This window comes from Vreelandella gomseomensis (assembly GCF_031451645.1).
GTDB classification, from domain to species: Bacteria; Pseudomonadota; Gammaproteobacteria; order Pseudomonadales; family Halomonadaceae; genus Vreelandella; species Vreelandella gomseomensis.
In genome coordinates this window covers 228,706-286,376 of the sequence record NZ_JARWAI010000005.1, presented here as the reverse complement: position 1 = coordinate 286,376, position 57,671 = coordinate 228,706, and the positions used below count along the sequence as shown (strand labels likewise).

The following is a 57,671-nucleotide window of genomic DNA, read 5'->3' as shown; positions in this document are numbered from 1 at the left end:
GGCGGGCAGACCCCCTTGATATAGAACAGCGCATAGCCGAACGGCGGACTGAGAAACGACATCTGCATGTTGACCAGGTAGATGACGCCGAACCACAGCGAGACGTCAGCCGCGTCGACCCCGGGCAGGCCAAATAACCCATCAAAGGTCATGCCCTTGATCAGCGGCACGAAGATGGGCACCGCCAGCAGCAGGATGCCGACCCAGTCGAGGAACATCCCCAGCGCCACCAGCAGCACCATCATCAGCAGCAACACCGCGTAGGGGCCAAGGCCCGCGCCGGAGATCAGCTCCTGCACGAACGTCTGGCCGCCCTGCAGGATATAGAAGCCGACGAAGATGCTGGCGCCGAAGATAATCCACATCACCATCGCCGAGGCGACCAGCGTGGTCATGCAGGCGGCGTGCAGGTTGGGCCAGGTCAGGCGCTTGTGCATGGCCGCGACCACCAGGGCACCAAAGGTGCCGATACCCGCCGCCTCCACGGGCGTGGCGATGCCGGTAAAGATGATGCCGAGGACCAGTATCACCAGCACGATGGGCGCCAGCATGTTGCGCAGCAAGCGTAGCTTCTCCTTCATGTCGACCCGGTCTTCCACCGGCATCGGCGGCGCCATCTTGACGTTCAGGGTGCCGCGCATCCAGCAGTAGAAGCCGTACATGAAAGCCAGCAGCAAGCCCGGAATCAGCGAGCCGAGGTAGAGCTCACCCACCGATTGCTGGGCGATAACGCCGTAGATGATCGCCAGGATCGAGGGCGGGATAAGAATGCCCAGGGTGCCGCCGGCCATGATCGAGCCAATGGCGATTTCCGGGTCATAGTTGCGCTTGAGCATCGCCGGCAGGGCGATCAGACCCATGGTGACCACCGCCGCGCCAATTACGCCGACCATGGCGGCGAGCAGCGTGGACGCAATCACCGTGGCAATGGCCAGCCCGGCCTTGAGGCCGCCCATCCACTTGTAGACGACGTCGAACAGCTCTTCGATGATCCCGGCTTTTTCCAGCACCGAGGCCATGAAAATGAACAGCGGTATGGCTGAGAGCTGGTAGTTGGTCATCATCGGGAAAATGCGTGAGGGCATCAGGTTGAGCATCGCCTGATCGCCAACCGTGTACAGGAATACCACCCCCAGGCCCCCGGTAACGAAGGCTAATGGCAGACCCGCCACAAGCACCACCATCAGGGTGCCAAACATCAATAGGGTCAAGGCTCCGATGCCGACTGAGCTAAGGCTACCGGAAATGCTACCGGCCAAACTCTCATAGTCGGTGATGGCGATATTGACAATCTCAAACACTAGCCATGCCGCAAGAAAGATGGCGATGATCAGCAGCGTACGAGCAAAAGACCGACTCTCTTTATGCAGGTGCCAGTGGTGACGGTACGCCTGGATGTCCCGAATCAGCTGACCAAGCCCCTGGAGCAGCAATAGTAACGCGCCAAAGAACAGCATGAACTTCACCGGATAGAACTGAATGGCCCATTCGGTGAAAGAGGTCTCGTTGGAATAGCTGGAGCCAAAGAAGTACGCGTCACTCACCGACTGGGAGAAGAACGTCCAGCCGGTCGAAAGCAACGCGAGGGTAAAGATGAAAAAGAATAACGAGGTGACAATATCCAGTGCCGCCTTGTTAAGTGGCTTGGCCCGGCTGTACAGAATATCGACGCGGACATGGCCACCTTCGCGAAGCGCATAAGCCCCCGCAATCAGATACTGCATGCCGAACATCAAGGTCATTGACTCGTGAGCCCAGTTGGTCGGCGAGTTGAAGGCATAGCGCACAAGTACTTCATAGGCGAAGATGAAAGGTGCAATCAGCGCCCAATAGGCCACGTAACGGCCTGAAAAGCCGGATATGCGGTCAACGACGCTGGTAAAAAGATTGCCCGGCGGTTGATAGGCGGCCTCAGGCGCCTCCCCGGCAGGGATCTCGGCGGTGTCTCCGCCGTCAACAGTAGCGCCGCGCCGGAAACTGCGGTCGACAAAAAACATTACCACCAGTGGTAAAAGCAGCAACACCGACCAGTAAAGCCAATGCGGAAGAACGAATTCGATATCAAGGTTCATGGACACTCCTCCGTGACACCCTCACCTAAAGGTGAGGGTTCCGGATCATCAGCCGACGGGATGCGGAAGAAAAAAGTCGTAACGCTGGACAAACAGGATGTTGCGAAATCAATCGCAACATCCGACGTTGCCGAGCCAATCATTCAGACGCTAAGCATCAGGCGTTTAGCTCGTAGCCCTGAATGTCTTCGTCGGTGATCAAACCCACGGCCGGATCCATCATGGTGTTGAGGTGTGCTCTAAACAGCCGAGCCGCATCTGGATCCTTGTTGGCCCACTTGAACCATAGCGGGATGGCGGCATCCCTGAAGCGGCTAGCATCGTTTTCGGTGAGGTGGATGATCTCCACGCCTTTTTCACGATACTTGGGCCAGGCTTCGGCGTTGGCCTTCTGGATCGCCGCGTAGTGCTCGCGAGAGTAGGCGGCCACCAGATCGTGCATCAGATCCTGGGTCTGGGGCGACATACGCTCGAACACGCGCCGGTTGACGGAAATATCCATCAGGTCGACAGCCTGGTGCAGACACGGCGTTGAGGGCGGCCCCATGATGATGTAGTCGGCGACCTGCCAGAATCCTAGCTCGAAGTTGACGGCAGCGCCTGTGTAGTCGGCCGCGTCGATAGTGCCTTTCTCAAGTGCCGGATACACCTCGGAGCCCGGGAGCAGAGTCGTTTGTGCACCAATAGAGGCGAAGGTTTCCGCCACGATGCCGCCTGGCATGCGGATCTTAACGCCTTTGAAGTCATCGAAGCTGCGTAACGGAATCTTGGAGTGGATCAGGTTGAGGTCGTGATGCACGTAGCCGAGCAGCTCCTGACCCTGCTTGCGGTATAGATCCTTGGCAATGCCGAAGCCGCCATAGGCGCCAAACATCATATCCCACTGGTGAGGGACGGAAAGCCCCATTGGATAAGCGGTCAGGAATACACCGGCTGGCATTTTGCCCGGCCAATAAACGGTGAACCAGTTCTGGCCGTCGAGCACGCCGTTGCGTACCGCATCGGCAACTTCAAAGGCGCCCGCGACTGCACCGGCAGGGAAGGGCTCAATGCGCACCTCGCCACCTGTCGCCTCTGCGACCCCCGCAGCCCACTCTTCGAAAATTCTGTAGCCCGTGGTACCTGGCTGCCAGGAAGATTGCATGCGGATGCGAATGCCTTCCTGGGCTTGCACATTGCCGATCCACGGGGCGGCGACGGCGGCTGCCGAGCCCACCGCAGCGGTTTTCAGGAAGTTGCGCCGGCTAGAAGGAGTGCTCGTCATCGAGGAAGGCAAGGTGGTGGACGTGGTAATCAAGGAATCTGAATTTACGTTGTGCTTGTCGTTAGGCATGTTGAAAGCTCCGACAGTGGTCAGTGCCACCGGTTGTTGTTGTAATCCCATACGTATAATTCACCACTGTGGGTTCCCTGTGGTGACGGTAAGGCAATGCGGCGCTTTAAGCATCACATTACGTTCACAGAATTTAGCTAGCTCTGAGCTAAGCGCCAATTAATATTTTCAACGCTAGCCATAGTGCCGCGAAGGTCTAATGCGTCCATGGCGGCGTTCCGTGAATGCCGAAAGCCGCTGGCTAGCCGGTATCCACGTACGCGCCCATGTTGCGCATCCGGGTTTCGAAGCTTTTGACGTTGTCGACCAATTGATCGGGGCCAAACGCGACGCACTCCGCCAGAATCGCCTCGCTCAAGGTGATGGCGGACAGGATCGAAGGGAAAAAATGGGGCGTTGCGTTGGCCACGGTAAACGTCATCAGCGACCCGGGAACCAGCGGCGAGCGCAGCGTATCGGTGATGGCGATGGCCTGGACGCCGTTTCGCCGGGTGACCTCCAGCGCCTTGACGGTTTCTGCGCAGTAGGGCTCGAAACCAAATACCACCACCAGATCCTGCTCATTGAAGTGATCCAGCTCGGTCAGAAGCCCGCCCTCCAGGCCGCGAATGAGGGTCACGTTGGGCATGGCGATGCGGCCTACGTAGGCAAAGTGGTAAGCACAGGCAAAGGTGTCCCGAAATCCCACCACCGCTATCTTGCGCGCTGCCAGCAGGTGGCGGGCGGCCTCGCGCACCCGCGATTGGTTGTCGGCGGTAAACAGGCGTCCGATATTGTCAAACGCCGCTTCCCCGACATTCACAAACAGCGGGTCGTCCGGCTGGCTGGCCTGATCGCGCAGCTTGCTGGCGCGCCCGGAAAGCTCCACCGGCGGCGCCTGTACCGAGGATTGAAACGCCTCGCGGAACGGCTCATAGCTGTCAAAACCCAAGCGCTTGGCCAGGCGTACCAGCGTTGAAGGGGTGACCTGGGCGGCGCTCGCCGTCTTGCGGATCGACTGGAACGCCATGTCCAGAGGATGCTCCATCACAAAGCCCGCAGCCTGCTTCAGCTGCGGGCTCAAGGTCGGGTAGAGCGCTGCAAGCCGTTGGTTGATGGCGTCCAACGGCGTGGTAGAGAGGGACTCTCCGTCAGTCTGGTAGCGCGTCATGGTCGGCCTCCGGCGGATTGGAACCGGCAGTGTAACGCATACGACCCGAAATGGTACATTTGTATCTATTTAGGTTTTTTTAGATACGTTTGTGTTGACGTGCTCGGCAAGGAGTCGCTAGCATGCCGACTGAAACATGCGTTTCTTAATAGTTGATAAAAAGAAACGTATGTATTGATTGGCCATTTCTTCTCGTTGACCAGGTAGCCGACCGCGATGACCACGCCGCTAGATTTGCCTTCCTATTCCCACCTTCTCGTCACCCGGCAAAACCATGTGCTGACGGTGCGCCTCAATCGGCCCGACAGGCTCAATGCCGTCGTGGAAGCGCTGTATCACGAGCTACTGGACGCGCTGGCCATTGCCCAGCGCGAGCGGGATATTCGCGCCGTGGTGCTCACCGGGGAGGGGCGCGCCTTCTGCGTCGGGGCAGATATGAAAGCCCACGAAGGCGCGGGCAGGACGCTTTTCCAGCGCCGCCAATATCTCCAGCTGGGGAACGACGTAGGCGAGGCGATCGCTCAACTGCGCAAACCGGTGATTGCTGCGGTGAACGGCTATGCCCTGGGGGCGGGCGCCGAAATGGCGGTGGCCTGTGATTTTATACTGATGGCCGATGATGCTCAGATGGGTTTTCCCGAAACCAGCATTGGCACCTGCGTCGGCGGTGGCGTTTCCAAGTGGTTACCCCAGCTGGTCGGCCTGGCCCAGGCGCGCCGGCTGCTGTATGTCGGCGACAAGATCAACGGGGCCGAGGCAACCCGGCTGGGTCTGGCGCTGGCCAACTATCCGCTGGATCAGTTGATGCCCGAGGCCGAGTCACTGGCGTCGCAGCTGGCGGGCAAGGCGCCGGTGTCATTGGCCATGTTGAAGCCGCTGGTCAATCGCGCCGCGCACACCGACATGCCAGGCCAGCTCCAGCAAGAGCTGGACGCGGTCTTTACCTGCTCGACCACCGAGGATTGGCAGGAGGGGGTCAACGCCTTCGCCGAAAAACGCGCGCCCCGGTTCAAGGGCCGTTAAGCGTCCGCTTGCTACACCGCAACGCATTGTCGACGTGTCTTATTTCTACAGGTAACCCCATGCAATCCATCGAAGGTCATCTTCCTTCTCAAAGCCCGCTGCATGCCATTCTGGCGCCGTCGGGCATTGCCGTCGTGGGCGCATCGTCCGATCCTACCAAGCGTGGCTACAAGGCCATGGTCGGGCTGATCAAGGGCGGCTATGGCGGAGCGATTTATCCGGTCAATCCCAAGGCGACCTCGATTTTAGGGGTCAACACCTTTGCCTCGATCAGTGATGTCCCGGGCACCCCGGCGCTGGCACTGATTTGTACTCCCGCCGCCACGGTGCCCGACCTGATTGCCGAATGCGGCCGCCTCGGCATCAAGGGGGCCGTGGTGTTAGCCAGCGGCTTTGGCGAGACCGGCGAGGCAGGCGCTGCGTTGGAAGCCCGCATGATGGCCAACGCCCGGGCCCATGGCGTTCGCATCATCGGGCCCAATACGTCGGGGCTGTTCAACCTGCACCATCGGGTTAATCTGCTGGCGCTTGATAACCTCAAGACCGGTGACATCGGGATCGTCTCCCAGTCGGGCAACATGCTGCTTTCCCTGGCGCTTGAGGCCCAGCACAACGGGCAGGTCGGGTTCAGTACCTACATCGGGCCGGGCAATCAGGCCGATATCGGCTTCAACGACTACCTCCGCTATTTGGGGGAAGATGAGCATACCCGGGTGGCGACGCTTTATGTGGAAGGCTTCCGCGACGGGCGCAAATTTCTCGAGGTGGCGCGTGAGGTCGCTGCCATGAAGCCCGTGGTGGTCTATAAATCGGGCGCTACTGAACAGGGGCAAAAAGCCGCCAGCTCGCATACCGGTGCCTTGGCCGGCAGCTACCAGATGACCGTTGACCTGCTGCGCCAAGTGGGCGTCAGCGTGGTGCAGTACTCCGATGAAATTCTTCCGGTAGCGGAGGGGCTGAGCCGTTTGCAGAAGGCCGCCGGCAAACGCGTCGCAGTGATCGCGGACGGGGGCGGGCAGGCGACCATCGCCGCGGATCGCCTGGCCGAAGCGGGGCTTTCGCTTGCCACGCTGTCCGGTCATACCCAGGCAAGGCTCGAGGCGCTGTTGCTGCCTCAGGCATCGTCGGTGAACCCGGTAGACGTGGCCGGCTCCTCGGATGCCCAGCCATCGCTGTTGGCGCAGTGCATGGCCGTCGTCGCCGAGGATGACAACGTCGACAGTATCTTTCTGGTGGGCATGTTCGGTGGCTACAGCCTGCGCTTTGACGAGTCGCTGCTGGAGGATGAGATGCGCGGGGCCGACGCCATGCTGGCGCTTGCCCACGCCACGTCCAAGCCGCTGGTCATCTACAGCCTCTACGCACCGGTTAAACCGCCGCCGCTACGTTGCTTGCACGAGGCGGGCCTGCCGGTGTATGCCTCGATCGAACACGCGGTGCGGGTGCTCGTCGCCCTGGGGGAACGCGGCGACTACCTGGCCAGGCACGCAAGTCAGCAGTCGGCGGCGCCCACGCCTCCGTCCGCCTCCGGAAGCGCCCTGTTGGCGAACGCCAGGGCTGAAGGGCGTGACCTGCTGGAATTTGAAGCCAAGGCGCTGCTTGCCGAGCACGCTATTCGCGTCCCCGACGAGCGGTTGGTGACACATCTGCAGGCGCTTTCGGAGGTGGCGGCCGACTTTGCTGACCGTCCCTTGGCAATGAAAGTGGTGTCGCGGGATATTCTGCACAAATCCGATGCCGGCGGGGTCAAGCTTAACCTTGTAGGCGACGCCGCGTTGCGCGATGCTTACCTGACGATTGTCGCCAACGCGCGTGAATACGCCCCCAACGCCATGATCGACGGGGTGTTGGTGACCCCCATGGCCGACAAGGGGGTCGAAGTTATTGTCGGCATGCTGCGCGACCCGGTATTTGGCCCGGTGCTCATGTTTGGCTTAGGCGGCGTCTTCGTCGAGGTGCTCGACGACGTCGCGTTTCGCGCGCTGCCGATCTCCCGGGCCGACGCCGAGTCCATGGTGAATCAGATCAAGGCGCAAAAGATGCTGGAAGGCGTGCGTGGCGCCCAGGCCGTCAGCAAGCCGGCGCTGGTCGAGCTATTGATGCAGGTGTCGCAGCTGGTGGACGCCTACCCATCGATTCGCGAGCTGGATCTGAACCCGGTGATCGCCTATCCCGACCACCATCCTTCCGGGTACGCGATTGTCGATGCCCGAATCATTGTGGAGCGTGACCAATGAGCCAAACGTTACCCGTGCTGACCGATGCCACCCTGACGCTGGATAAACGGGTGGCCACCTTGACGCTGAATCGCCACGACGTCCGCAATGCGCTTACCGGCACGGCGCTGGTGGATGACATCGTGGCCACCGCCGCCTGGATCAATCGCGCGGACGACGTTTCGGTGCTGCTGATCACCGGGGCAGGGTCGGCCTTCAGCGCCGGCGGCAACGTCAAGGACATGGCCCGTCGCGACGGTGATTTTGCCGGCGATGTGGCGGAAGTGGCCGAGCGCTATCGGCGGGGCATCCAGCGCATGCCGCTGGCGCTCAGCGAGGTGGACGTCCCGATTATCGCGGCGGTCAATGGCCCGGCGATAGGCGCCGGTTTTGATCTGGTCAACATGGCAGACCTGCGTATCGCCTCGCGCCAGGCCCGGTTTGGCGAAACCTTTCTCAATCTGGGGATTATCCCCGGCGACGGCGGTGCCTGGTTTCTGCAGCGCCAGATCGGCTATCAGCGCGCCTTCGAGCTCACCTTGTCCGGGCGCGTCATCGATGCCCAGGAAGCCCTGGACTACGGCGTGGTGCTGGAGGTGGTCGAACACGAGGCCTTGATGGAGGCGGCGATGGCGCATGCTACGCGGATTGCCGCTCAGCCGCCCAAGGCTACGCGGCTGACCAAGCGCCTGATGAAGATGGCCCCGGATATGGAGCTCAAGGCGTTTTTAGACGTATGTGCGGCCTTCCAGGGCATGTGCCATAACGAGCCCGAGCATCTCGAGGCCGTTCAGCACATGCTGGCGCGCATGAAAACCTGATCCACGGTTTCAGTCGCCGTTAACATTCCGACTCAGCGTTTCTCTCGCCTGGCCTTGCCAGGCGTTTTTGTCCTTCACAGGCTTCATTATGAACGCGGCGGCTGTATCGTTAATGCCTAATGTTGATTATCCGCACAGCGCTATCTGATTTATAGTGTTGCCAGACACTCAGGCAAATGGCGGCGTTCGTTCATAGGGAGGTGAGGCCATCATGGCAATCGAAGACGTGGGGCTTGCGTCGAGCACCCTGGTGTTTATGGTGCTGGGTCTGACCCTGGGCGCCTTTATCTGGGGGCGGTTTCGCTACGATCTGGTGGCCCTTGCCGCCCTGCTGGGGTCGGTCATGCTCGGTCTGGTTCCCGCAGACGACGCCTTTATGGGGTTCGGGCATCCTGCGGTGATTACCGTGGCTGCGGTGCTCGTGCTAAGCCGTGGGTTCGAGCGTTCCGGCCTGGTGGATATCATCGCCGATCAGATTTTTAAGGTCGGCGAGCGGCTGGTGCTTCAGCTCCTGGTGTTGGTGGGCACCGTGGTGGTGCTGTCCGGCATCATGAATAACGTCGGTGCGCTGGCGCTGCTCCTGCCGGTAGCCATGCGCCTGGCGCGCGAACACAATACCCCGCCGTCGCTGTTGCTAATGCCGTTGGCGTTCGGCTCGCTGCTGGGCGGGCTGATTACCCTGATCGGTACCCCCCCGAATATCATTATTTCCAGCTACCGGGCCGACGTTGCGGGCGACAATTTCAGCATGTTCAGCTTTGCCCCCGTGGGGATTGCCGTGGCGCTGGCCGGGCTGGCGTTCATCGTGCTGGTGGGCTGGCGCTTGACCCCCAAACGCAGTGGGCAAGCCTCCGCCGCCGACATGTTTGATACCGCCAACTATCTAGTAGAGCTCAAGGTAAACGAAGCGTCAAAAGCCAAAGGGTTGACGCTGCAGCAGCTGCGCGATGAGCTCGAAGACACCATTCCAGTGCTGGCCGTGGTGCGCGACGACGACCGCCAGGCGGGTTATGCCTTCCACGGCATGCTTCAGGCCGGGGATATTCTGCTGCTGGAAGCGGGGCCCGAAGAACTCAAATTGCTCGAGGATAAAGCGGGGCTGAGTGCCGTCGCGGAGCTCGAAGAGGACGACACCGACACCGACTCAAAAGCGGCCGATGCGTCAACGGAAGAGGGCGAGGCCCATCCGCCCGTCGATACCGCAGGCCTTCAGCTGGTAGAGGTGGTGGTGCGCACCGATTCGATGATGATCAACCGCAGCGTGCGGCAACTGCGCCTCAACCATCAATTTGGCCTGCACCTGGTAGCGGTTGCCCGTGACGGCACGCGGCTCAAACAGCGGCTGCGCGATATTCGTTTCAAGGCCGGCGATATACTGCTCCTGCAGGGCGAAGAAAACGAAATAGCCGAAAGCCTGCCCACGCTGGGCTGCCTGCCGTTGGCCAATCGTGACCTCAATCTGGGCCAGCCGCGCAAGCTGATACTTTCGCTTTCCATTTTTGCCGCCGCTATCGTCGCCATGCTGCTGGATATACTGCCGGCGGCGGTGGCCTTGAGCACCGCCGCCCTGATCTCGCTGCTGATCGGGGTGCTGCCGTTACGCGAGGGTTATCAAGCCATCGATGGCCCGGTGATCGTGCTGCTGGGGGCAATGATTCCGGTGGGTGAGGCGCTGGAAACCAGTGGCGGGGCCGCGCTGATTGCCGAGGCGCTGCTATCCTGGGGAAGCGACTGGCCGGTGGTGGTCACCCTGGGGGGCTTGTTCATCCTTTCCATGCTGCTGTCCAACGTGATCAATAATGCCGCAGCGGCAGTCTTGATGGCACCCATTGCGGTGAGCCTGGCGAACGGCTTTGACGTGTCGCTCGATCCTTTTCTGATGGTGGTCGCGGTAAGCGCCTCCTGCGCGTTTTTGACGCCGATCGGCCATCAGTCCAACACCCTGGTGCTGGGGCCGGGCGGCTATCGGTTTGGCGACTATTGGAAGCTGGGCCTGCCGTTATCGATCGTGGTGCTGGCCGTGTCCATGCCGATGATCCTGTGGGTCTGGCCGCTGACGGGGTAACGTTCATCCGCGAACATTGATAAGCGTTATTTTATGAAAATTTTGCTACGCTGCTAGGCTTAAAGTCTTTGGTTTTAAAGTAAATGGTCTTAAAGTAAACAGTTTTAAGGTAAATACGTTCTAAAACGAAAAATAACGTAACGGGCTGGCTTATGAATCAACAGTTTCGTCAAGACGCGATCATCGAGCTGGTCCGCCAGCATGGCTACATGAGCATTGAGCAGCTCACCGACCACTTTGCCGTGACGCCGCAAACCATTCGCCGCGACCTCAACACCCTGGCCAACGATGGCCGCGTGCGACGCGTGCACGGTGGGGTCGGCATCGAGTCGAGCACGGTGAATACCGCCTACAGCACACGCAAGACCCTGCACTTGGAAGAGAAGGAGCGTATTGCCCGCTGCCTAGCCGAGCAGATTCCCAACGACGCCTCGCTGTTCATCAATATCGGTACCAGCAACGAGGTGATCGCCCAGGCGCTGCTCGACCACCAGGGGCTGGAGATCATCACCAACAACCTCAACGTGGCGGCCATTCTGCAGCACAAGGAAGATTTTACCGTGATCATCGCCGGTGGCCAGGTTCGCTCCCGGGACGGCGGTATTATCGGCGAGGCAACCATCGACTTCATCAATCAGTTCAAGGTCGATTACGGCATTATCGGCATCAGCGGCATCGACGAAGACGGTTCACTGTTGGAGTTCGACTACCAGGAAGTGCGCGTTGCCCAGGCGATCATCGCCAATTCCCGGCGCGTCTATCTGGCCGCCGATTACTCCAAGTTCCACCGTAACCCGGTGGTTCGCCAGGGGAATATCGCGCAGCTGGATGCGCTGTTTACCGACCGCAAACCGCCGGAGGCCATTCAGCGCCTGCTGACCCAGCACGATGTTGCGCTACACCTTGCCTGAGCGGGTAAAAACGATAGGTTTTCATCCTTGAGCATTGAGGGCCGCTGGCGTAGCCTTGAATCATAAGAAATCGAAACAGATCACACAAAATCGAAAATACCCAACAACAAAGCGACGATGTTATGACCTCCTTCATACTTGCCATCGATCAAGGTACCACCAGCTCCCGCGCCATTCTGTTTGACCGCGAAGGCCATGTCAGCGCCGTGGCGCAGCGGGAATTCACTCAGCACTATCCCTACGACGGCTGGATCGAACACGACCCGGAGGATATCTGGGACACCGTGGTGGCCACCTGTCGCGACGTGGTCAAGAACGCGGCGATCGACGTCGACCAGATTGCCGGCGTGGGAATCACCAACCAGCGCGAAACCACCATCGTGTGGGATAAGAAGAGCGGCAAGCCGGTATACAACGCCATTGTCTGGCAGGATCGGCGAACCTCGGCGCTGTGTCAGCGGCTACGCGATGATGGCCATACCGAACGGGTTCAGGCCAAGACCGGCCTGCTCATCGACCCCTATTTTTCCGCCACCAAGCTTGCCTGGGTGCTGGACAACGTCGAGGGCGTTCGCGCTCGGGCGGAGAAAGACGAGCTGCTGTTCGGCACGGTCGACAGCTTCTTGATCTGGCGGCTGACCGGTGGACGGCGTCACGTGACCGATGCCACCAATGCCTCGCGCACGGCGCTGTTCAACATCCATACCCAGTGCTGGGACGACGAGCTGCTCGAGCTGTTCGACATCCCGGCATCACTGCTGCCTGAAGTGAAAGACTCGAGCGACGATTTCGGCACCATGGATGCCCGCTGGCTGGGCGCCGAGCTGCCCATCGCCGGGGTCGCCGGCGACCAGCAGGCCGCGCTGGTCGGCCAGGCCTGCTTTCAGCCCGGCATGGGCAAGAGCACCTACGGCACCGGCTGTTTCATGATCGTCAATACCGGCGAAACGCCGTCGCTGTCGCGCAACCGGCTGCTGACCACCATCGGGTATCGTCTCAACGGCAAGCCCACCTACGCCATGGAGGGCAGCATTTTCGTTGCCGGCGCCACCGTTCAGTGGCTGCGCGACGGCCTGAACCTGTTTGCCGACGCGGCGGAAACCGAGGCGCTGGCCCGCAAGACGCGCAGCGGGCACAGTGTTTATCTAGTGCCCGCGTTTACCGGCCTGGGCGCGCCGCATTGGGATCCCAAGGCACGTGGGGCGATCTTTGGTCTGACCCGTGACACCGGGATCGCGGAAATTGTCGCTGCCGGCCTTCAGGCGGTCTGTTACCAGACCCGTGATCTCCAGCACTGCATGAATGACGACATGGAAGCGCCTCCCGGTAACCTGCGTGTCGATGGCGGCATGGTCAAGAACAACTGGGTCATGCAGTTCCTGGCCGACATGCTCAACGTGCAGGTGGATCGCCCCACCATTCTGGAAACCACTGCGTTGGGCGCTGCCTACCTGGCAGGGCTGCGGCTGGGCTGGTACCAGACGCTTGACGAGATTGAGGAGCTATGGCGCTGCGAGCGCAGCTTTACGCCCAGCATGGAAGACGCGACGCGCGAATCGCTTTACCAGGGCTGGCTGGATGCGGTGTCCCGCGTCCGCACTGTGGATTGAACTTCCTTCCTTTATGCACGCGCACGCCGCTATGGCCCCTGGCCGTAGCGGCGCCGTTTGTTATCCCCAGAGCTATTATGCCAAGAGCTATTAGCCCTTAGTCGAGTGGTGTTATCCCCCGCATGGCGTATACTGCCTCGCGTTTGCCCAGTTGCTCTGGGTTGGTCTCCTGCCTTCTCGGCGCGTCATGCGCCCGTGTTTTTCCGCTGTGAAATTCTATGACACCCTTTTCACCCGTTCGCCGCGTTTGTAGTCAAACTACAACGCCGCCTGCGGCCAATGATGCATTGTGGCTTTTACGGCAGTGCACCATAGTGAAGTCATGGATCAGGGCGGCGTGTCGTTATCCCGGTGTGCTGGCGTGATCCCTGCTACAACCGAGGCGCTTCTGCATTACCCAGGCGCTTCACGCGAAGGTCTTGTAACGCTTGTGACCCTATCGCAGTCACCGAACTGGACACTTATCCGGTCCAGCATGAGTAGCAACGTCACCATTCGTCACTAACAAGATGGCTGCTTAACGATTAACGACAATAGTAAGCAGCGGATGACCATACCATGAGGGTTTAACCATGAACTGCACCGAATTAAGCCAACAAGCCGACCGTATCGCGAATACTTTCAGCAAGCAGGACCTTGCCAAGCTGGTGCTGGCGCTAAAGGGGCAACGCGAGTCTCTGCAACATGCGGTCGAAGTCATTGACACCATCGATAACCGTATGGGTTACACCCTCGAGGAAGCCTGGGACGAGGTGCTGGCAGGGGATTCTCAACTGCTGGTCGAGAACGAAGAATAACCGCTAGCCTGGCGAGTCATGAAAGCCCCCTGACGGTCTCCGTGAGGGGGCTTTCAGCGTTGGGCGGGACGGCAAGCGCTCATTTAGGTGGTGACTTCCTGCTTGGGCACATAGGGTTGGGCGGTATCACGATGTGCGGCAAAGTACGCTTCAAAACGCTGGTCTGCTTCCTCGCCAAACAGCACGCGGCAGGCTTCTCTCAAGCCCTTTGACTGGCGAAGCTGCTCGTGGTGTACCACCAGCGAAACCTTTGCCCGGCGGCGCAGGAAATCCTCGAGCTGCGTAATCATCTCGTGGTCGCGGGCATGTTCGAGTTCGCAGCGGATATACTCGGTGCCTTCGATGAGAATGTCGGCCTCGGCTGGATCCTGGCGAATCTTTTCCAGCATGGGCATCGCCTGTTCGGCGTAGCGCCGCCATAGGCGCGATGATAAGGGCTCCGACGAGGTCGTCGCGGTCATGGCGTCCAGGTTCATGCGCTTGGCGTGATCCATGAACTGCTGCTTGACGGCGTTCGGCGGCTCGCCATACCAGCGAAAGTCCTGATCGGGTAGCTCGACGCCCAGTTCTGCCACTGCTTCGGCGATTTCATCCCCCACGTTGAGGCAGTCGGTCAACTTGCCGCCGAAGATGCTGATGTGCGCGCTATCGGCATTGGTATCTACGACATGCTTGCGCGACAGCTGTAGGAAGTCGCGGTCACTTCCCTGGTCGGACTTGATCGCCAGCGGGCGAACGCCGCATCGGGTCGAAATGATATCCTCCTGGCCAAGAGGCTTGTCGAGGGTCAGGCGCTTATTGATGTTTTCCAATACGAAATCGATGTCCTCGGCGGTGACCTCGACCTCGGGGTGCTCCATATGGGTGTCGGTGGTGCCGATGCAGGTGCGGTTACCCATGGGAATCACGAAGAACAGCCGGCCATCGTCGGCAAAAAACGCCAGCACGCGCTTGGTGTCCGTCAGTTGCGGCACGACCAGGTGAATACCCTTGGAATACAGGTGCTGGTGGGTGGTCTTCTGCCCGGTCAGCGCGTTGTGCTGATCCACCCAGGGGCCCGCTGCATTGATTAGCACCTTGGCGCGGATATCAAACGTCTCGCCGTTCATCACGTCGCGGGCCTTGGTCACCCAGTAGTCACCTTCACGCTCGGCGCCCAGTGATTCGACATAATTTGCCGCGATGGCGCCATAGTTGAGGGCGTGGCGGACGAAATTGAAGACGAAGCGTGCGTCGTTATCGTGCAGATAGGCATCGGAATATTCAAAGCCGCCGATGGAGTCTTCAATGCCGATGATCGGCTCTTCACGCTTGATATCCTTCGGCGATAGCAGGCGAGGGCGCTGGGTGAATGCGTTGCCCATCAGCCAGTAAAGCCAGGTACCGATCCATAAATAACGCGGCGAGTGGCGAAATCCACGGGTGATATTGGTGAGAAAGCGGATTTCCTGGACGGTAGATGGATAATTCTCAATCAAATGGTTACGGCTCTTGCAAAGCTTTCTTACCAGGGAAAAGTCTTTGCTTTCCATATACTTGATGCCTCCCCAAACAAGGTTGGAGGAGTGCATGCTGGTGCTGCCGGCAAAGTCGCCGCGATCGATCAGGGCGACCTTGGCGCCTTTGCCCGACAGCGCAGCGGCGGTGGCGGCACCGTTGATGCCACCACCAATGATCAGTACGTCGAATGCGTCGCTGTGCAGTTGCTCGATATTTCGGTTACGCAGTTTCATAGCGGATCCAGATTAGCAAAGTAAAAGCCCCGTTCACCCGCTCAGGTAGCCAGTAGGCGGTGGTGCGACGTGAAGCCGGAAGGGCTATCGCGGAGTCGATAGAGGGTGCCGCCGATGAAGCCGGAAAGGGCGGGCCCGAGGCCCGCCCGACCGGTATTAACGCGTACCGGCTGACACCCATTCCTCCATCATTTCGTCGTAAGGCATGGTGGTGCCCTGAGGCATTTCGTTATCCAGCTTGGCCTTGGGTGCGCCGTCCTGATCCAGCCAGTACTGCGGGTCGCGCTCTTCGTTGAGCACCGGCGCATAGCTGTCGAAGACGTTGGCACGAGCCAGACGATTCATTGTGCTGTCCATGTCCGCCGCAAGTTTATCGAGGCCTTCCTGGGCGGTAGATTCACCGCTCATGACCGGCGCCAGGTTCTGCCACCACAGCGGTGCCATGCGCGGATAGTCAGGCACGTTGGTACCCGTTGGCGTCCAGTTGGACTCGTTGGGGCTGCGGTAGAATTCGACCAACCCGCCCAGCTTGGGCGCCATTTCGGTCATCTGCTCAGAGAAGATGTCGGACTCGCGGATCGGCGTCAGGCCGTGCATCAGCTTCTCGAGTGATACCGTCTTGGACACCGTGAACTGACCAAACAGCCAGGCGGCCGTGCGGCGGTCTTCCGGCGTGGAGTCGAAGAACGTCCAGGCACCCACGTCCTGGTAGCCAACCTTCATGCCTTCTTCCCAGTACGGACCGGTGGGCGAAGGCGCCATCCGCCATTTGGGATTGCCTTCGTCATCGGTCACGGCAACATCCGGGTCGGTCATGTCGGCGGTGAAGGCGGTGTACCAGAAGATCTGCTGGGCAATGTTGCCTTGGGCAGGCACCGGGCCGGCTTCGCCGAAGGTCATGCCTTGGGCTTCGGGGGGGGCAAAGTCGCGCAGCCAGTCCACCGCTTTCTGCATGGCAAATACGGATGCAGGTGAGTTGGTCGCGCCGCCACGGCTGACGCTTGCGCCCACCGGCTGACTATCTTCGTTGACGCGAATGCCCCAGTCATCCACCGGGTTGCCTGACGGGACGCCGGGGCTGCCCATGCCGGCCATGGAGAGCCAGGAGTCGTGGAAACGCCAGCCCAGTGACGGATCACGACGGCCGTAGTCCATGTGGCCATAGATCTTTTCACCGTCGATCTCGCCGACATGTTCGCTGAAGAATTCCGCAATGTCCTCATAGGCGGTCCAGTTGGTGGGTACGCCCAGGTCGTAGCCGTAAATGTCACGGAACTGATCCTGCAGATCTTCGCGCTGGAACCAGTCGTAGCGGAACCAGTAGAGGTTGGCGAACTGCTGGGTAGGCAGCTGGTAGAGGCTGCCATCGGGCCCCGTGCCGTACTGCAGGCCGATGAAGTCGTCCAGGTCTAGCGAGGGAAGCGTGTAATCCGCCCACTCGTTCTCCATGGCGTCCGACAGGTTGATGGTGGTGCCGTAGCGGATGTGGGTGCCGATGGCGTCGGTATCGTTGACGAAGCCGTCGTAGATACTGTTACCCGACTGCATCTGGTTCTGCATGGTATCGACGACATCGCCTTCGCCGATGATGTTGTGGGTCAGGTTGATGCCGGTCAGCTCGCTGAACGCGTCGGCAAGCACTTCGCTTTCGTAGACGTGGGTCGTCAGACCCTCGGCAACGGTTTGAATATCCATGCCACGAAACGGCTCGGCCGCTTTGGCAAACCACATCAGCTCCTCGATCTGTTCCTCACGGCTCAGGGTCGAGTTCTGAAAATGCTCATCGACCAGCCGCTCGGCAACGGCGCGTGCATCATGGTCGTCTGCTGCCAGCGTCCCGGAGGCCAGCAGCAAGCTGGCGGCGAGGGTAGTGAGTTTGAACTTGTTATGTCGCATATTAACCTCGTTATGTTGTGATCTTCCCTAATGGCGAATCCGTCCCTGAGACCGCTTTGGTTTTCTGCGCTGGGTTACCCCCAGCGCATCAGCACCAACAGCCAGGCAAGCGAGGCGGCCAGTGCTAACCAAATGGATAATGAGGTGTAGCCAATCACCCCAAGATGAATGAACGCAGCAGACAGCAGGCCAACAAACAGCCGGTCGCCGCGGGTCGTCGAGATGGGCAGAAAGCCCTTGCGTTCAATAGTGGGGGAAACGATTTCCCATACCGTCATGCCGGCCAGCATGGCCGCGATGGCGGAAAAGAAAATGGCCGTGGGTACCGTCCATACCATCCAAGACATACATCACCTCCTTAGGTACGACCCAGGGCAAAGCCCTTGGCGATATGGTTGCGGACAAAGTAGACCACCAGAACGCCGGGGATGATGGTCAATACACCGGCGGCGGCAAGCGTGCCCCAGTCGATCCCTGACGCCGTGGACGTACGCGTCATGATCATGCCGATGGGCTGCGCGTCGGTGGACGTCAGCGTGCGCGCCAGGAGTAGTTCGACCCACGAGAACATGAACAGGAAGAACAGCGTGACGCCAATGCCTGAGCGAATCATTGGAATGAAGATCTTGACGAAAAAGCGCGGGAAGCTGTAACCGTCGATGTAGGCCGTTTCGTCGATTTCCTTGGGCACGCTGCTCATGAAGCCTTCCAGAATCCAGATGGCCAGCGGGATATTGAACAGGCAGTGGGCCAGCGCCACGGCAATGTGCGTATCAAAGAGCCCCACCGAGTAGTAAAGCTGGAAATAGGGCAGCAGGAACACGGCCGGTGGCGCCATCAGGTTGGTCAGCAGCCAAAAGAACAGGTGCTTGTCGCCAATGAAGCTGTAGCGGCTGAAGGCATAGGCGGCGGGAAGTGCCACGCAAATGGTGATCAGCATGTTCATCAGTACATAGGCGATCGAGTTGACGTACCCCATGTACCAGCTTGAGTTGGTGAAGATGCCGATGTAGTTGTCGAACGTCAGGTTCTCCGGCCACATCGTCATGGAGCCCAATATTTCGCTGTTGGTCTGCAGCGACATGTTCAGCAGCCAGTAGATCGGCAGAATCATCAGCACCAGGTAGAGCCCCAGCAGCAGTCGCGAACGGAGCCTGCTGCGTGCGTTGCGCTTGCGCCGCTGAGTCGGGGTGACGCGGCTGAAGATGGTATTGTACTTTTCACCCGGCTGGGTGTTGTCGAGTTGGTAACTCATGTCACGCACCTCCCTGGGAATTCTTGTCTTTCTGCATGTTCATGATGGTGGTGTAGAACACCCAGCTCACCAGCAGGATGACCAGGAAGTAGATAATCGAGAAGGCCGCCGATGGCCCCAGATCCTGCTGGCCGACCGCCATGGTGGTCAGCGACTGGCTCAGGAAGGTGGTCGAACTGCCAGGGCCGCCGCCGGTCAGCACGAACGGCTCGGCGTAGATCATGAACGAGTGCATGAAACGCAGCAGGACGGCAATGACCAGCACATTGGTCAGTTTGGGCAATTGGATGTAGCGAAAGACGGCCCACTTGGAGGCACGGTCGATGCGCGCCGCCTGGTAATAGGCATCGGGAATGGAGCGCAGGCCGCTGTAGCAGAGCATGGCAACAAGCGGTGTCCAGTGCCACACATCCATCAGGATAATCGTCAGCCAAGCGTCCGTGCCGTCGCGGGTGATGTTGTAGTCCACGCCCAACTGACGTAGCCCCCAACCCATCAGGCCGATATCGCCCCGGGTGAAGATCTGCCAGATGCTGCCGACCACGTTCCAGGGAATCAGCAAGGGCAGGGTGATCAGGATGAGTACGGCCGACGCCTGCCAGCCGCGTTTGGGCATGATCAGCGCAATGCCGATGCCCAGCGGCACCTGAATGGCCAGGATGGTCAGCGAGAAAACGATCTGGCGCAGAAAGGCGGCCTGCAGCTCAGGATCGTTGAGCATGGCCCTGAACCATTCAGTGCCGGTAAAAAAGCTCGCATTGGGGCCGAGCACATCCTGAACCGAATAGTTGACGACGGTCATCAGCGGTACGATCGCGGAGAACGCGACCAAGATCAGCATGGGCAGTACCAGTAGCCATGCGCGGTTGTTATAGACTTTATTCATGATCTACCTCGACTCGGTACTCATCGACGTAAAGGCTCAGTTTGTCGTCGGGAAAACGGATGTAGACAGTCTCACCTAGAGGCGGATGATCCTCGGGAAGCCTGGCTTTGAACGTTTGCTGGTTGAGCGAGAAGGTGAGAATCGCGTAGGTACCCAGGTCCTGGAGGTTTTCATTCTGCACCGCCACGGTGTCGGCGTCGGCGCTCGGGCAGACCTCTATGAACTCAGGGCGAATGCCGAGCTTGACGTTGCTGCTCTCCACCCGGCCGAGTGCGCGCAGGTAGGCATCGCTCAGCGGCAGCGGCTGTTCGCCGAAATAGGCGGTGCCCTGGGCGTAGTCGAGGGCAAAGAAGTTCATCCCGGGGCTGCCGATAAAGTAGCCGACAAAGGTATGCGCGGGGGTCTCGAAAAGTTCGCGCGGGGTGCCGAACTGCACCACCTGGCCTTCGTACATCACGGCGATCTTGTCGGCGAAGGTTGAGGCCTCGAGCTGATCGTGGGTCACGTAGATCATGGTGATGTTGAAGCGCTCGTGAATCTCCTTGAGCTTGCGGCGCAGTTTCCACTTCAGCTGGGGGTCGATGACCGTGAGCGGCTCGTCGAACAGGATCGCGGTGACGTCATCGCGAACCAGTCCTCGGCCCATGGACACCTTCTGCTTTTCATCGGCGGTCAGGTTCTTGGCCTTGCGCGAGAGTAGCGGGGTCAGGTCGAGGATGTCGGCGACTTCCAGCACCTTGGGTTTGACCCTGTATTCGGGGGTGTTCATGTTGCGCAGGGGAAAGGCAAGGTTGTCGAACACCGTCATGGTGTCGTAGATCACCGGAAACTGGAAAACCTGGGCAATATTGCGCTCTTCCGGCGGCAGCTCATTGACCCGATGGCCATCGAACAGCACGTCGCCCTCGGTGGGTGCCAGCAGTCCGGAAATGATGTTCAACAGCGTCGACTTGCCGCATCCCGATGGCCCCAGCAGGGCATAGGCACCGCCCTGATGCCATACATGCTCCATGTGACGGATGGCGTAATCTTCAGATGATTGCGGGTTGGCGCTGTAAGTGTGCGCGAGTGATTTAAGCACGATTTCAGCCATGCACGACGCCCTCCGTCTTGAGCACCGGGGTATGCACGGTGCTGCCCTGTTGATCGAACACGAACAGTTTGTGGGTGGGGAAATAGACCTTGATGGGCTCGTTCACTTTTAACTCATAAATGCCCGAGAGGTGCAGCACGAGCGGAAAGTGCGGGTGCCGGACGTGCAAAAAGGTTTCCGAGCCGCTGATTTCGGCAACGTCCACCTCGACCGACAGCTCGAGGTCATCGGGTGCCTGAGGAGTCAGGCTCAAGTGCGAGGCGCGAACCCCGAAGCGGTAGTCGCCCGGCGGCAGTCGGCGCAGGGCGTCGTCGCAGGCAAAGTGGGTCGCGTTATCGAAGGTGATGTCCGTCTCGGTGAGCCGTCCAGGCACGATATTGATGGGCGGCTCGGAAAACATCTCGGCGCTCAGAATACCGTTGGGCTCGCGATAGATCTGGTCAGTGGGGCCGTACTGGAGCAGCTTGCCTTCGTGAAGAATGGCGGTGTTGCCGCCAAGCGCCAGGGCCTCGTTGGGCTCGGTGGTGGCATATACCGCAATGCAGTTGCGCACCTTGAACAGATCGCGCAGCTCGTCGCGCAGTTCTTCGCGAAGCTTGTAGTCCAGGTTGACCAACGGCTCATCGAAGAGAATGACATCGGCGTCCTTGACCAGCGCGCGCCCCATGGCCGTGCGCTGCTGCTGACCCCCGGAAAGCTCTTGAGGGTAGCGGTCAAGCAGGTGGCCGATGCGCAGCATTTCAGCGATTTCGGCCACGCGCTTGTCGATCTCGCGCGGCGGGTGCTTGGCGAGCTTGAGGGGGGAAGCGATGTTGTCGTAGACCGTCAAGCTTGGGTAGTTGATAAACTGCTGGTAGACCATGGAGACGTTGCGGTTGCGCACCGATACCCCGGTGACGTCCTTGCCATCCATTACGATGCGTCCTTTGGTGGGCGGCTCGAGCCCGGCCATCAGGCGCATCAAGGTGGTCTTGCCCGCAAGCGTCCTACCCAGTAGCACATTAAATGAGCCAGGCTCCAGTGCCAGGTCAACGTCGCTAATGTAGGGAATACCGCCCACGGTGTGTGCGATATCTTGCAAATGTAGGGACATGCGAATCTCGCTAGCGTCGTTGTTATTGGGAAGTATCTAGCTTTCGTTTACGAAATCCTAGTTGATCGATTTCGAACCTGCAATGCCTTTTGTTGTGTTCTTATGTCGAAGAATCGAAAATTAAACGAAAGTATAGGATCAAAAAAACCGGCCACGATGGGCCGGTTTCGGTCAGAGCCTGCGCTGGGCTATTTCACGCTGGCGGATGCCTCGCTCGCGGATGCATCCGACGTGACCGTGGATGATTCAACAGCCTTGGCGTTGTGGTCAATCAGCGTCGACTTGTCGGTGGCAAAGGTGTCGTAGGGAAAGTCATCCACGGTGAGCATTTCAAGCACTTCCGCCTCGAACTCGCGCATGAACCGGGCGTCTTCTTCGCTGATCAGCTCGACGGCCAGCGCGGCTTCTACCCGCGCTTCAGGGTGCAGTGCCGTCTGCGGCAGCTCGCCCTTGGCGTAGGCCTTGTTGACCGTGCGGTAGATCGCTTCGGCGCGGTCGTAATCGACCAGCAGCGCGTTATAGCGGGCGAGCGGGTTGCGCTGCTCGCCGTCGTCGGCGCCCCAGGTGTTGTGCAGTAGCTTGCTGCGCAATGCACTGTGGGTGGAGACGCGCTTGGCGATATCCCGCGCATAGTTATCGTGGGGCTTGTCCCAGCGGCGGCCGGTTGGCATCACGATCACTTTCAGCGTCTTGCCCAGCGCCCGGTTGGGCAGGTTATCGAAAATTTCCACGAACGCCTGTTCCGCACGCTGGAGCAGGAACCGGCAGCTGTAATGCAGCAGGGCCTCTTCGCCTTCTACCTTGTCACCCGCTTGCCACTGCTTGAGCACCATGGAGGCGAGATAGAGGTTGGAGAGCACATCGCCGAGGCGCGCGGAAAGCATCTCGCGCTTTTTCAGGGCCGAGCCAAGGCTCGCCATGGCAGCGTCGGCGCATAGCCCAAAGCCTGCCGAGAGGCGCGCGATGTCCTGGGCGTAGGCGGTCGCCGGTCCGTCGAACGGCACCTTGGACTTGCCGATGCCGAAGCCCAGCGTAAAGGCGCGTGCGGCGTTGCCGAAGATCAGGCCGGCGTGGCTGAAGAACGCCTTGTCGAACGCCTTGATATCGTTGGCATCTTTAGCGGCCAGCTCGTCGAGTACGTAAGGGTGGCAGCGGATCGCGCCCTGACCGAAGATCATCAGGTTGCGGGTCATGATGTTGGCGCCTTCCACGGTGATCGCCACCGGGTTGGCGCTGTAGCCGATCCCCAGGTAGTTGCGCGGGCCAAGAGTGACCGCCTTGCCGCCGTGCACGTCCATGGCGTCGGTCAGGATATCACGCTGGAATTCGGTCAGCTGGCTTTTCAGAATCGCCGAGGGCACCGCAGGCTTCTCGCCGTGGTCGATCAGGTTGGCGGTCTGATAGACCGTGGCCTGGGCGATGTAGCCCAGCGATGCCATGCGCGCCAGAGGTTCCTGCACGCCTTCCATTTCCGCGACGGGTACGTTGAACTGACGACGGACGCGGGTGAAACCGCCGCTCCAGCCCAGCGCATAGCGCGCGGTGCCGGTGGCGCCGGAGGGCAGCGTGACGCAGCGGCCGATGGAGAGGCACTCGACTAGCATCCGCCACCCCTGGCCGATCATGTCTGGCCCACCGATAATGGTGTCTAGCGGGATAAAGACATCCTTGCCGATAATCGGGCCGTTCATGAACGGGCTGCCGATCGGGTGGTGACGGCGGCCGATGTCCATGCCGTCGGTTTCGCGGGGAATTAACGCCAGGGTAATGCCGCGATCCTCTTCCTCACCAAGCAGGTGGTCGGGGTCGAACAGGCGAAATGCCAGGCCGACAACGGTGGCGATGGGCGCCAGGGTGATCCAGCGCTTTTCGAAGTTGAGGCGCAGGCCAATGACTTCTTTACCGTCAACCATCTGCTTGCACACGACGCCGGTATCCGGCAGCGAGGTGGCATCCGAACCGGCACGCGGGCCCGTCAGGCCAAAGCAGGGAATTTCACGGCCGTCGGACAAACGCGGCAGGTAGTGATCTTTCTGTTCCTGGGTACCGTACTTGAGCAGCAGCTCACCTGGACCCAGCGAGTTGGGTACGCCAACGGTCACCATCAGGGTTTCGTTGGCCGAGAGCTTCTGCAGCACCATGGACTGCCCCTTGGCCGAGAAGCCCAGGCCGCCATACTCCTTCGGGATAATCATGCCGAAGAAGCCTTCTTTCTTCAGGTAATCCCAAAGCTGCTGGGGCAGGTCCGCACGTTCGATGGCGATATCCCAGGCATTGCACATGCCAGCGGCTTTCGCGCACTGGTTGTCGAGGAAGGCTTGCTCGTCTTCACGCAGGCCGTCGTCCTTGAAGTTGAGCAGCTTGTTCCACTGGGGCTTGCCGGAGAACAGTTCGCCGTCCCAGGAAACGCTACCTGCTTCCAGCGCGGTACGCTCGGTATCGGAAACCTTGGGGGCGACCTTTTTGAACATGGCAAACAGCCGGGGTGTGAGCCACTTGCTGCGTAGCGCGGGGAGGCCGGCTACCGCGACGGCCGCGGCGCCAATAAGCAGTAGTAGGCCAATAACCGTGGCGTCGACCAGCAGACCAACCAGGCCCAGCACGCCAAACACCGCCAGAGCCGCTGTCGCGCCTGCTTCGCGGCGCATTACCGCAAGCAAGCCAACAACTGCCAGCACAATCAATAGTAGGGTGAGCATAATGCCTCTCCATGTGTTGAGGATAAAGCCGTGTGGCGGATGACCACATTTAAACAGATGTTTGAATATTGGCAGACCTGCGCTACCCAGTGCAAGCATTTCGATACGAATGGACGACATAAAAAAACGCCGTGGCGTTTGCCACAGCGTTTTAGAGTTTTGCTACGGGATCTTGGTTCAGTGTTGTTTTGCCGGCGCCCCATCGGCGACATAATAGTCGACGTCGGCGCGGGCCAGAGGCTCCCTGCCGCGGATGCGGTCGGCGATCTTTTCCGCCAGCATGATAGTCGGGGCGTTGAGGTTGCCGGTGGGGATGACCGGAAAGAGCGAGGCGTCGACAACGCGCAGGCCTTCCACGCCGTGTACGCGGCCCTGGCCATCGGTTACCGCCTGGTCGTCGTTGCCCATACGGCAGCTACCACAGGGGTGGTAGGCGGTTTCGGCGTGCTGTTTGACGAAGGCATCGAGCTCGGCATCCGACTGCACGTCCGGGCCGGGAGCGATTTCGCGGCCACGGTATGGCTCAAAGGCGGGCTGGGCGATGATCTCGCGGGTAAGCCGAATGGCATCGCGGAATTCTTCCCAGTCCTTGTCCTTGGCCATGTAGTTGAACAGGATGCTGGGCGCGGCGTGGGGGTCTTTTGACGTCAGTTGGATACGCCCGCGGCTTTCGGAGCGCATGGAGCCGACGTGGGCCTGGAAGCCGTGGGCCTGCACCGCGCTCTTGCCGTTGTAGCTGATGGCAATGGGCAGGAAGTGGTATTGCAGGTTGGGCCACTCTTCCTCATCACGGCTGCGGATAAAGCCACAGGATTCGAACTGGTTGCTGGCACCGATGCCGGTTCCCTTGAACAGCCACTCAGCGCCGATTTTCGGCTGGTTGTACCATTTCAGCGCCGGATAGAGCGATATGGGTTCTTTGCACTCGTACTGGATGTACATCTCCAGGTGATCCTGGAGGTTTTCGCCTACGCCGGGTAGCGCATGAACCGGCTCGATATCGAGCGCCTTGAGCAGTTCGGGGTTGCCGATGCCCGAGCGCTGCAGAATCTGCGGCGAGGCGATGGCACCACCGCAAAGCAGCACTTCGCGACGCGCACGCGCCTGCTGCGGCTGGCCTTTACGCTCATAGCGAACGCCCACGGCACGCTTGCCCTCGAACTCGATCACATCGGTCACCGCGTGGGTTTCGATGGTCAGGTTGTCGCGCTGCTTGGCGGTATCCAGGTAGCCACGGGCCGTCGACGCACGCCGACCGTTAGGCGTCACAAAGCGGTCCATGGGGCCGAAGCCTTCCTGCTGGTAGCCGTTGACGTCCTCTGTTTCCGGATAGCCCGCCTGCTTGCCGGCGTCGATAAAGGTGCGGTAAAGCGGGTTGTTGCCGGCTTTCGGCGTGGTCACGCTCACCGGGCCGTCACCGCCGTGGTAATCGTTCGCGCCGATATCACGGGTTTCGCTTTTCTTGAAATAGGGCAGGCAGCTCAGGTAATCCCAGTCGTCAAGGCCGGGCTGTTTGGCCCAGTTATCGTAATCCAGCGCGTTGCCGCGGATATAGCACATGCCGTTGATCAGCGAGGAACCGCCGAGGCCCTTGCCGCGACCACATTCCATACGGCGGCCGTCCATGTGTGGTTCTGGGTCGGTTTCAAACGCCCAGTTGTACCGCTTGCCCTGCAGCGGGTAAGCCAGGGCAGCGGGCATCTGGGTGCGGAAATCAAAGCGATAATCGGGACCACCGGCTTCCAGCAGCAGGACGCTCACGTCGCTGTCTTCGGTGAGGCGGGTAGCAAGCACGTTCCCCGCCGAACCGGCACCGATAATGATGTAATCAAATTCGCGTGGTTGAGACATAGAGTATTACCAAAGCTGAAAGTGGGACGGGGGTGCTGGTGGTAGCGTTCCGCGACGGCACTGTGACCTCTTACCTGGGAAAAGACCCTCGCTTCACGCTACCCCCTGCGCTATTGATTAGTGAGCTCGTGTCATTGGAAAAGATTAAAACACTGACTCAAAAGGCCCCATCTCGATCTGTACGGACTTGGTCTGGGTATAGTGATTCAGCGTCTCGATACCGTTCTCGCGGCCAATGCCCGACTCCTTGTAACCGCCGACCGGCATCTCGGAGGGCGACTCGCCCCAGGTATTGACCCAGCAGATACCCGCTTCCAGCTGATGGATCACTCGGTGGGCGCGGTTCAGGCTTTCGCTGAAGACACCGGCGGCGAGGCCGTAGGTGGTGTCATTGGCGCGGCGAATCACTTCTTCCTCGTCATCAAAGGCGAGTACTGACATCACCGGGCCAAAGATCTCTTCCTTGACGATACGCATGTCGTCGGTGCAATCGGTGAAGACCGTGGGGGCTGCCCAGGCACCGTTGGCCCAGCTGCCGCTGTTCCAGTCCTCGCCGCCCACCAGAACCCGTGCGCCTTCGGTTTTGCCGAGAGCAATGTAGGAGAGCACTTTCTCCTGATGCTCGAAGCTGACCAGCGGGCCAAAGTTGACGCTTGGATCCATGGGGTCGCCCGCCTTGATACGCTTGACGCGCTCGACCAGCTTGGCTTCAAAGGCGTCTTTGACGCTGCGTTCCACAAACACGCGGGTGCCGTTGGTGCAGATTTGGCCGGAGGAGTAAAAGTTGGCCATCATGGCGGCGTCGGCGGCGCGATCCAGATTGGCATCGGCGAAGACCAGCAGCGGTGATTTGCCGCCCAGTTCCATGGTGACGTCCTTGAGCGTCGATTCGGCCGCCGCTGACATGACCTGCTTGCCGGTACCGGCCTCACCGGTAAACGATACCTTGTCGATGCCTTTATGCCCGGTCAGCATGGCGCCCACGCGGCCGTCACCTTGGACGACATTGAACACGCCGTCGGGGAGACCCGCTTCGGTGAAGATTTCGGCAAGCTTCATCGTCGTGAGCGGCGTGACTTCGCTGGGTTTGAAAACAATCGCGTTACCCGCGGCCAGTGCAGGGGCGGCTTTCCAGCAGGCAATCTGAATCGGGTAGTTCCAGGCGCCGATCGCGCCGATCACGCCCAGCGGCTCGCGACGGGTATAGACGAAGGAGCTATCGCGCAGGGGAATCTGGCTGCCTTCGATGGCCGGCGCGAGGCCTGCATAGTACTCCAGCGCATCGGCACCGGTGACGATATCGACGCTGGCGGTTTCGCTGAGCGGCTTGCCGGTATTGCGGGTTTCCAGCTCGGCCAACTCGTCATTGCGTTCGCGCAGGATGGCAACGGTGCGCAACAGGATGCGAGCGCGCTCCATGCCGGTCATGGCGGCCCACTGACGCTGGCCTTGGCGGGCGGCCTCAACGGCGCGATCCACGTCGTCCTGGCTGGCCTGACCGACGGTTGCCAGCAGGCTGCCGTCGAACGGATTGGTGATGGTAAAAGTCTCGCCTGAGGTGGCTTCTACCGGGCGACCATTAATGTAAAGGGGCTGTACGTCTTGAACGGCCATGGTGGTCTCCTTAATAAGGTTCAGAAATGGATGCAGGCTGTTGGCACCCATGGTGAGCGAGTAGCTGGTCGAGATACTGATGGGCCAGGTGGCGGGCTTCCGCCGCGTCCAGTCCTTCCGGTGCCAGTGCGCCACGCAGCCAGAGGCCGTCGATCATGGCCGCCAGTCCACGGGCAGCGTTGCGCGCGGCATTGCGAGGCATCACTCGGCGAAACTGATGACATAAATTGGCGTAAAGCCGACGATCGTTAACGTACTGCAAACGTAGCAGCATGGGTTTGTGCATGCTGCTGGCCCAGAAGGCGAGCCAGGTCTTGGCGGCCGGGCCGGTTACCTGGGTGCGGTCAAAGTTACCCTCAATGATGGCGCCGATGTTGGCGCGCGGAGAGTCGTCTTCCAGGGCATGACGGCGAATCGACACGGCATTGTTCAGGTCGGTCAGAATCTGGCGCATGGTGGCTTCCAGCAAGCCATCCTTGCCACCGAAGTAGTGACTGATAATGCCTGCTGACACCCCCGCATGCCGGGCGATTCGCATGACAGTGGCTTCCGCCAGACCGACTTCGTCAATGGCCGCCATGGTGGCTTTGATCAACTGCTGGCGGCGTATTGGTTCCATTCCCACCTTAGGCACAGCTTTCTCTCCTCACGTTGAATGCCTATTCACTCCCTCAACTTGAAAAAGAGAGATAGGCATGATTACCTAGATATAGTCGCATTTTTTTATTGAACGTTCAATCAATAAAAGGATGCTGCTGTTTATCCGCCACAACGCTAACGCCGAGCGGGTATTGGACAATTCGATGAAAAGGGGATGACGAATGAAAAAAACACGTTTAAGCATGATGGGGGCGATGATGGTCACGGCAGGGCTTCCCTCCCTGGCCATGGCGAACGAGTGCAGCACAGTACGCTTTGTCGAAGTAGGCTGGACCGACATCACCGCGACCACGGCGCTTGCCAGCGAAGTGCTGGAAGGCATGGGGTATGATACACGTATCGATACCGTGTCGGTGCCCATCGCCTATTCGGGCATGGAAAACGGCGATTTTGATGTGTTTCTGGGCAACTGGATGCCGTCCATGGCGTCTATCAGTGACCCTTACGTCGAGAAAGGCACCGTCGACCGGTTGACCGCCAACCTTGAAGGCGCCAAGTACACCCTGGCCGTGCCGCAGTATGTTTACGACGCTGGTGTCACCTCGGTGGAAGACCTGGACGCGCATGCCGACAAGTTCAACCTGCAATTGCACGGCATTGAAGCGGGCAACGACGGCAACGAATTGATCCAGCAGATGATCGACGACGATGCCTTTGGCCTGGGTGACTGGCAATTGATCGATTCCAGCGAAGCCGGCATGCTGGCGGAACTGAACGCGCGCGTACCCAACGAAAACTGGATGGTGTTTCTGGGCTGGGAGCCGCATCCCATGAACACGAACTTTGACATGGCCTACCTCGAAGGCGCAGGCGACTATTTCGGCCCAGACCTGGGCGGCGCCACCGTGTATACCAATACGCGCGGCGGCTACGTTGAAGCGTGCCCCAACGTAGGCGAATTGCTCAACAACATGACCTTTACCCTTGAGATGGAAAACCAGCTGATGGGTGAAATCATGGACGAGGGCGAAGATCCCCGTGATGCCGCCCGCGCTTACCTGAAGGAAAATGACGAGCTGCTGGGTGAGTGGCTGGCAGGCGTTGAGACTATCGACGGCGAGCCCGCTGAAGAAGCGGTGCGTAACGCACTGCAATAAGTAGTAGTCGCGGTGAAGGGCAAGCCGATTCGCGGCTTGCCTTTTACCGTTAAGATAGGCACAATACGTCCTCGCTGAAGTCGGAAAGGCTACGTAGCTCAGTTGGTTAGAGCACATCACTCATAATGATGGGGTCCCCTGTTCAAATCAGGGCGTAGCCACCACTCAGCGAAGGCAGGCTTATCAAAGAGCAAGCCGTTATGGTGGCCCCTTAGGTCCTCCCGCAACGCTAAACCGCAAACCCCGCCAGGCCCGGAAGGGAGCAACGGTAGTGGTGGTCGCGTGTGCCGGGATGTGGCTTTTGGGGCCGCCTCCATTTCAGCCCCGCTATTTTATCCCCGTCTTTTTATCTGCACCTGCTTCCAAACCCTCTTTCTGTTGCTTACGCGTCTTTCTTATATCTCATGAATCGAGTGCTGTGCGGTAGGTCGCGTTAAAATAAAGGTGGCAACCCCGCAAAAAAACACCGCCATCCCTGCAAGCAATAATGAATGTCCGCCGCTTGCCCATAAGGTAATCCAACTGGTGGCAAGTAGCAGGAGGGCGATAATCTTGGCTCGTTTCGGTATTGCGCGTTGCTCGCGCCAAGCGTGCAGGTAAGGGCCAAAACGTGGATGGTAATATAGCCAGTCGGCTAGCCGAGGCGACCCTTTAGTGGCGGCCCAGAGTGCCAGCAAAAGAAACGGCGTAGTGGGAACAAGCGGCAGTACAATGCCTGCTATGCCCAGCCCGATGCACAGATATGCCAGCGCACACCAAGCCAGCTGTGTCAGTCGCATCATGTCTCCTTGTTCCATCCACCTCGACGCCAAACAAGCGTAGAGCTATAAAAAGCTTGTCATGCTGGACAGTATAAACCACCCGTGGGGTATGTTAAGTGCTCAGTCCTCTGAAGCATCACGAGTATGCGTTGAGTCAATGTTGGTAAGGTGGTGGGGGGGCAAAAGCGGGGCGCTTCCAGTCAGTCCAACTGAGGTTACCAGTAGCGTGGGTAGCGCCGGTGGCGCGCCAGGTTGTTGATCAGGATGGCAACTACCAGCATGATTAAGCAGCCTATCCCAATCGGCACCAGGGGAAACCACCAGCCCAGGGCGTGCACGTTGTCGCCGCCGGCAACGGCAATTAGCGCTGCGGCGGCCCCCGGCGGGTGCACCGTATGGGTAAGCTGCATGACCAGAATGGATAATGACACGGCCAGCGCCATGGCCATCGGTGTCGCCCCCAGCCATTGGTAACAGCCCACACCCACGGCGGCTGACAGCATGCTGCCAAACAGCACGTGGCTGGGCTGGGCAAACGGGCTTTCCGGCGCCGCGTATATGAGTACCGAGGTGGCGCCAAACGAGCCGACAATCAGCAGTTCATTGGAGAGCCAGCCCGCGCTTAACCAGCAAATAAGCGCCATGCCGCTAAAGGCCCCCAGCCACGACCAGAAGGCATCCTGCCAACCGACAAAAGGTCGTCGGGTGCGTTCGCCACGCATTTTCCCCAGGTAGGTTTTCATTGGGCACCTTGTTGCATCAAAAGAGTGCAGATAATGACAAGTTGCACCACGCTATAGCAAGTGAGCGATTTGCATTCAGCAATGAAACGACGTCATGACGTTAATTAGCCACGCTTTCCTGGCCCTTGCGTGTGAACCGCGTTTAGATCAGCGCCTCGATTTGTGCTCAGCGCCGGGTTAGGTTATTTACCGAACCCAATGGGGCCGATGTCAATCGAGGTCAGAGATGAAGCAAACGCTAGCGGCATTTGCACGCTGGGTGGCCGTATTGGTCGTCATGTTGACGGTGCTGCTGGCCGGGCCTGTCTGGATGTTGGCCAGCGACCAGATCGTTACTGAAGGCCACTGGTCGGCGCTTGACCGTTCGTCTGCCGCGATTGCCCCAGCTCCCGAGGAGGTCTCGGAGGCGGTGGTTCAGGTTTACGCCGCCCGCGCTTACAACTGGCGTGGAGCTTTCGGGGTGCATATCTGGATTGCCACCAAGGCGCAAAATGCCGACTACTACCGTTTGCACCAGGTATTGAGCTGGCGGCGCCCCACGGTGGTGTCGTCGATAGACACACCCGACCGCTCATGGTTTGGCAACGCGCCCGAACTGCTGGTGGATTATCGCGGCGACCAGGCCCAGCAGATGATTCCCCAGATTGCCGATGCCGCGTCCCGCTTTCCCTACGCTGATCTCTACCGCGTGTGGCCGGGCCCCAACAGCAACAGCTTTATTGCCTGGGTGGCCCGCGAGGTTCCGGGTTTCGACGTATCGCTGCCGGTCACGGCCGTGGGCAAGGACTATCTGTTTGACGCTGTGTTGGCGCCAACTCCCAGCGGTACCGGGTATCAGCTGTCGCTAGGCGGTATCGTGGGAGTGCTGGTGGCACTGGAAGAGGGTATCGAAGTCAACATTCTGGGGCTGGGCATCGGCGTCGACCTCATGCGTCCGGCGTTGAAACTGCCGGGGATTGGACGCCTGGGCATGCCGGCTCGCGTCATGGGCAATCACCAGTAAGCACGGCTATCGCGCGAACGCCGCCATCAGCGAGGTGAAATACTACCAGCAAGCCTACTGGGAGAAGGTGTCGTCGCTGCGCTATGAGCGGTTTGTGTTTAGAGGCTTGAAGTGCGTATTTGATGAAGCGGGGTGTCGGGACGCGACCCGGTTGGCACGCACGCATGCCATTTATCGACCCGACGACTATCAGGTGTCCCGAGCGTTAGGCGCAGCCCTGCGCAAAGAAGAAGGGGTGGGGCTGCGTTATCATTCGGTGCGTCATGCCGGTGCCACCTGCTGGGCGCTGAGGACGCCGCGCCAGGTCATCGACATTGTTCAGACGACCCACCTGGAAATGATCTGGAACGGCGCCATTGCCCAGGTCAACCGGCTTTCCGCAGTACCGGCACCGCCCCGATAGCGTCCCTGTTACGGCTGATGCGACTCGGTAAAGCGCTGCATGATGGTCAGGGTTTCATCGCTGACGTGATGCTCCATGCCCTCGGCGTCGATGCGGGCGGTGGTATCACGAACCCCAAGCGCGCGCAGAAAATGCAGCACGATATCGTGACGCGCCCGCGATGTTTCGGCCATTCGTTGGCCTTCCTCGGTCAGGAACAGCGAGCGGTAGGGGCGGCTCGTTACCAGGCCCAGCTCGTTCAGGCGGCGGATCATTTTCGACACGGTGGCCTGGCTGACCGCCATGCGGCTGGCAATGTCGGCCGCGCGTGCCTCGCCGCGATGGCGCAGAAGATCACCGATCAGCTCTACGTAGTCTTCGATAAGTTCAGTTTCGTGAGCATTGCGCACGGTTTCGTACTGCTGTGCATGCTGCTCGACAGGCGGCAGCGCATCACCGCTCTGGCGCGAAGTAGGAGGCAATGGCTGCTGTTCGTGATCGCTCATAATGGCTATATAGGTTGGCTATATCAGAGTGAGTAAAAACGTTGATTAGCATGGTAGCGTATTTTGCGGAATAATTGTTAGCAAAGGCTAAACTATTTGCATGGTGCTTTTTTGTTGAGTTAACCCCTTCAAAACCTGATTGGCGCAGTAGACTGTAGGTTTTCCCAGGTTTTTTCGGCGATACCGATACCGGCACCAGCCATTAGCAAATAGGTTTGGTCAGCGCCGGCCGCCATCAAGGGGGCTTCTTCATCGGGATAGTTGATACCGGCAATGATCGTGCCTTTGAACCCTGCCTTGCGCAGCTGGCGCGTGGCAAACAGCTTGCTTTCGGTATTGGGTGTTGCCAGCATCACGGCTTCCAGGGCGTTAATATCCAAGTGTGACCAGAAAGAGACGTCTTCCACATCGGCATACCGTATGTCGCGCTGGGAAGCCGCTACCTTGTTCGGATCGGAATCAATTCCCACTACCCGAAGATGGTTCTCGACAAAAAAGTCGTAGGCGGCACTGCCGGTCCGGCCCATGCCAATCACCATCATTTTGGCATCCCCCAGGGTGACGGGCTGCTCATCGGGATGGCGTAAATGTCGCTCAAAGCGGGTCAGGCGCGCCTCAAAACGATCAAACAGGGCGTGGGCGACGCGGTTGAGCGGTGCGGAGATGATAAATGAAAACGCCACTGTCAGCGCCAGCGGTACCAACCACTCTTCCAGGATGCTGGACGCCACGATCAGGCCGAACTCGCTGTAGGCTGTGAGGCTAAGGCCCCCCAGAAATGCGCTACGGGCGCGAACCTTGAAGACAATCAGCAGGGCAAAGAACAGTGCGGCTTTCAGTGGCAGCAGTAGCGCCATGACGCCCGCGAAGATCAGCGCGCTGGTGTCGGGCAGGCCCGACATGCCTATCTGCAGGAAAAAACTGATCAACAGGATTTCCTTGAGCCCCCACAGCGCCTTGGACATTTCCTGGGCGCGTGGATGTTTGGCCAGTAATAGCCCCATCACCAGGGCACCCACTTCGCCGCTGAGCCCTACGACATCAAACCCCATGCCGCCGATGGCAATGGCCAGTACCGCCCCCATCAGCACCAGCATTTCATCGTGCTGGGCAATGCTCATCAGCCAGTAAAGCACCGGCCGTAGTAGCGGCAGGGCCAGGATCCACAGTGCCCACCAGGAGGGAGACTGGCCGCTGTAAATGCTGATGGCGGCCAATGCCACCAGGTCCTGGATAATAAGGATGCCGATCGCCAGTCGCCCATGCAGCGCCCGTAATTCTCTTTTGCTTTCGAGCACCTTGGCTGCCAGTACCGTGCTTGAAAACGATAGCGCAATGGACAGCAGAATGGCGGTATCGAGCGCCAGGCCCATAAAAACCACGAAGCCGGCGGTGAAAATAAAGGTGGTGATGCTGAGATGAATAAAAGCGCTGCCCAACACGGCGGGTTCGACGAGGTTTCTAAGGTTGAGTTTCAAGCCGATGGTGAAGAGCAGCAGCAATACGCCCAGATGCGCTAGGTGTTCGAGCAACGGGCCGGCCTCGGTCGGTAAACCCAGGTAGGGTCCGGCAAAGTTCATTGCAAAACCGGCCGTTAAAAAACCCACCAGAGGTGGCAGGCTGAGTTGGCGAGCGGCAATCCCGAAGATAAAGGCAAACGATAAAATAATGACTTCAAACATGCACAATCCCTAGCATATGAAACGGACGGGTTATTTTCTTACTCGCCAATGTTTTTGCATTTCAACAAAGGTGAATGACGCTGACCATGTGATCAATACGAAACCGGTGAGCGCCAGAGTGCCATATAGGAAACGAATTGGTCCGGTGGCATAAATGTCCCCGTACCCCACCGTGGTGTAGGTGACGGCCGCAAAGAAGATATGATCCAGCAGGTTGAAAGCGCTATAGCCGTTCAGCGCGCCGATGCCTTTCAGCTCGGCCAGCCACCACCCCGTGAGACCGAACAGCCAGATTTCGGCGATGTGGGTCATCAGTACGCCGAACGCCATGGCCAGAATGCGTTGACGGTGAGGCCTGTGTAACCGCTCGATCTGGCGGGAAATAAGCCAGAGGGCTTCGTAGTGCAGCAGAACCGCGAGCACAACGGCAATAGACGTGGTGATGACCACCACGACGTGTTCAGGGTACGGAATGGTCACGAAAAGCTGGGCCCGTGGTTGCAAACGCTGGTTTTGGGTTAACTATCTCATGCGCGCGGTTATTTTAGAAGCTGCCGAACAGCGTGCCCAGGGTGATCACGCTCACCAGCGCGGCGATGGGCAGCACGATCGTGACCATTGCCACGTTGCCGTAGGCCTTTCGGTGAGTGAGCCCGCAAATGGTCAGTAGCGTTATCACCGCGCCGGAATGCGGCAGGGTATCCATGCCCCCGGCGGCCAGCGTGGCAACGCGATGCATGAGTTCGGGGTCGATACCGGCCGCCTGCGCCATCGCCAGGTATTCGCCGCCCAGAGTCTCCAGCGCAATCGACAGGCCCCCCGACGACGAGCCGGTAATACCCGACAGTACGCTCATTGCCAGCGCCTCTGAAATCAGCGGATTACCCGGCGATGCGTTGAGCACCATATCGCGAATGATGGTGAAGCCCTCGAGGCTGGCAATCACGGCCCCGTAACCGACGACGGAGGCGGTATTGAAAATCGGTAGCAGCGAGTCGACACAGCCGCCGTTAACCGTGTCCTTCAGATCTATCCAGTGTTTCCAGCGGCTGATGACCAGCCATATCGATGCGCTCAGCAGGGCGATCAAGATCGACCACAGGCCGCTCTGCCGGGCGGGCGATACGTTGGCGAATTCATCGCTGATAAAGCTCAGATCCATCGACGGGAAAACAAGGTAAGTGAGCAGGCCATTCAGGCCGATCACCATGATCAATGGTATCAGCGCCGTGGTTAACCGCATGGCGGGCGGCGAACCCTGGGTGTCGCTGTCATCCGTCTCGCGTTCTTTATGCAGGCCGTAGCCCTCATTCAGTGCGGCCGCCCGTTTCACCCGGGATTGCAGGTAGGCCATCCCCAGCCCGAGCATTACGAGTCCGGCGATGATCCCAAGGCCCGGAGCGGCAAAGCTGTTGGTGGCGTAATAAGGAATGGGAATCGCGTTTTGAATGGCCGGGGTGCCGGGTAGGGCGGTCATGGTAAAAGTAAACGAGCCCAGTGCGATGGCGCCTGGAATCAGCCGTTTGGGAATATCGGTGCGGCGGAATAATTCGCGGCTGATGGGGTAAATGGCAAACGCCACGACAAATAACGAAACGCCGCCGTAGGTAAGAATGGCGCAGGCCAGCACGACCGTCAGTACCACATGGCGGGTGCCCAACTTGTTGACGATGCCGTTGGCGATGGATTGAGCCGCGCCGGAATCCGACATTAGCTGCCCAAACAGGGCGCCCAGAAAGAACAGCGGAAAAAACTGAATGGTAAAACTGCCGAGGGCCCCCATGAAGGTGTCGGTATACATCGGCAGCAAAAAGGCGGCTTCACCCGAGAGCATGACCGCCAGCGCCGCCATCAGCGGGGCGAGCAGCAGGACCGTCAGCCCACGGTAGGCAAGAAAGATGAGCAGCAACAGCGAAATGACAATGGCAAAGGTGCTCATGAGCGCTCCCGAGCAGCATGAAGGTTAGTTAATCCATAATGCAGGATACCAACATAGCAGGCATCGTGTTGCATGGCAGCAATCCCGGTAGGTGGGTTTTGGTGTTATATCGGGTAAATAGCCCCGCAAATGGCGATTTTCTCTGATAAAATCCCGCGTTTTCTTGCTTACCACTTCACTGCCTTTGCTAGGAAGCTTCATGAACGCCGTAATTATCGCCGTGCTTGTGATGGTCGCGCTCTCGTTAGCGCGGGTGTCGGTTGTATTCGCCCTTATCGTGGGCGCGTTAGTGGGAGGGCTCGTGGGTGGGCTCTCACTGGATCAGACGCTCGAAGCGTTCAACGACGGGGTGGGCGGCGGCGCTCAGGTGGCGCTGGCCTACGCGACCCTGGGCGCGTTCGCCGTGGCGATTTCCCGCTCCGGGCTGCCGGACATGCTGGCCAACGTGTTGATCAGGATGCTCGGCAAAGAAACCAACGCGGCGCATCATGATCGCGTGAAGTGGGTGCTGCTCGCGGCGGTCGTGCTGGTCGCGATCATGTCGCAGAATGCCATTCCCGTGCATATTGCCTTTATCCCGGTACTGATTCCGCCGCTGTTGGCGGTCATGAACCGACTAGGTCTTGACCGTCGCGCGGTGGCCTGTGCGCTTACCTTCGGCCTGACGGCCCCTTACATGCTCTTGCCCGTTGGCTTTGGCGCGATCTTTCTCAACGATATCCTGCTGGCCAACCTGAATAGCGCCGGCGAGCCGCTGGGCCTGGAAATCTCTCGCGAGATGCTGCCCATGGCCATGGCGATACCTGTCGGCGGGATGCTGGTGGGGTTGGTCGTGGCGTTGACCTTCAGCTATCGCGGCCGTCGCGACTATGCGGCCAAGCCGCTAGCCAATACCTCGGCAGAGCATTCAGCCACGCCCGCCAAGCCACACACGCTTGGACTGATCATGTCGGGTGTCGCCATTGTCGCGGCCCTCGGGCTTCAGCTTTATAGCGGCTCGATGATACTGGGTGGTCTGGTGGGCATCGGGCTGCTGTCGCTGGGTGGCATCTTCAAATGGCGCGAGGCCGATGACTTGTTTACCAGCGGGATGCGCATGATGGCGCTGATCGGTTTTATCATGATTTCCGCGGCCGGCTTTGCGGAGGTCATGAAAACCACTGGCGATATCGACACGCTGGTCGCTGGCGCTGTCGACCTGTTCGGTGATAACCGCGGCCTGGCCGCACTGGTCATGTTGCTGGTTGGCTTGTTCATCACGCTTGGCATCGGCTCGTCGTTTTCGACGATTCCCATCATTGCCGCCATCTTCGTGCCGCTCGCCGTTCAGTTCGGCTTTTCGCCCATGGCGACCGTGGTGCTGGTCGGCACCGCGGCGGCCCTGGGGGATGCGGGCTCGCCGGCATCCGACTCGACGCTTGGACCAACTGCGGGGCTGAACGTGGATGGTCAGCACGATCATATGTGGGACAGCGTGGTGCCTACCTTCCTGCACTACAACCTGCCGCTGATTGGCTTCGGCTGGCTGGCGGCGATGACGCTGTAGGCCGAATCTGACGATGTCAGCGCCGCTGAAATACGAGACGGCTTGCAACCCGGTGAATCTGCCCCCACCTAAGGTAGGTGACATTCGAAGCGATCCAAGGCTTCACCGTTAGGAGATAATTGATGAGCAAGCGTATTCTGGTAGTACTGACGTCGCATGATCAGCTGGGCGATACTGGCGAAAAGACCGGTTTTTGGCTGGAAGAGCTCGCCGCGCCTTACTATGTGTTCAAGGACACAGGCGCCAAGGTGACCCTGGCGTCACCCAAGGGTGGCCAGCCGCCGCTGGATCCGAAAAGCGACGCGGAAGATAGCCAAACCGATGAAACGCGGCGCTTCAAGCAGGATGAACAGGCCAACGCTGCCCTGGCGGCCACGCATCGCCTGAGCGATATGAGCGCAGATGACTTCGATGCGGTGTTTTACCCGGGTGGCCATGGCCCGCTTTGGGACCTGGTCAACGACCAAGATTCCATCAAGCTGATCGAGACCTTTATCGAACAGAACAAGCCCGTGGCGTCGGTGTGCCATGCGCCTATCGTGCTGGTCAACGCCAAGAGCGCCAATGGCGAACCCCTGGTGAAAGGCCGCGAAGTGACCGGCTTTACCAATGGAGAAGAGGAAGCGGTGGGCCTGACCAAGATTGTGCCGCATCTTGTCGAAGATGCGCTGCAGCAATGCGGCGGCATCTACAGCAAGGCCGACGACTTTACGCCCTACGTGCGTGAAGACGGCCAGCTGATCACCGGGCAAAACCCGCCTTCCTCTGCCGCGACGGCGGAAGCACTCATCGGCTGGCTGGCGCGTTAAACCGCACGCGATACGCAGTCGATACACGAAAACGGCGGGCATTGCCCGCCGTTTTTTATTGCGCGTTTATCGGCCGAGAGGCCAGAGAAGCGACCATCCAGGCGACCAACCGGTGGAGCGATGCATTACCGTTCGGGGAGGTGTGACTCAAGTGAGCTGAGCAAGCCGCGCAATAGCGAAAGCTCTTTGCGACTTGGCTGGGCGCGCGTAAACAGCGCCTGCAGCTGCTCTTCGGTGCGCGCATGCGGCTGGGTGATAAAGCCGCTTTGCTGCATGAGGCGACCTAGATGCGCCTGAAAGTGGGTCATTTGCTCGCGGCTGGGTGGCGTGCTTTCAACTGGCTGTTGATAGGCGAAGTCGCTGTCGTCGCGCTTGCGCCAGGCACGGTGCACTTCATAGGCGAGTATCTGAACCGCCTGGGACAGATTCAGAATGCCATAGTCAGGGTTGGCCGGGATGCTGACCTGATGGGTACAGCAGCGGATTTCATCATTGGTCAACCCGGAACGTTCGCGGCCAAACACGAGTGCCACCGGCGCTTGCTGTGCATTCTTTGTCACCGCCTGGGCCATGTCGTCGGGCTCTTCGAAATGCGGTAGGGGAAGGCTACGTAGCCGTGCACTGGCGCCTACTACCTGAATGCAGTCACTCACCGCTTCGTCAAGCCGGGTAACGACCCGGGCGTTGTCGATGACGTCGGTCGCCCCGGCGGCAAGGCGGGTGGCTTCCTCGTCGGGAAATTGACGTGGGTTGACCAGTACCAGGTTCGTCAACCCCATGGTTTTCATGGCCCGGGCAGTGGCGCCAATATTACCTGGATGGAAGGTTTGCACCAGCACAATGCGAATGTTGGAAAGCACGGTGATAAGACAGCCTGAATAGCGAATGGAAAACGATGATTTTACCATGCTTTAACGACAAGAACCCCGCACAGGGCGGGGTTCTTGATGACGGCTAACCGTCAGAGCGATAAGGCTCGGGGGGCAATTACATCATGCCGCCCATACCACCCATTCCGCCCATGCCGCCCATATCCGGCGCGGCTTCTTTCTCGTCCGGATCGTCGGCGATCATGCACTCGGTGGTGATCATCAGGCCGGCAACGGAGCCCGCAGACTGCAGCGCGGAACGCGTTACCTTGGCCGGATCGAGAACACCCATTTCGAACAGGTCGCCGAATTCGCCGGTCTGCGCGTTGTAACCGAAGTTGCCTTCAGCGTCTTTCACGCGGTTGATGACGACAGCGGGTTCTTCGCCAGCGTTGCTGACGATTTGACGCAGCGGCGACTGCAGGGCGCGCAGCGCCATGTTGATGCCGTGGTTCTGGTCTTCGTTATCACCGGTCAGGCCCTGTACCTTGGCCATGACGCGAACCAGTGCGGTACCACCACCCGGCACAACGCCTTCTTCAACGGCGGCGCGAGTCGAATGCAGCGCATCTTCAACGCGTGCCTTCTTCTCTTTCATCTCGACTTCGGTGGCCGCACCGACGCGGATAACCGCAACGCCGCCAGCCAGCTTGGCGACACGCTCTTGCAGCTTCTCTTTGTCGTAGTCGGAAGACGTATCTTCGATCTGGGTGCGAATCTGGCCCACACGGGCTTCGATATCGGCTTCAACCCCAGCGCCGTCGATGATGGTGGTGTTTTCCTTGGTCATCGTCATGCGCTTGGCGGTACCCAGGTGATCCAGGTTTGCCTGCTCGAGAGTCAGACCGACTTCTTCAGAAATCACGGTGCCGTTGGTGAGGATCGCGATATCCTGAAGCATTGCCTTGCGACGATCGCCAAAGCCGGGCGCCTTGGTGGCCGCTACTTTCACGATGCCACGCATGTTGTTGACGACCAGCGTAGCCAGCGCTTCGCCTTCGATGTCTTCGGCAACGATGGCAAGCGGCTTGCCTTGCTTGGCAACGGCTTCGAGTACCGGCAGCAGCTCACGGATGTTGGAGATCTTCTTATCCACTAGCAGGATGTAAGGATCTTCCAGTTCAACCGACATGGTGTCTTGGTTGGTGACGAAGTAGGGCGACAGGTAGCCACGGTCGAACTGCATGCCTTCAACGACTTCCAGTTCGTCTTCGAAGCCGCGACCTTCATCAACGGTGATGACGCCTTCTTTACCGACTTTTTCCATCGCCTCGGCAATGATCTCGCCGATACGCTTGTCGCCGTTGGCAGAGATGGTGCCTACCTGGGCAATGGACTTGGTGTCGGTGCAGGGCACGGACATCGCCTGGATTTCCTTGACCGCTGCCGTGACGGCATGGTCGATCCCGCGCTTGAGATCCATTGGGTTCATGCCGGCGGTAACGCCTTTCAGGCCTTCCGCAATGATGGCCTGGGCCAGCACGGTTGCGGTGGTCGTACCGTCACCTGCAACGTCAGACGTTTGCGAAGCGACTTCCTTGACCATCTGAGCGCCCATGTTCTCGAACTTGTCTTTGAGTTCGATTTCCTTGGCGACCGATACACCATCTTTAGTGACGGTAGGCGCGCCAAAGGATTTCTCGAGAACGACGTTGCGTCCTTTCGGGCCCAGGGTAACTTTTACTGCGTTGGCGAGAACGTCAACACCGCGCGCCATGCGCTTGCGAGCATCATCGGAAAACTTGACTTGTTTAGCTGCCATGTTCGTTACTTCCTAATAAAATTCAAAAAAATGGGAAAGTAAGTAAGCGGTCGAGGCGATGATTAGCCTTCGACAACCGCCAGAATATCGGCTTCGCTCATGATCAAGACTTCTTCGCCGTCGATTTTCTGTTTTTCAACGCCGAAGCCGTCTTTAAAGATCACGCTGTCGCCAACTTTCACGTCGAGAGGGCGAACATCACCGCTTTCTAGAATGCGACCATTGCCTACGGCCAGTACTTCACCACGAGTCGGCTTTTCCTGCGCATTGCCCGGAAGCACGATGCCGCCAGCGGTTTTCTGCTCTTCTTCCACGCGACGGACGACGACGCGATCGTGCAAAGGACGGATATTCATGCTCACGTTCTCCTAAGTATCGTCAAGGCCCTATTCAGGGCGGTTAATGTTGATGGTTTTCGTGGGCATAGCCCGCGAAAAATGAAGACACGATGTCTTCGCTGTTAATGGCAACCACTTAATATTGAAGCGATTGCCGAACTTGTGTGCTGCCTCAAAAATGGGGGCTGCGGGTAACCTTTCAAGGGGGGATGAACAAAAAAATCTTGAAGCTTGCAATCTTTGCAAAAACGCTTATCCGCGGTGTCTGGGCTCGTCCCGGCTGATGAAGTCGCCTTCCAGCGGCCCCTGGGGCTGCTCGGATGACGACGCGTCTTCACGCTGACGGTAACCAGCTTCGTTCTGCTGATAGGTGTGTGAGGTGTAAGGCCCGCCCGTGCGCTGGGCAGTGACCTTTAGCCCCAGGGCGGTCAGCAGTTTAAACAGCAGTCGGCGGGCATCGGGTACCAGGCAGGCAAGGCCCAGGGCATCCGATAGAAAGCCGGGCGCCATTAGCAGGGCGCCGCCAAATATCAGTGCCGCACCGGTAAACAGTTCGTTTGAGGGGATTTCGCCTGCCTGCATGCGTTGGCGGGCGCGGGAAAAAGTGGCAACCCCTTCCTTGCGGATAAGATGAAGACCTACCACGCCAGTGCCAATCACCAGCAGCAGGGTGATCAATAAACCAATCTGGTTGCCAATCGAAAACAGAATGACAAAATCAAGCAGCGTGAATAAGGACACAAACACCAGAATAGGCATCACAAACTCCGTTATAGATGTCGCTGTAAATATGGTGACAGTCTGATTGAAAAACAAGGCAAGCAAAATAGCCGTGCTAGCTGTATTGCGCCTTTTGGGGATTGCCGGTTGATAGCCGGCGTGTCAGTTTGAAGGTCTTGGCGATATCGATCTGATAAAGGCTGAACGAGAGGAGCGTTAAATGAAACTGGATGGTCGGGTGATAGCGATAACGGGCGGCGCCCGTGGTTTAGGGTATGCCGTGGCGTTGCGATTGGGGCAGCAAGGGGCGCGGTTGGCATTGATGGATATCAGCGCAGAGGTGCTTGATGAAGCGGTGTCGAAGTTGGCCCGCCAGGGCATTGAGGCTCAGGGCGTGGTAGTGGATGTCGCCGACGAGGTCTCGGTCGTCCAGGCCTTTGCCGATATCGCCGAACGCCAGGGCCCGATCAGCGGGTGCGTCAACAATGCGGGTATCACCGACGATGCGTTGATGGTGAAAGCCAAGGAGGGGCAGGTAGAAGCGCGTATGTCCCTGGCGTCCTGGCAACGGGTTATCGACATCAACCTGACGGGGGTATTCCTTTGCGGGCGTGAGGCAGCGACGCAAATGATCGAGGCTGGTCATGAGGGCGTGATCGTCAATATTTCCAGTATCTCCAAAGCCGGAAATCCGGGGCAGAGCAATTACGCTGCCGCCAAGGCTGGGGTTCATGCCTTGACCGTCACCTGGGCGAGCGAGCTGGCGCGCTACGGCATTCGTACGGGGACGGTGGCACCCGGCTTCGTGGATACCGAAATGACCGCCTCAATGCGGCCCGACATGTTGGAGCGTATTGCCTCGCGGGTGCCGCTGAAACGCCTGGGGGAACCGGATAACATCGCGCAAAGCGTCGCTTTTGTAATGGAAAACGATTACTTCTCAGGGCGAATCATCGAATGTGACGGTGGCTTGCGGCTCTAGGCTCGTGTGGCGTGTCGGCCATCGTGTCAGCGGCGCATTGCCTGGCTATCAATCTGCTCTGCCCAGCGCTTCACTTTACGCCGCTGAAGTCGACTGTTGTGCCGCGTGGTATCGACGCTGATAGGTATCAATGCCTGCTTTGAGGTGTCTGGCTCGTTGAGATAGAACGAGCGTGACGCCCCGATCGGTCTGTCCTCAGAACCATAGATGGCAATGATCCTTATCTCCAGCTGCAGATTGGCTTGATCAAAGATGTCAGGGTTCAGCTCCCAGGAGACGCGAATCTGTTCGGCAATGTCAGCAAAGCGTTGCATGTGCAGGTAGTCGCCCGAGGCAAGCGGCCCCTGATGGCTTCTGACCGATTTCTCCTGCTGTTCGTCTTTTTCTTCCTGATACTCCGCTACATCGACCATGTAGGTGTCTTCCGACGTATGAAGCAGGGCCAGTACATGTTGGATATAGATGGATTCGCTGCTCATGTTGCTGATCAGGCACAGCGCGTTCTGACCCGTGCCGAGCCCCCGATTGATAATGACCCGAGGGCGGCGCTGGCGGACGTAGCTATTATAAAGCAGCTGCGCGTAGAAGAACCAGACGAGGAGCGTCAGTACGCTGGTAATGGCGGAAATCGCCTGGCCATTTTCGTTTAACCATTCCATGGAAGCGTTCCTTTGCCTGCCGGAAGATTATTTTAGGTAGACGCTAAGTTAGTCCACTGCACAGAAAATGCCAGCCGCCCGGTGATAAGGTGTCGGCTATTTAATTAGTGTTTTCTAATATAATGGAGCTAAAAACGCCACCCGGCGCGGGAGATGTGTATAAATGACTATATTAATAACAGGGGGGAATATGAAGCAGACAATTAAGAAAGCCATATTGAATTGGTGCGGATGGGGAGACTTGAACTCCCACGCCTTACGGCACTAGAACCTAAATCTAGCGTGTCTACCAATTCCACCACATCCGCAGAACGGGACGTATACTATCAATGTTGTGCATAAAGTCAATCATAAAGTGGTGCCCGGCCAGGGAAGGAGGCGCTGATGCTGCTGACACGCTGGATGGCCGCCGGAGGTCGCGTGGTGAAGCGCGCGCTACCCGGTTACTGCGCGTTCTGTCTCGACCCGCTGACAGGGGAGGCGAGCTGGTGCCAGGCTTGTTTTGACCAGTTGCCCTGGAATCGTCCTGCATGCCCGCGCTGTGGTGATGCGTTAACCCACCACCAGCAATTCCTGTGCGGGCATTGCGTCAGCAAGCGGCCGGCCTTCGATGCTGCCCACGTGGCCTTGCGTTTTCAGTTTCCCATTAGTGCGCTGGTGCGCGACTTCAAGTTCAATGCCAGACCCCGCGCCGGCATGTTGTTGTGCGAGCTGATGCAGACAAGCCTGCCGTCGCCGCCTTTTGATGCGATACTACCTGTCCCCATGACGCCTGAACGTGCCCGTGAGCGTGGCTTCAACCAGGCTCGATGGCTGGCGGTCGAGCTAGGCCGACGCACGGGGCTGCCGGTGCTGGAAGTGCAGCGCGTCAAGCAGGGGCCTTCGCAGCGCCGCTTGAATCGACAGGCGCGTTTTGCCAACCTGTCCGGGGCGTTCAAGGTCAATGCCTTGCTGCCGGGCTATGTGGCCATTGTCGACGACGTGGTCACCACCGGGGCAACCGCCCATTCGATGGCCTTGGCGCTGCGCCGGGCAGGGGTCGAGCGCGTGGACGTTTGGGCGGCCTCTCGCACCCCGCTAGTGGTTGATCAAGCGTAGCGGCGCTTACGACTATTTCGATGTTAGCTTTCCTTTACCGACTGCTCCTGGAATCATTATGACGCATGCTTTTCGCTCGCTTTCTCCCGGCCTTGTGATGTCGGCGGTGGAGTCGTTGGATATATGGCCAACGTCGGAGCCGTTTGCCTTAAACAGCTACGAAAACCGGGTGATGATGTTCCGCGATGAGCAAGGTGCCCAATGGATCATCAAGTTCTACCGACCTGAGCGCTGGCAGGACGCCACTATTCAGGAAGAGCATGACTTTCTTGAGGAGCTCGGTCAGGCGGGAGTTCCGGTGGCCAGGGTATGGTCCGATGCAAGCGGGCAAACGCTGCACCGTTATGAAGGCTTTCGGTTTGCGCTCTTTTACCATTGCCCGGGTCAGGCCCCGGAGCTTGATAACGACGCCCACCTGTTCGCGCTGGGGGGGCTTTTGGGTCGACTGCACGCGACGTCAAGCAACGGAGCTTTTAGCCATCGCCCGCGCCTGGAGCTGGTGGCGGGGGTGCAGGATGCTCAGCAGCGGGTATCAGACAGTCAGCGCCTGGATCGACATCAGCGCAGGGCCTATGACAGTGTCATTACCCGCACCATTGAAGCTCTGGCGCCCCATCAATGGCGTGATAGCGACATGATTCGCTGCCACGGAGATTGTCATCTGGGCAATATTCTGGGGCGCGACGAGCAGTTTTCGCTCGTTGATTTTGACGACTGTCTAATGGCACCGGCGATTCAGGACGTCTGGATGCTGCTGTCGGCGAACGAGCCCCAGGAATGGCGGCGGCAGGTGAGCGAGATGGTAGAGGGGTACGAGGAGGTGCGGCCTTTTCCCCATGCGCAAATGGCGCTGATTGAACCGCTGCGCGCCTACCGGTTGATTCGCCATAGCGCCTGGTGGGTGTCGCGCTGGGAAGATCCCGCCTTCCAACAGGCCTTTCCCTGGATTGCCGATAAAGGCTACTGGGATCAACACATCCGTCAGCTGGAGCAGCAGCTACTGGTGCTCAAGACGCCCCGCTGGCTGGCATAGCCCTGGAAACATCGCCTGATCATGGTGGGTGACGCCTGATGTGGCGATAATCGGCAAGCCAACGGTCGCCACGACGCTGCCACCTTGTCCTGGGGTGCGTTAAAATACGCAGGCTTTGAGCGCTATGTTAATAATTTATTGTACATGAGCTATTAAAAGTATATTTTTTGTACATGGCGTGGCCGGTAACAAGGTCACCTACTGCCATGGCGGCCGACGGCCGGCACGATTAAGCGCGACGGATCTACCCCGGCGCGCCAGACACCTTTCGACGAGGCTTACCATGACGGATGAGATCGCCCAGCATTACCGACACATTATTAGCGCGCTTGGGGAGAATCCAGAGCGTGAGGGACTGAAAGACACGCCAAAACGCGCTGCCAAGGCCATGCAGTTCCTGAATGCGGGCTATCATCAGTCGCTGGAAGAGATTGTCAACGGCGCCGTATTCGAGTCGCAAACCGATGAAATGGTGCTGGTGAAGGATATCGAGCTTTATTCGATGTGCGAGCATCATCTGTTGCCCTTCATCGGCAAGTGCCACATTGCCTACTTGCCCAGTGGCAAGGTGCTGGGGCTTTCCAAATTTGCCCGTATCGTCGACATGTTTGCCCGGCGCATGCAGATCCAGGAAAACCTGACCCGCGAAATTGCCGAGGCCGTACAACAGGTGACCCAGGCACGCGGTGTGGCGGTGGTGATCGAAGCCCGCCACCTGTGCATGATGATGCGTGGCGTGGAGAAGCAGAACTCCAGCATGACGTCGTCTGTGATGCTGGGGGATTTTCGCGCCAATCAGGCAACTCGCCAGGAATTTTTAACGCTGGTCAGCTGATCGTTATCTGCTCAACACTGTCGTACGGTTGGTCTACTGCCCTGTTTCGTCATAGCATGAAGAGGTTCAACTGTTGATGAGCCCCTTGCAAGGGGCAGGAGTCTGACATGGAAGCGCTTAAAGAGACAAAGCTGTATTGTCCGTTTGCCTATATAGATGGAAGCTGGGTGGCAGCTGACAGTGGCGAGCAGATCAATGTGCTGAACCCGGCGACCGGCGAAACGGTCGGCGATATGCCAAGGCTTGGCAAGGCAGAGACAGAGCGCGCTATCGAGGCAGCCGATGCGGCACTTCCCGCCTGGCGCTCGCTGACCGCTCAGGAGCGGGCGGATTTACTGCTGAAATGGCATGACCTGATGCTTGAGCACCAGCATGATCTGGCCATGCTGATGACCCACGAGCAGGGTAAGCCACTGAAAGAGGCCGCCGGTGAAATTGCCTATGCGGCCAGCTTTCTGCGCTGGTTTGCTGAAGAAGCCCGTCGCGTCTACGGCGAAACCATTCCCGCCGCCAATACTCACCAGCGGATCGTGGTCACCAAGCAGCCTGTCGGCGTTGTAGGGGCCATCACGCCCTGGAATTTCCCCGCTGCGATGATTACCCGCAAGGCAGGTGCCGCGCTGGCGGCCGGCTGCACCATCGTCATCAAGCCTGCAAGCCAGACGCCATTTTCGGCCACGGCACTGGCTATGCTGGCTGAGCGCGCCGGTATTCCCCGGGGGGTTTTCAATGTGGTGCCCGGTAGCGCCGCCGAGATCGCCGAGGCGTTAACCCAGTCCCCCAAAGTGCGCAAGATTACCTTCACCGGCTCGACCGAAGTGGGCCGCAAGCTGATGGCACAAGCTTCTGAACACATCCAGAAGATATCGCTTGAGCTGGGCGGCAACGCGCCCTTCATCGTGTTTGAAGACGCTGACCTGGATGCCGCCGTCGAAGGCGCCATGGCCGCTAAGTTTCGCAATGCCGGGCAGACCTGCATATGCACCAACCGTTTTCTGGTGCAGTCGAGCGTCATCAATGCGTTTTGTGAAAAGCTGGCCGTTGCGATGAACAGCGAGCTCCACGTGGGCAACGGGACGCAGAAGAACATCAATATCGGCCCGCTGATCGATAGCGACGGGGTCAAGAAGGTCAGTGAGCACGTTCAGGACGCCGTGGACAAGGGCGCCCAGTTGCTGTTGGGTGGTCACCCCCATCCGCTAGGCGGCAACTTCTTCAGCCCAACGTTGATCAGCTTTGCCACCCAAGACATGAAGGTCGCGCAGGAAGAAACCTTCGGCCCCTTGGCGGCGGTATTCCCTTTCGACGATGAAGAAACCGCCATTGAAATGGCTAACGACACCCAGTACGGGCTGGCATCGTACTTTTACTCGCGTGATCTTGGGCGTGTCTGGCGGGTGGCCGAGGCGCTGGAATACGGCATGGTCGGCATCAACACCGGGCTGATTTCCAACGCCTCGGCGCCGTTTGGCGGTGTGAAAGCATCGGGGCTAGGACGCGAGGGTGGCCACCAGGGCCTGGAAGAATACCTCGAGACTAAATACCTGTGTATTGATATCGGCTGAGCCGACGCGCTCGTCGCTTCTGGATTCGTGCAGGCACGGATACAGGCAAGCAAAAGCCCTCATCGACGCCGTCGATGAGGGCTTTTTGATGCGGGGTGATGCGCAGTAACTAGTGGCGGAAGTGGCGCATGCCGGTAAACACCATGGCAATGCCGGCTTCATTGGCGGCGTCGATCACTTCCTGGTCACGCATGGAGCCGCCCGGCTGAATGACGGCGGTGATGCCGGCTTCGGCGGCGGCATCGATGCCGTCACGGAAGGGGAAAAACGCATCCGACGCCATCACGGAGCCCGGCACCGAGAGGCCTTCATCGGCGGCCTTGATGCCGGCGATCTTGGCGGAATAGACGCGGCTCATCTGCCCGGCGCCCACGCCGATGGTCTGGCCGCTGTTGGCGTACACAATAGCGTTGGACTTGACGAATTTGGCGACGCGCCAGGCAAACGTCAGGTCGCGCAGCTCCTGCTCGGACGGGGCGCGATTGCTCACCACCGTCAGTTCATCGCGGGAAACCATGCCCTGGTCGCGCTCCTGCACCAGCAAGCCGCCGGTTACGCGTTTGAAGTCCAGGGCCTTGGGGGGCTCGCCGGGCCAGTGTGCGCTGACGTCCAGCAGCCGCACGTTCTTCTTGGCCGCCACAATTGCCGCGGCATCGTCGCTTACTCCAGGAGCGATGATGACTTCAACGAACTGACGGTCGATGATGGCCTGAGCGGTGTCGGCATCCAGGGCCACGTTGAAGGCAATAATGCCGCCAAACGCACTGGTCGGGTCGGTGGCGAAGGCTTTGTCGTAGGCCTCAAGGGCCGTGGCACCAATGGCAACCCCGCAGGGGTTGGCGTGCTTGACGATGACGCAGGCGGTATCGGTGAATGCTTTGACGCATTCAAAGGCGGCATCGGTGTCGGCGACGTTGTTGTACGACAGCGGCTTGCCCTGCAGTATCTTGGACGTTGCCACGCCGGGCTCGTTGGCGTCGGCTTCGGTGTAGAACGCGGCCTGCTGGTGAGGGTTCTCGCCGTAGCGCATCGTCTGCTGCTTGTGCAGCTGCAGGTTGAACGTGCGCGGGAAGTCGCTTGCCGACGCTTCTACCTGGCGGCCCAGGTAGTTGGCAATGGCACCGTCATAGCTGGCGGTGTGCTCAAACGCCTTGACCGCAAGGTCGAAGCGAGTGGCATCGCTGACCTGGCCATCCTGGGCGGCGAGCTCGCCAAGTACGCGGGGGTAGTCGTCGGCATTGACCACGATGGTGGTGTAGGCGTGATTCTTGGCGCAGGCGCGAACCATGGTCGGGCCGCCGATGTCGATGTTTTCGATCGCGTCCCCAAGGGTGCAGTCAGGCTTGGCGACCGTGGCGGCGAAGGGGTAGAGGTTCACCACGACCATATCGATCGGCGTAATATCGTTGGCTGCCATGACGTCATCGTCCTGGCCGCGGCGGGCAAGAATGCCGCCATGGATCTTGGGGTGCAACGTTTTGACCCGGCCATCCATGATTTCGGGAAAGCCGGTATGCTCGCTGACTTCCTTGACCGGAATCTGGTGTTCCTGCAGCAGGCGGAAGGTGCCGCCTGTGGACAGGAGTTCCACGCCATGTGCGGACAAGCCGCGGGCAAACTCGACGATACCGGTTTTATCAGAAACGCTCAGCAGGGCGCGGCGGACGGGGGTCACAGTGCTATCAGCCATGGGGGTGCTCGTGTGTGCAGGATGAAAGAGTGGAAAACAACGACGCCCCACGGTCAGGGGGCGTCACCTTCAATAAGTCCGTAAAGCTTCAATTTCTTGCGCAGCGTGCCACGGTTGAGGCCGAGTACATCCGCCGCCCGTGTCTGGTTACCGTCGGTGTGCTCAAGCACGCAGGCCAGCAGCGGCGCCTCTACTTCGGCCATCACCATGGCGTACAGGTCGCTTGCCTGGCTGCCATCGAGATGCTCGAAGTAGCGACGCATCGCGGTTTCCACGGCTTCGCGAAGCGGTTGCGGAGGCGTGCTGGCCGAAGGGTCAGCCAGCGTGCCGGCTAACCGGGTCTGGCCGTCGCTAACACTGTTATCGCTGGAAAGAAGATCAAGATCGCGTTCGGTCATGCTGCATAGCTTCCTTTGGCTAGCAGACGCTTGATGGCATCGGGCGCCATGGCGTCGTTGATCCAGTTGACTTGTGTTTCGGTGGATGCCAATCCATTGAACTGCTGTTTCAAATCACGCCGTTGCTCCGGGGTAAACCGGGCATCCTCGTTGAGATACCAGCCGAGGTGCTTGCGCGCAATGCGCACCCCCATGGTGGCGCCGTAGAACCCATGCAGGGCGCTCAAGTGGTCGATCAGCACGTGGCGACGCTCGTCAAGGCCTGGCGCTGCGCCGTGCTCGCCATGCTCAAGAAAGTGCTGGATCTGTTGAAAAATCCAGGGGTTCCCCTGGGCCGCCCGGCCGAGCATCACGGCGTCTGCCTGGGTATAGCGCAGCACTTCAGCCGCTTTTTCCGGGCTGGTGATATCGCCGTTGGCAATCACCGGAATTCCCAGGCGCGACTTGATATCGGCAATGGTGTCGTACTCGGCCCACCCAGTATAGCGCTGCTCGCGATGACGGCCATGAACCGCCAGTGATTGAATGCCTGCCTGCTCGGCAAGCCGCGCAATACGCACGCCGTTATTGGAGTCGGCGCACCAGCCGGTGCGAATTTTCAGCGTCACGGGGATATCGACGGCGTTGACCACGGCATCAAGAATGTCACCGACGAGTTTCTCATCGCGCAGCAGGGCAGAGCCAGCGGCCTTGTTGCAAACTTTTTTGGCCGGGCAGCCCATGTTGATATCGATCACCTGCGCGCCCAGGTCGGCATTCAGTCTGGCGGCGCGGGCAAGCATCTCGGCGTCGCCCCCGGCGATCTGTACCACCCGAGGATCGGGCTCGCCGCGATGATCCATGCGCAGCTGGGATTTGCGTGTGTGCCACAGGCTAGGATCGGCAGTGACCATTTCACCCACCACCCAGCCGGCTCCCAGGCGCCGGCATAGCTGGCGGAAGGGGCGGTCGGTGACCCCGGCCATTGGTGCCAGCATGAGCCGGTTAGGCAGGACGTAGGGGCCGATCTTGAGCGGTTCAGATATCGATAGGGTCATGGCAATGGGCGCTGTGATAGTGCGATTAACGACCCTCGAGTCGTTCGAGGAGGCGTATGATACGCCTCCTCGACGGTGGGGTGAAGGCGGCCTATGTCGTAAACAGCAGATTAAACGAGGCGCTGCCCAGTCAGTCGTACCCAGCCTTCGCGTACGGTGGGTTCGTCCATCTGTAGACCCTGTGCCTGGTAGGCGTTAAGCACTTCGTCGGCCTGGTTGGCCAGAATACCCGAGAGCGCAAGCCGCCCGCCGGGCGCTACGTGACCGGCAATCGTCGGGGCAAGCTCGACCAGTGGCCCGGCCAGAATGTTGGCGGTCACGATCGGGTAGTCACCCGCCGCCAGCTGTTCGGGGTAGCATAGCGACAGATCTGCTTCGTCGATATGGTTGCGCTGGGCATTTTCGCGGCTGGCCTGCAGGGCCTGGGGGTCGATGTCTGTCCCGTCGGCATGCGCCGCGCCGAGCTTTAACGCCGCGATGGCCAGAATGCCGGAACCGCAGCCGATATCGAGCACCGTTTGAGCGTCCAGCAGGCCGTTGACGGCCAAGCCATCAAGCCACTCAAGGCAAAGCGCCGTGGTCGGGTGGGTGCCGGTGCCGAAGGCAAGGCCGGGGTCGAGCACCAGGTTGACGCCATCGGCCTGGGGTGGCTCATGCCAGCTAGGCACGATCCAGAGGCGCTCGCCCATGCGCAGTGGCGTGAAGTCCTCCATCCACTCGCGTTCCCAATCGCGATCCGCCAGCAGCTCGTACTCGATGGTCGGGCAGGGGTCGTCCGGCATCTGCTCGGCCCAAGAGGCTTCAATGCGCGCGAGCATGGCATCGATGCCTTCCAGGTCGTCATAAAGCCCGGTGACGACGGTGTCTTGCCAAAGAGGGGTTGTGCCGCGCTCGGGCTCGAACACTGGGTCATCGTGGGCGTCTTGCAGCCCAATCGCCGTCGCGCCCTCTTCCAGCAGCAGCTCTTCAAGCCGCTCTGCATGTTCGGGCGGGACGTGCGCTTTCAGTTGAAGCCAGGGCATGCCAGGTCTCCGCAACAGCAAAAAAAGCGGGATGGCGGTGCCACCCCGTTCATAACGCACTCAGCAGCATAAGCCTCAGCTGCTGAGTTTCTTTTCGAGATAGTGGATGTTGACGCCACCCTGACGGAAGTAGCTGTCACGCACTAGATCCTTCTGCAGGTCGATGTTGGTCTTGATTCCTTCGACCAGTAACTCATCCAGCGCATTGCGCATGCGAGTCAGCGCAATGTCACGGTCCTCCCCCCAGGTGATCAGCTTGCCGATCAGCGAATCGTAATGCGGCGGTACGGTATAGCCGGTGTACAGGTGGGAATCCATGCGCACGCCCAGACCGCCGGGCGCGTGATAGAGCGTCACCTTGCCGGGCGACGGCATGAAGGTGCGGGAATCCTCGGCGTTGATGCGGCATTCAAAGGCGTGACCGTTGATCTTGACGTCTTCCTGGCGAATCGACAGCGGCATGCCCGAGGCGATACGCAGCTGTTCCTTGACGATATCGACGCCGGTGATCATCTCGGTGACTGGGTGCTCGACCTGAACGCGGGTGTTCATTTCGATAAAGAAGAAATCGCCGTCTTCGTAGAGGAATTCGAACGTCCCCGCACCGCGGTAGTTGATTTCCAGGCAGGCCTGGCGGCAGGCTTCCAGCACCCTGGCGCGGGCCTCGGGGTCGATGCCCGGCGCCGGGGCTTCCTCCAGCACCTTTTGGTGACGGCGCTGCAGCGAGCAGTCACGGTCATAGAGGTGAATGGCATTGCCCTGGCCGTCGGCGAGTACCTGAACTTCCACGTGGCGCGGGTTTTCGAGGAATTTCTCCATGTAGACGGTGCCATCGCCAAACGAGGAGTGAGCCTCGGTTCGCGTGACGTTGATGGCCGATAACAGGTGACCTTCGGCATGCACGACGCGCATGCCGCGCCCACCACCACCGGCTGCCGCCTTGATGATCACCGGGTAGCCGATGCGTCGAGCGGTTGCGAGATTGATCTCGTCTTCGTCGCCCAGCGGACCGTCTGAACCGGGCACGGTGGGCACGCCAGCCGCTTTCATGGATTCAATGGCGCTGACTTTGTCGCCCATCAAGCGAATCGTCTCGGCGCGCGGGCCGATAAACGTGAAACCGGAGCGCTCTACCTGCTCGGCAAAGTTGGCGTTCTCGGAGAGGAAGCCGTAGCCCGGGTGAATGGCGCTTGAATCGGTGACTTCCGCGGCGCTGATCAGTGCCGGAATATTGAGATAGGACTGTGCGGAGGAGGCCGGGCCGATGCACACGGCTTCATCGGCCAGGCGTACGTGCATGAGTTCACGGTCGGCCTTGGAATGCACCGCCACGGTCTTGATGCCTAGCTCTTTACAGGCCCGGAGGATACGTAGGGCAATCTCGCCGCGGTTGGCGATAAGTACCTTGTCGAGCATGGGAGAGTCCATCCGTATTGAAATGAGGGTTTAAGCGATGACGATCATGGGCTGATCGAATTCCACCGGCTCACCGTCTTCTACCAGAATGGCTTCCACCACGCCGTCGCGATCCGCTTCTATTTGGTTCATCATTTTCATGGCTTCCACGATGCACACCGTATCGCCCTGCTTGACCGTATCGCCTACTTCTACAAAGGATTTGGCGCCCGGTGCAGGGCTGCGGTAGAAAGTGCCCACCATTGGCGAGTTGACGGCTTCACCGCGATAGCTGCTGCCGGGTGCCGACTCTGCCTCAGGTGCGGGCGCGCTGGCGGCGGGGGCGGCCGGCGCCTGTTGTTGAGGGGCAGGCTGGGGATACTGGGGCATTGACTGTGGCTGCCAGGTGGCCCCGTTGGGATGGCGGCTGATACGGACAGACTCTTCGCCTTCCTGAATTTCAATCTCGCTGATGTTGGACTCTTCGAGCAGCTCAATCAGTTTTTTAACTTTGCGGATATCCATTACCTAGCCCCATCACTATCGTTAAGAGTGGTGTGCCTACCACGCGGAAACGGCGCAGTAAACCAAATTAAAAAATGTAGAGAACGCCGCATGATGACGAACGTTAACCCTTTTTACTGCTTTTAAAGGCAGAAGTTCAATTAATATGGTGGCGAAGTTTGCCGAAAAACTCAAACGATGTCCAGCCATGCTGGCGTTGAGGTCAGGAGGCGCTTATTAATACGATCGTTTGGCGATCTTCGCGACAGAATGCAGGAGGATGACGCCGAAAGGGCGTTCGTCTTGCCTGGTTCAGGCTAGCGACTGTCGACCCATTGCGCCAATTTGCGCAGATGACGGCTGAAATCGGCGGCATTGATGTCGCCCTGAATACGTGCCTCGCGTATCTCTTGCCCGGCATGGAAAAACAACAGGCTAGGCGGGCCGAATAGCTGGAAACGATTCAGCAGCGCGCGACTCTGCGCATTGGTATCGGTGACGTCGACCGCAATGCGCTCGAAGCCCGCCAGCTCGTCAATCACATCAGGGTCGGTATAGACCTCCCGCTCCAGCAGGCGGCAAGAGATGCACCAGTCGGCGGTAAAGTGGACGAAAACGGGCCGGTCTGCCGTTTCGGCGTCCGCCAGGGCGCTGTCGAGGCCAGACATGCTGTCCAGGCGTTGAAAGGCCAGCGGCGCGGTCGCCGCGCCGCTGGCGGAGCCAGATGGCTGCAACGGGCGCAGCGGGTCGTTCGACCCTTGGGCGGCGCCGATCGTCAAGGCAATGCCCCAGGTCAGCAATACCAGTCCCAGCGTCTGGCGTGCTTTTGGCCAGCCGGAAGGCGTGTTGGTCTGCACGGCGCCCAGCGCCAGCGCGGTGCCGATGGCCAGCGCGGCCCAGAGCAGCAGCGCGACCGGCCCCGGTACCAGGCGCTCCACCATCCAGATGGCGACGCCGAATAGCAGTAGGCCAAAGGCGATCTTGACGCCGTTGAGCCAGGCCCCCGAACGGGGCAGCAGGGTTGCCCCGAAGGTGCCAACCAGAAGCAGGGGCACGCCCATGCCCATTCCCAGGGCAAACAGCATGGCGCCGCCGGTGAGCGCATCGCCGGTGGTGGAAATGATCACCAGCGCGCCGGCCAGGGGCGCCGTGACGCAGGGCGACACCACCAGCACCGATAATGCGCCTGCCAGCGCCAGGCCAGGTAGACCGCTGCGCTGCGCCCGTGCCTGCCAGGCGTCGACACGCTGTGCGACGCGAGGCGACAGGCGCAGGTCAAAGGCACCGAGCATGGCCAGGCCAAACACGCAGAAAAGCACTGCAAAGGTAATCAGTACCGGGGCGGACTGGAGCTGCGCCTGGAGGTTGAGGCCGGCCCCAAACAGGCCCATCAGTACACCGACCGCTGCATAGGTGACGGCCATGCCCAGCACATAGCTAGCCGACAGCAGGAAAGCACGGGGCCGGGTGGGTTGCTGGCCGACGATGATCGACGACAGGATGGGCACCATGGGCAATACGCACGGGGTGAAAGTCAGCCCGATGCCCGCCAGGAAAAACAGGCCCAGCGCCAGGGGAAGGCTGGCGTCGGTCATCAGTTGGCTAAAGCGGCTGTCCTCGCTCTGGGGGGCGCCAAGGGGGGCGGCGCTGTCGTCAATTTCAGCAGACGTGTCAGTTGTCTCAGCTGTACTGGTGGCTTCATCCGACGTTTCTTCGGGCGACGCGGCGGGTGCCTCTTCATCTTCATCGCTGGTTGCGGGCGCCCAATCGGCAAACGCAGGCGGTGGCTGGCTTTCGGTGGCCTGCAGTGCCAAGGTTTCCGGCGGGTAACATAGCCCGGCGTCAGCGCAGCCCTGGAAGGTGAAGTCGATATCCAGCGGGCCTGACACGTCATTTTCCAAAGGCACTTCCATGACCACCCGGTTGCGGAAAATATACACGTCGCCCAGGAATTCATCATTGGTGTAGGTGCCCTCGGGCAGTTCGGGTTCTCCCAGGCGAACGCCATTGTTCAGGCTGTCCACGGCAAACTGGTGCCGGTAGAGGTAATACTCGTCAGCGGCTTCAACGCCCACGAAGAGCGTGTCACCGTCGTGCCAGGCAGTGGGTTGAAAGGCTTCCAGAACGGGCAGAAAGTCATCGTTCTGGTCGCTTGAAGAGAACCACTGCGCCTGGGCCAATAGCGGTAGCGCGCCGAGCAGAAGTAACAGCCCTAACCGTCGAATCGTAAGCAAAATGTGTCCTTGGTCGATAGCGTCATATCAGGTGGCTAGCATAACGCAACATGGCGTGCGGGTAACGGTCGGCGCCTGCCTTCAGGGTAATAACGGTTCGCCAACGAAACGGGGCCACCCGAAGGTGGCCCCGTCTAACGCTTGCGCCTAAGCAATTAGGCTTTGTGGTAAGCCGCCGCTGATTTTTCGATCGCCTTGCGCGCTGCTTCCACGCCTTCCCAGGACTCGACCTTGACCCATTTGCCTTTTTCGAGATCCTTGTAATTCTCGAAGAAATGGGCGAT

50 protein-coding genes, 2 tRNA genes and 1 other RNA gene (2 of these 53 only partly in view) are annotated in these 57,671 nt (G+C 59.4%); 19 read left to right on the top strand and 34 right to left on the bottom strand.

Translation table 11 applies throughout. The features are described from left to right. The 3 genes from QC815_RS08785 to QC815_RS08775 all read right to left on the bottom strand — a co-directional run. On the bottom strand, window positions 1–2,072 hold the 5' portion of the coding sequence (locus QC815_RS08785; protein ID WP_230446784.1) for a TRAP transporter large permease subunit. 127 nt of this gene lie to the left of the window's left edge; 2,072 of the gene's 2,199 nt are visible here — the first part of the coding sequence; it begins with the start codon at window positions 2,070–2,072; its stop codon lies beyond the left edge, outside the window. A 157-nt stretch (window positions 2,073–2,229) separates the two neighbouring features. Further along, complete coding sequence (gene dctP, locus QC815_RS08780; RefSeq protein WP_230446785.1) at window positions 2,230–3,405, bottom strand: TRAP transporter substrate-binding protein DctP; 1,176 nt, start codon at window positions 3,403–3,405, stop codon at window positions 2,230–2,232. 241 nt (window positions 3,406–3,646) lie between these two features. After that, complete coding sequence (locus QC815_RS08775; protein ID WP_230446786.1) at window positions 3,647–4,555, bottom strand: MurR/RpiR family transcriptional regulator; 909 nt, start codon at window positions 4,553–4,555, stop codon at window positions 3,647–3,649. A 216-nt stretch (window positions 4,556–4,771) separates the two neighbouring features. On the opposite strand from QC815_RS08775, the gene QC815_RS08770 reads away from it, so the two are divergent. From QC815_RS08770 to QC815_RS08740, 7 genes are all read left to right on the top strand, one after another. Next, a complete protein-coding gene (locus QC815_RS08770; protein WP_309768067.1) occupies window positions 4,772–5,578 on the top strand; it encodes an enoyl-CoA hydratase/isomerase family protein in 807 nt (268 codons plus the stop codon). 59 nt (window positions 5,579–5,637) lie between these two features. Continuing rightward, window positions 5,638–7,815, top strand: coding sequence for an acetate--CoA ligase family protein (locus tag QC815_RS08765; RefSeq protein WP_230446788.1), 2,178 nt, complete (start codon window positions 5,638–5,640; stop codon window positions 7,813–7,815). Continuing rightward, entirely contained in the window at window positions 7,812–8,615 is an 804-nt protein-coding gene (locus QC815_RS08760; protein ID WP_230446789.1) for an enoyl-CoA hydratase-related protein, read from the top strand. The genes QC815_RS08765 and QC815_RS08760 overlap by 4 nt, the downstream gene beginning before the upstream one ends. Before the next feature lie 211 nt (window positions 8,616–8,826). Continuing rightward, a complete protein-coding gene (locus QC815_RS08755; RefSeq protein ID WP_309768064.1) occupies window positions 8,827–10,680 on the top strand; it encodes an SLC13 family permease in 1,854 nt (617 codons plus the stop codon). A 152-nt stretch (window positions 10,681–10,832) separates the two neighbouring features. After that, window positions 10,833–11,591 (top strand): DeoR/GlpR family transcriptional regulator, encoded by a 759-nt coding sequence (locus tag QC815_RS08750; RefSeq protein WP_230446791.1) that lies wholly within the window; start codon window positions 10,833–10,835, stop codon window positions 11,589–11,591. 122 nt (window positions 11,592–11,713) lie between these two features. Beyond that, window positions 11,714–13,201 carry a glycerol kinase GlpK gene (gene glpK / locus QC815_RS08745; protein ID WP_230446792.1) on the top strand — a complete coding sequence of 496 codons (1,488 nt, stop codon included), beginning with the start codon at window positions 11,714–11,716 and terminating at the stop codon, window positions 13,199–13,201. A gap of 572 nt (window positions 13,202–13,773) precedes the next feature. Beyond that, window positions 13,774–13,998 (top strand): hypothetical protein, encoded by a 225-nt coding sequence (locus tag QC815_RS08740; protein WP_230446793.1) that lies wholly within the window; start codon window positions 13,774–13,776, stop codon window positions 13,996–13,998. Between the two features lie 83 nt (window positions 13,999–14,081). Here QC815_RS08740 and QC815_RS08735 read toward each other — a convergent pair whose 3' ends face one another. From QC815_RS08735 to betI, 11 genes are all read right to left on the bottom strand, one after another. Further along, window positions 14,082–15,731, bottom strand: a complete 1,650-nt coding sequence (locus tag QC815_RS08735; RefSeq protein ID WP_309768061.1) for a glycerol-3-phosphate dehydrogenase/oxidase — start codon at window positions 15,729–15,731, stop codon at window positions 14,082–14,084. Between the two features lie 156 nt (window positions 15,732–15,887). Continuing rightward, window positions 15,888–17,627, bottom strand: coding sequence for an ABC transporter substrate-binding protein (locus QC815_RS08730; RefSeq protein ID WP_230446795.1), 1,740 nt, complete (start codon window positions 17,625–17,627; stop codon window positions 15,888–15,890). Window positions 17,628–17,701: 74 nt separating this feature from the next. Further along, a complete protein-coding gene (locus QC815_RS08725) occupies window positions 17,702–17,974 on the bottom strand; it encodes a DUF2160 domain-containing protein (RefSeq protein WP_230446796.1) in 273 nt (90 codons plus the stop codon). Window positions 17,975–17,985: 11 nt separating this feature from the next. Then, on the bottom strand, window positions 17,986–18,882 hold the full coding sequence (locus QC815_RS08720; protein ID WP_230446797.1) for a carbohydrate ABC transporter permease: 897 nt from the start codon (window positions 18,880–18,882) through the stop codon (window positions 17,986–17,988). A 1-nt stretch (window position 18,883) separates the two neighbouring features. Continuing rightward, on the bottom strand, window positions 18,884–19,768 hold the full coding sequence (locus QC815_RS08715) for a carbohydrate ABC transporter permease (protein WP_230446798.1): 885 nt from the start codon (window positions 19,766–19,768) through the stop codon (window positions 18,884–18,886). Next, on the bottom strand, window positions 19,761–20,861 hold the full coding sequence (locus QC815_RS08710; RefSeq protein ID WP_230446799.1) for an ABC transporter ATP-binding protein: 1,101 nt from the start codon (window positions 20,859–20,861) through the stop codon (window positions 19,761–19,763). The genes QC815_RS08715 and QC815_RS08710 overlap by 8 nt, the downstream gene beginning before the upstream one ends. Next, window positions 20,854–21,954 carry an ABC transporter ATP-binding protein gene (locus tag QC815_RS08705; RefSeq protein WP_230446800.1) on the bottom strand — a complete coding sequence of 367 codons (1,101 nt, stop codon included), beginning with the start codon at window positions 21,952–21,954 and terminating at the stop codon, window positions 20,854–20,856. Before QC815_RS08705 ends, QC815_RS08710 begins: the two co-directional genes overlap by 8 nt. Before the next feature lie 188 nt (window positions 21,955–22,142). Continuing rightward, complete coding sequence (locus QC815_RS08700) at window positions 22,143–24,653, bottom strand: acyl-CoA dehydrogenase (protein WP_230446801.1); 2,511 nt, start codon at window positions 24,651–24,653, stop codon at window positions 22,143–22,145. A 177-nt stretch (window positions 24,654–24,830) separates the two neighbouring features. Continuing rightward, window positions 24,831–26,504 carry a choline dehydrogenase gene (betA, locus tag QC815_RS08695; protein ID WP_309768057.1) on the bottom strand — a complete coding sequence of 558 codons (1,674 nt, stop codon included), beginning with the start codon at window positions 26,502–26,504 and terminating at the stop codon, window positions 24,831–24,833. Between the two features lie 144 nt (window positions 26,505–26,648). Continuing rightward, window positions 26,649–28,118, bottom strand: a complete 1,470-nt coding sequence (gene betB, locus QC815_RS08690) for a betaine-aldehyde dehydrogenase (RefSeq protein WP_309768055.1) — start codon at window positions 28,116–28,118, stop codon at window positions 26,649–26,651. Between the two features lie 10 nt (window positions 28,119–28,128). After that, complete coding sequence (betI, locus tag QC815_RS08685) at window positions 28,129–28,737, bottom strand: transcriptional regulator BetI (RefSeq protein ID WP_268902714.1); 609 nt, start codon at window positions 28,735–28,737, stop codon at window positions 28,129–28,131. Between the two features lie 202 nt (window positions 28,738–28,939). Between betI and QC815_RS08680 the strand changes: the two genes are divergently transcribed. From QC815_RS08680 to ffs, 3 genes are all read left to right on the top strand, one after another. Beyond that, window positions 28,940–29,875: a choline ABC transporter substrate-binding protein gene (locus tag QC815_RS08680; protein ID WP_230446805.1), complete on the top strand. Its 936-nt coding sequence runs from the start codon at window positions 28,940–28,942 to the stop codon at window positions 29,873–29,875. An 87-nt stretch (window positions 29,876–29,962) separates the two neighbouring features. Further along, window positions 29,963–30,039: transfer RNA gene (locus QC815_RS08675), tRNA-Met, on the top strand. A 46-nt stretch (window positions 30,040–30,085) separates the two neighbouring features. Further along, window positions 30,086–30,182, top strand: an RNA gene (ffs, locus tag QC815_RS08670) — signal recognition particle sRNA small type. 88 nt (window positions 30,183–30,270) lie between these two features. Here the strand turns inward: ffs and QC815_RS08665 are convergent. Both QC815_RS08665 and QC815_RS08660 read right to left on the bottom strand, forming a co-directional pair. Beyond that, window positions 30,271–30,654 carry a YbaN family protein gene (locus QC815_RS08665; protein WP_230446806.1) on the bottom strand — a complete coding sequence of 128 codons (384 nt, stop codon included), beginning with the start codon at window positions 30,652–30,654 and terminating at the stop codon, window positions 30,271–30,273. Window positions 30,655–30,851: 197 nt separating this feature from the next. Continuing rightward, window positions 30,852–31,379 (bottom strand): HPP family protein, encoded by a 528-nt coding sequence (locus QC815_RS08660; protein ID WP_230446807.1) that lies wholly within the window; start codon window positions 31,377–31,379, stop codon window positions 30,852–30,854. Between the two features lie 226 nt (window positions 31,380–31,605). Between QC815_RS08660 and QC815_RS08655 the strand changes: the two genes are divergently transcribed. Further along, window positions 31,606–32,382: a DUF3750 domain-containing protein gene (locus tag QC815_RS08655; RefSeq protein WP_230446808.1), complete on the top strand. Its 777-nt coding sequence runs from the start codon at window positions 31,606–31,608 to the stop codon at window positions 32,380–32,382. Beyond that, on the top strand, window positions 32,336–32,785 hold the full coding sequence (locus tag QC815_RS08650) for an RES family NAD+ phosphorylase (protein WP_268902715.1): 450 nt from the start codon (window positions 32,336–32,338) through the stop codon (window positions 32,783–32,785). The genes QC815_RS08655 and QC815_RS08650 overlap by 47 nt, the downstream gene beginning before the upstream one ends. Before the next feature lie 8 nt (window positions 32,786–32,793). Here QC815_RS08650 and mntR read toward each other — a convergent pair whose 3' ends face one another. The 4 genes from mntR to QC815_RS08630 all read right to left on the bottom strand — a co-directional run bounded on the left by mntR (window position 32,794) and on the right by QC815_RS08630 (window position 36,891). Then, window positions 32,794–33,270: a manganese-binding transcriptional regulator MntR gene (gene mntR, locus QC815_RS08645; protein WP_230446810.1), complete on the bottom strand. Its 477-nt coding sequence runs from the start codon at window positions 33,268–33,270 to the stop codon at window positions 32,794–32,796. Between the two features lie 128 nt (window positions 33,271–33,398). After that, window positions 33,399–34,952 carry a cation:proton antiporter domain-containing protein gene (locus QC815_RS08640; RefSeq protein WP_309768052.1) on the bottom strand — a complete coding sequence of 518 codons (1,554 nt, stop codon included), beginning with the start codon at window positions 34,950–34,952 and terminating at the stop codon, window positions 33,399–33,401. Between the two features lie 30 nt (window positions 34,953–34,982). After that, the gene (locus tag QC815_RS08635) at window positions 34,983–35,432 is read right to left on the bottom strand and encodes an ion channel (RefSeq protein WP_309768050.1); all 450 of its coding nucleotides are present in this window, start codon (window positions 35,430–35,432) and stop codon (window positions 34,983–34,985) included. A 64-nt stretch (window positions 35,433–35,496) separates the two neighbouring features. After that, a complete protein-coding gene (locus tag QC815_RS08630; RefSeq protein ID WP_309768049.1) occupies window positions 35,497–36,891 on the bottom strand; it encodes a GntP family permease in 1,395 nt (464 codons plus the stop codon). Window positions 36,892–37,090: 199 nt separating this feature from the next. Here QC815_RS08630 and QC815_RS08625 point away from each other — a divergent pair, with 199 nt between their 5' ends. Continuing rightward, window positions 37,091–38,437: a Na+/H+ antiporter family protein gene (locus QC815_RS08625; protein WP_230446814.1), complete on the top strand. Its 1,347-nt coding sequence runs from the start codon at window positions 37,091–37,093 to the stop codon at window positions 38,435–38,437. A 122-nt stretch (window positions 38,438–38,559) separates the two neighbouring features. Next, complete coding sequence (locus QC815_RS08620; RefSeq protein WP_230446815.1) at window positions 38,560–39,246, top strand: type 1 glutamine amidotransferase domain-containing protein; 687 nt, start codon at window positions 38,560–38,562, stop codon at window positions 39,244–39,246. A 125-nt stretch (window positions 39,247–39,371) separates the two neighbouring features. On the opposite strand, the gene QC815_RS08615 is transcribed toward QC815_RS08620, so the two are convergent. From QC815_RS08615 to QC815_RS08600, 4 genes are all read right to left on the bottom strand, one after another. Further along, window positions 39,372–40,106, bottom strand: a complete 735-nt coding sequence (locus QC815_RS08615) for an RNA methyltransferase (RefSeq protein ID WP_230446908.1) — start codon at window positions 40,104–40,106, stop codon at window positions 39,372–39,374. A gap of 127 nt (window positions 40,107–40,233) precedes the next feature. Then, complete coding sequence (groL, locus tag QC815_RS08610) at window positions 40,234–41,877, bottom strand: chaperonin GroEL (RefSeq protein WP_230446816.1); 1,644 nt, start codon at window positions 41,875–41,877, stop codon at window positions 40,234–40,236. A gap of 62 nt (window positions 41,878–41,939) precedes the next feature. Beyond that, the gene (locus QC815_RS08605) at window positions 41,940–42,233 is read right to left on the bottom strand and encodes a co-chaperone GroES (RefSeq protein ID WP_027335617.1); all 294 of its coding nucleotides are present in this window, start codon (window positions 42,231–42,233) and stop codon (window positions 41,940–41,942) included. Between the two features lie 234 nt (window positions 42,234–42,467). Next, the gene (locus QC815_RS08600) at window positions 42,468–42,974 is read right to left on the bottom strand and encodes an FxsA family protein (RefSeq protein WP_309768044.1); all 507 of its coding nucleotides are present in this window, start codon (window positions 42,972–42,974) and stop codon (window positions 42,468–42,470) included. A gap of 181 nt (window positions 42,975–43,155) precedes the next feature. On the opposite strand from QC815_RS08600, the gene QC815_RS08595 reads away from it, so the two are divergent. After that, window positions 43,156–43,917 (top strand): SDR family oxidoreductase, encoded by a 762-nt coding sequence (locus QC815_RS08595; protein ID WP_309768042.1) that lies wholly within the window; start codon window positions 43,156–43,158, stop codon window positions 43,915–43,917. A gap of 26 nt (window positions 43,918–43,943) precedes the next feature. Here QC815_RS08595 and QC815_RS08590 read toward each other — a convergent pair whose 3' ends face one another. Together QC815_RS08590 and QC815_RS08585 are read right to left on the bottom strand one after the other, a co-directional pair. Continuing rightward, on the bottom strand, window positions 43,944–44,576 hold the full coding sequence (locus QC815_RS08590; protein WP_230446819.1) for a hypothetical protein: 633 nt from the start codon (window positions 44,574–44,576) through the stop codon (window positions 43,944–43,946). A gap of 223 nt (window positions 44,577–44,799) precedes the next feature. Further along, window positions 44,800–44,884 (bottom strand) — tRNA-Leu (locus QC815_RS08585). Window positions 44,885–44,960: 76 nt separating this feature from the next. Here QC815_RS08585 and QC815_RS08580 point away from each other — a divergent pair. From QC815_RS08580 to QC815_RS08565, 4 genes are all read left to right on the top strand, one after another. Beyond that, window positions 44,961–45,674 (top strand): ComF family protein, encoded by a 714-nt coding sequence (locus tag QC815_RS08580; protein ID WP_230446820.1) that lies wholly within the window; start codon window positions 44,961–44,963, stop codon window positions 45,672–45,674. A 58-nt stretch (window positions 45,675–45,732) separates the two neighbouring features. Beyond that, complete coding sequence (locus QC815_RS08575; RefSeq protein ID WP_230446821.1) at window positions 45,733–46,707, top strand: serine/threonine protein kinase; 975 nt, start codon at window positions 45,733–45,735, stop codon at window positions 46,705–46,707. A gap of 283 nt (window positions 46,708–46,990) precedes the next feature. After that, on the top strand, window positions 46,991–47,542 hold the full coding sequence (gene folE, locus QC815_RS08570) for a GTP cyclohydrolase I FolE (RefSeq protein ID WP_230446822.1): 552 nt from the start codon (window positions 46,991–46,993) through the stop codon (window positions 47,540–47,542). 107 nt (window positions 47,543–47,649) lie between these two features. After that, window positions 47,650–49,107 carry an NAD-dependent succinate-semialdehyde dehydrogenase gene (locus QC815_RS08565; protein WP_230446823.1) on the top strand — a complete coding sequence of 486 codons (1,458 nt, stop codon included), beginning with the start codon at window positions 47,650–47,652 and terminating at the stop codon, window positions 49,105–49,107. Between the two features lie 109 nt (window positions 49,108–49,216). Here the strand turns inward: QC815_RS08565 and purH are convergent, their stop codons facing one another. The 8 genes from purH to ppa form a co-directional block, all read right to left on the bottom strand. Next, entirely contained in the window at window positions 49,217–50,797 is a 1,581-nt protein-coding gene (purH, locus tag QC815_RS08560; protein WP_309768039.1) for a bifunctional phosphoribosylaminoimidazolecarboxamide formyltransferase/IMP cyclohydrolase, read from the bottom strand. A gap of 53 nt (window positions 50,798–50,850) precedes the next feature. Continuing rightward, on the bottom strand, window positions 50,851–51,195 hold the full coding sequence (gene fis / locus QC815_RS08555; protein WP_230446825.1) for a DNA-binding transcriptional regulator Fis: 345 nt from the start codon (window positions 51,193–51,195) through the stop codon (window positions 50,851–50,853). Next, on the bottom strand, window positions 51,192–52,232 hold the full coding sequence (dusB, locus tag QC815_RS08550) for a tRNA dihydrouridine synthase DusB (RefSeq protein ID WP_230446826.1): 1,041 nt from the start codon (window positions 52,230–52,232) through the stop codon (window positions 51,192–51,194). The genes fis and dusB overlap by 4 nt, the downstream gene beginning before the upstream one ends. A 110-nt stretch (window positions 52,233–52,342) precedes the next feature. Next, entirely contained in the window at window positions 52,343–53,254 is a 912-nt protein-coding gene (gene prmA, locus QC815_RS08545) for a 50S ribosomal protein L11 methyltransferase (RefSeq protein ID WP_230446827.1), read from the bottom strand. Window positions 53,255–53,329: 75 nt separating this feature from the next. Next, a complete protein-coding gene (gene accC, locus QC815_RS08540; protein WP_230446828.1) occupies window positions 53,330–54,670 on the bottom strand; it encodes an acetyl-CoA carboxylase biotin carboxylase subunit in 1,341 nt (446 codons plus the stop codon). A gap of 30 nt (window positions 54,671–54,700) precedes the next feature. Beyond that, window positions 54,701–55,174, bottom strand: a complete 474-nt coding sequence (accB, locus tag QC815_RS08535; RefSeq protein WP_230446829.1) for an acetyl-CoA carboxylase biotin carboxyl carrier protein — start codon at window positions 55,172–55,174, stop codon at window positions 54,701–54,703. A 296-nt stretch (window positions 55,175–55,470) separates the two neighbouring features. Then, complete coding sequence (gene dsbD / locus QC815_RS08530) at window positions 55,471–57,387, bottom strand: protein-disulfide reductase DsbD (protein WP_309768034.1); 1,917 nt, start codon at window positions 57,385–57,387, stop codon at window positions 55,471–55,473. Between the two features lie 155 nt (window positions 57,388–57,542). Then, window positions 57,543–57,671, bottom strand: partial view of an inorganic diphosphatase gene (gene ppa, locus QC815_RS08525; RefSeq protein WP_027335631.1) — the 3' portion only. The gene runs 402 nt beyond the window's last position; 129 of the gene's 531 nt are visible here — the last part of the coding sequence; its start codon lies off the right edge, out of view; it ends in the stop codon at window positions 57,543–57,545.

Coding starts and splice junctions, on each gene's coding strand:
- mntR (WP_230446810.1), bottom strand. CDS start 33,270: ATGAGCGATCACGAACAGCAGCCATTGCCTCCTACTTCGCGCCAGAGC.
- QC815_RS08655 (WP_230446808.1), top strand. CDS start 31,606: ATGAAGCAAACGCTAGCGGCATTTGCACGCTGGGTGGCCGTATTGGTC.
- QC815_RS08750 (WP_230446791.1), top strand. CDS start 10,833: ATGAATCAACAGTTTCGTCAAGACGCGATCATCGAGCTGGTCCGCCAG.
- QC815_RS08700 (WP_230446801.1), bottom strand. CDS start 24,653: ATGCTCACCCTACTATTGATTGTGCTGGCAGTTGTTGGCTTGCTTGCG.
- QC815_RS08735 (WP_309768061.1), bottom strand. CDS start 15,731: ATGAAACTGCGTAACCGAAATATCGAGCAACTGCACAGCGACGCATTC.
- QC815_RS08595 (WP_309768042.1), top strand. CDS start 43,156: ATGAAACTGGATGGTCGGGTGATAGCGATAACGGGCGGCGCCCGTGGT.
- QC815_RS08680 (WP_230446805.1), top strand. CDS start 28,940: ATGAAAAAAACACGTTTAAGCATGATGGGGGCGATGATGGTCACGGCA.
- QC815_RS08760 (WP_230446789.1), top strand. CDS start 7,812: ATGAGCCAAACGTTACCCGTGCTGACCGATGCCACCCTGACGCTGGAT.
- dusB (WP_230446826.1), bottom strand. CDS start 52,232: ATGACCCTATCGATATCTGAACCGCTCAAGATCGGCCCCTACGTCCTG.
- QC815_RS08740 (WP_230446793.1), top strand. CDS start 13,774: ATGAACTGCACCGAATTAAGCCAACAAGCCGACCGTATCGCGAATACT.
- QC815_RS08575 (WP_230446821.1), top strand. CDS start 45,733: ATGACGCATGCTTTTCGCTCGCTTTCTCCCGGCCTTGTGATGTCGGCG.
- QC815_RS08565 (WP_230446823.1), top strand. CDS start 47,650: ATGGAAGCGCTTAAAGAGACAAAGCTGTATTGTCCGTTTGCCTATATA.
- QC815_RS08665 (WP_230446806.1), bottom strand. CDS start 30,654: ATGCGACTGACACAGCTGGCTTGGTGTGCGCTGGCATATCTGTGCATC.
- glpK (WP_230446792.1), top strand. CDS start 11,714: ATGACCTCCTTCATACTTGCCATCGATCAAGGTACCACCAGCTCCCGC.
- QC815_RS08590 (WP_230446819.1), bottom strand. CDS start 44,576: ATGGAATGGTTAAACGAAAATGGCCAGGCGATTTCCGCCATTACCAGC.
- QC815_RS08770 (WP_309768067.1), top strand. CDS start 4,772: ATGACCACGCCGCTAGATTTGCCTTCCTATTCCCACCTTCTCGTCACC.
- betB (WP_309768055.1), bottom strand. CDS start 28,118: ATGGCCGTTCAAGACGTACAGCCCCTTTACATTAATGGTCGCCCGGTA.
- QC815_RS08640 (WP_309768052.1), bottom strand. CDS start 34,952: ATGTTTGAAGTCATTATTTTATCGTTTGCCTTTATCTTCGGGATTGCC.
- betI (WP_268902714.1), bottom strand. CDS start 28,737: ATGGAACCAATACGCCGCCAGCAGTTGATCAAAGCCACCATGGCGGCC.
- QC815_RS08600 (WP_309768044.1), bottom strand. CDS start 42,974: ATGCCTATTCTGGTGTTTGTGTCCTTATTCACGCTGCTTGATTTTGTC.
- folE (WP_230446822.1), top strand. CDS start 46,991: ATGACGGATGAGATCGCCCAGCATTACCGACACATTATTAGCGCGCTT.
- QC815_RS08660 (WP_230446807.1), bottom strand. CDS start 31,379: ATGAAAACCTACCTGGGGAAAATGCGTGGCGAACGCACCCGACGACCT.
- QC815_RS08630 (WP_309768049.1), bottom strand. CDS start 36,891: ATGAGCACCTTTGCCATTGTCATTTCGCTGTTGCTGCTCATCTTTCTT.
- QC815_RS08710 (WP_230446799.1), bottom strand. CDS start 20,861: ATGGCTGAAATCGTGCTTAAATCACTCGCGCACACTTACAGCGCCAAC.
- fis (WP_230446825.1), bottom strand. CDS start 51,195: ATGACCGAACGCGATCTTGATCTTCTTTCCAGCGATAACAGTGTTAGC.
- dctP (WP_230446785.1), bottom strand. CDS start 3,405: ATGCCTAACGACAAGCACAACGTAAATTCAGATTCCTTGATTACCACG.
- accC (WP_230446828.1), bottom strand. CDS start 54,670: ATGCTCGACAAGGTACTTATCGCCAACCGCGGCGAGATTGCCCTACGT.
- prmA (WP_230446827.1), bottom strand. CDS start 53,254: ATGCCCTGGCTTCAACTGAAAGCGCACGTCCCGCCCGAACATGCAGAG.
- QC815_RS08765 (WP_230446788.1), top strand. CDS start 5,638: ATGCAATCCATCGAAGGTCATCTTCCTTCTCAAAGCCCGCTGCATGCC.
- QC815_RS08705 (WP_230446800.1), bottom strand. CDS start 21,954: ATGTCCCTACATTTGCAAGATATCGCACACACCGTGGGCGGTATTCCC.
- QC815_RS08725 (WP_230446796.1), bottom strand. CDS start 17,974: ATGTCTTGGATGGTATGGACGGTACCCACGGCCATTTTCTTTTCCGCC.
- QC815_RS08720 (WP_230446797.1), bottom strand. CDS start 18,882: ATGAGTTACCAACTCGACAACACCCAGCCGGGTGAAAAGTACAATACC.
- QC815_RS08775 (WP_230446786.1), bottom strand. CDS start 4,555: ATGACGCGCTACCAGACTGACGGAGAGTCCCTCTCTACCACGCCGTTG.
- QC815_RS08620 (WP_230446815.1), top strand. CDS start 38,560: ATGAGCAAGCGTATTCTGGTAGTACTGACGTCGCATGATCAGCTGGGC.
- QC815_RS08715 (WP_230446798.1), bottom strand. CDS start 19,768: ATGAATAAAGTCTATAACAACCGCGCATGGCTACTGGTACTGCCCATG.
- purH (WP_309768039.1), bottom strand. CDS start 50,797: ATGGCTGATAGCACTGTGACCCCCGTCCGCCGCGCCCTGCTGAGCGTT.
- accB (WP_230446829.1), bottom strand. CDS start 55,174: ATGGATATCCGCAAAGTTAAAAAACTGATTGAGCTGCTCGAAGAGTCC.
- QC815_RS08755 (WP_309768064.1), top strand. CDS start 8,827: ATGGCAATCGAAGACGTGGGGCTTGCGTCGAGCACCCTGGTGTTTATG.
- QC815_RS08580 (WP_230446820.1), top strand. CDS start 44,961: ATGCTGCTGACACGCTGGATGGCCGCCGGAGGTCGCGTGGTGAAGCGC.
- groL (WP_230446816.1), bottom strand. CDS start 41,877: ATGGCAGCTAAACAAGTCAAGTTTTCCGATGATGCTCGCAAGCGCATG.
- QC815_RS08625 (WP_230446814.1), top strand. CDS start 37,091: ATGAACGCCGTAATTATCGCCGTGCTTGTGATGGTCGCGCTCTCGTTA.
- QC815_RS08605 (WP_027335617.1), bottom strand. CDS start 42,233: ATGAATATCCGTCCTTTGCACGATCGCGTCGTCGTCCGTCGCGTGGAA.
- betA (WP_309768057.1), bottom strand. CDS start 26,504: ATGTCTCAACCACGCGAATTTGATTACATCATTATCGGTGCCGGTTCG.
- QC815_RS08730 (WP_230446795.1), bottom strand. CDS start 17,627: ATGCGACATAACAAGTTCAAACTCACTACCCTCGCCGCCAGCTTGCTG.